The following is a 57,671-nucleotide window of genomic DNA, read 5'->3' on the forward strand; positions in this document are numbered from 1 at the left end:
CGATAGCAGCACCCGCGTTCATACCTTCACCGCCTTCATTCATACCATCGACCAAAGATGCCAACATATCCAGTTCTTTAGGATAGCTGTGTTCAGCTTTGTCGTATTTTCGGGAGATAGGTCGAAGTACATTGATGGCCACTTGGTGGGCTTGATCAATCAGTAATTTAAATTTTTTAGGGTTTTGTAAATTCATGCCAGTTTTCCTTTTTATTATGCATGTAGACCAGAGTGAACAATCGCTGTTGCACGTAAATCACGATACCAACGCTCAACAGGGTGTTCTTTGGTGAATCCGTGCCCACCTAAAATCTGTACACCATCGGTGCCAATTTTCATGGCTTTTTCGGCACAAAGTAAGCGTGCTAAATAGGCTTCACGGTGAAATGTCTGCCCAGATTCAGCTAGACTTGCGGCATTTAGAATGAGCATACGCATGGCATCAATTTCGATGGACATATCGGCAATCATAAATGCAACACTTTGACGGTGAGAAATTGGTTCACCAAAGGCGGTACGTTCATTGGCATATTCAATACAATATTTTTTGACCGCTTCACATGTGCCGACCGCCATTGCACACCACATTAAATTGCCGAGGTCTAAAAATGCCGTGTAGTTGAAATCTTCATCACCTAAGCGTAAAGCAGGGGTTTGATTAAAAATTAAAGTTGCTGTTTCCGTTGCTTTGAGTCCCATAGCGGGAGATTTTTTAAACTGAATACTTTCATCCCGTCTGAGAATAAAAACTTCAGCTTGGCCATTAAGTTCAGCACTGACAAGGAAAATATCTGCACTTTCAGCCAATAGTACCAGTGTCTTTTCACCTTGAATAAAATATTGACCATCACATGAAATGGCTTTGGTTTTTAACAGGTAAGGATTAAAAGCAGGCGTAACTTCTTGAATTGCAAAGCTAGCGCGAATGCTACTGTCTTGCACAAAACTATTTAAATATAAAGCTTGTACTTGCTCAGAACCCCATTGTGTAATGGCATTAATTACACTAAAGGTAGAGAGCATACCCGCGGCTAAACTAAAATCACCTTTGGCCAGATGCTCTGCAATAAGTATATTGCTCAAAATATTTTTCTCAGCAGCGACACCACCAAGCGCCTCAGGCAAAGCATAAAAGTTCAGACCTAGCTCTTCAATATATTGCCAAAGTTCTGTTGGAAAAGTTTCATTTTGATCGGCACTTGCGGCTAACGGGTAAAGTATATCGGCGGCAAACTGTGACATGGTGTCGATGGCCATTTGCTGATCTTCTGAATAGCTCAGATCAAATAATGATTTTTCTTGATTGTTGAGTCGCTGTTTATGCAGATCCTTATTGGCTTTAAAGGCTTTTTGTGTTTTTGATAAAGTCTTATAGCCCGCTTTTGAGCCTTGATATAGCGATTTCTCCACAAATTTTCTAAGCTTTAATTGGTCAAGTACGTCGCTACTTGCCATTTTTGTGATCAGTGATAAGCCAAATCCCTGCGCCTTATTTACCATATTTGTCATTATTTTCATCCAGCAGAATTATTCTGTGGTTTTATGCTGACATAGCGGCATACGAATAACTATGTCATGACTGACATGATGTATTGTCAAAGATAAACGGTATGTGGTGTATTTTAAATTATTCTAATATTTTGTTTTTTAAATTTTTTATTGAATCGTTTGGAATTGAAGTGATTGATCAATTGACCAAAATGACATCGCGTCATTTTGGTCAATGTACTTTTAGATAAATTTTTTCACCATTGCACGAACATTGGTTTTCGCTTCAATCACAGTCATAAAGGTATAAGCACCGATGAATTTACGGCTGATAAACATAAACTCTTTGGGTGGAACACTGAAATAACGAGATGCCATCGACTTTGAAGCTTGCTGCATTACACGGCTATGAAGCTGGCTTGCTTTCCAGTCATAAGCAAAGTTTTCACCCATAACACCAGCAGGTAAGTCTGGGTTGTTGCTTGGGCTGCTGAATGCTTCAGTTGCAAGTAAGAAGACTTTAGCCATATCGGGTTTAATGCTTTGAGGGATAGAGTCGAAAAACTCATAGCCTGTCATTGCTTGAACCATTTCTTCACTACTATGATTAAACCCAGCATGAATGAGCTTGCGAGCAACACTAAGTAAGTGTTCATCAAACTGTCGGATTGCACCAAAATCAAGCAGAACGATTTTATCCAAGATGTCATTGCCATTGCCTAAGCGAACGAGGTAATTACCAAAGTTCGGGTCGGTCTGCATTTCACCCCATTCAAAAATCTCGCGTACCGCAATTTCAAGTGATGCTTCACCAAGTTTGTTGCGACGTTCTTGCGGCAGAGACAGCATGACAGGGCTGTTAATCGGCACGCCACGTTCAAATGTCATACACAATACTTGGTCTGTGCAGTAGCCATCTATAATTTGTGGCACGATGTAGCGAGGGTCTTCTTTTAAGCGAGCAGCAAAGCGGCGTGTGGTTGCAGCCTCAATTTTATAATTCACTTCACGGTGCATCATCTCACGAACTTCATCGAACCATTGGTCGAACTCGCGTGTTTGCGGCACCATTCGTGTCAGTTTAAGCATGTTTTTAAACAGGCTCATGTCTGAGTCAATAGCTTCAGCAACGCCTGGATATTGAATTTTCAATACCATCTCTAAACCATCAGACTTGCGCGTTGCACGGTGGACTTGTGCCAGTGATGCAGTGCCCAGTGGCTCATGATCGATGGTCAAATCATCTAGTTTAGAACCCAACTGGCTGTGCAGTTGCTGTTTAATCGCAGGCCACGCTAAAGCGACTGTTTGATTATTTAAAGTATTTAAGGCTTGTGTGATTTCTTCAGGTAGAAAGTGTTCACCATAAAGTGCCATCATTTGGCCAATTTTGACGATAGAACCTTTAAGTTTGCCTATTTCAGAAACAAGATAATCGGCCTGTTCTTTCATTGCTTTTTTGCGTTTCTTTTCTTTTTCTTCTTCGCTAGAAAACATAGTTGTCGCATTAGAAGCAGCCCAACGTGTTCCAGCAAGCAACGAAGCTTTGGCAATCGATAAACGACGATCCATAGAGGAGGTTTTCAGTTGTTTAAGCTTATCGTTGTGATCTGACATAATTCAGTAAAATCCTTTCATCAGCAAGGGCAGCATTTTAGATTGTAACGGATAATATCGTGTATTCACGTATTAAAAAAGTTCAACTTGCTGAATCTAGAGTTAAAAAAGGCCATAAGTGTTAAGCAACCATCTAAATAAAGCCTAATCGGGATTGTTACATGCGAAATTTTACTTTAAGCGTATTTTTCTGAATCAATTCATCTTTATGCATTTGTATGTGTTGGAGGATCATTTCTTGTACCGGTTGGTGCATAAATCCATGTGCATAACCTTTAACAATGATGATGCTCGGTAGGCTAAAAAAGAAGTATCGAGCATCTTCAATGGTTGCACATTCATAGATCCCTTGCTGCTGTAACAGCTGCTGAAAAAAAGCTTTTTCAGTGTCGACATGATTGTTTTCGGTGTCATTCCAATAGCGTTCACGCATCGCCATTAAGTTGTTGTGTTTATAACTCATAAGTTTGGAGAATATTGGCAGAAGAACTCACTTTATAATAAGGCTGTTTGATCAGGTTTCAATGCAAAGCCTGTGAGTTCATGTAAAAAGCTGTGTGGTGGAAATTTTATAGAGGGCTAGTATGTTCATACAAAATAGGATGTTATATTAAAGCGCTGCAGCACGTAGATGTTGTGAATGACTAGATTAAAAAATGAATGAAGAAAATTTGCTTTGGGGAAAGGAATTGAAACAAATATTTAGTGCATTGCTTGTTGTGGGATTGTTCAGTGGTTCAGCCTATGCAATGGGCCCAACTAAAAAATATGAAGCATGCATGAAGCAAACTGGCAATGTGTTGAGTGAAATTGATGCATGTATGAGTAAAGAATATAAAGCACAAAAGAAACGCTTAAAGAAAGTATTTAAGCCGTATTTGGCGCAGGCTCCTGTAGATGAGCAAGGATTGGTTAAACAGTCTCATCAGCAATGGCTGGCGCAGCGTGATCAGATTTGTAATAACAAACCTATCGTGAAAAATGAAAAGACTGAATTACAGCGTATTTCGTGTCTGATGCAAATGACGCAAACCCGTGCAGATATGTACGAAGCACGTACAGGCCGTATAAACAAATAAGTGCAAAGCGTATGAAAATGTGTTTGCTGTGCATCAAAACATTATAAATCATAGAAAAACAGGGTATCATAAGGCGTTTTTATTATGACCTTGGAGACGCCTTTAGTGGATCGCCCGACTATTAGCCCTGAACATATACAGGAAGCCGCTGAAAACTTAAGCACAATTCGTGATTTTATCCGTTTTGGAGTGACAGCATTACGTCAATACGATGCACATTTAGGTCAAGGTACAGAAGACTATTTTGCTGAAAGCTCAGCTCTGGTTTTACAAACTTTATCTTTAGATTGGAATGCGGATGCTGAAATCTTAGAGTCGAAGCTACTACCAAGCGAAAAGACAGAAGTTTTAAGCTTATTAGAACGTCGTATTAATGAAAAAGTACCGACTTCATATTTGCTTAATTTGGCATATTTTGATGGCAAACCATATTATGTCGACGAACGCGTACTGATTCCACGTTCACCGATTGCAGAATTGATTCAAAACCGTTTTGCACCTTATTGCTTAGGTGAAAATGGCCAAATGGGTGAAGCAGTCAATAACTTGCCAGAAAACCCGAATCCAAAAACGCCACAACGTATTTTAGATATGTGTACGGGCTCAGGTTGTATCGCGATTGCTCTGGCTTATGCGTACCCAGATGCCGAAGTAGATGCAACAGATATTTCTAAAGAAGCTTTAGAAGTGGCTCAAATTAACTCGGAACACCACGACAAACAGTATCAAGTGGCTTTACTTGAGTCTGACCTGTTCTCCAAAATTCCTGCTGAAAATCAATATGATCTCATCGTGTCGAATCCACCTTATGTGGATGCTGAAGACATGGCAGATTTACCTGAAGAATTCCACCATGAGCCAGAATTGGCATTGGCGGCAGGTCAAGATGGCTTAGATTTGGTTCGTAAAATGTTAGCTCAAGCGCCAGATTACTTAACTGAAGATGGTCTCATCGTGATTGAAGTGGGTAATTCTGAATGGGCAATGCGCCAAAACTTTAATACTGTTGATTTTTACTGGTTACAGTTCCAAAAAGGCGGTACAGGAATCTTTGCATTGACTGCAGCTCAATGTCGTCAATTCCGTGATTTATTCATTCAATCTGTTCAAGCATAAAAGGAGTCGTTGGACATGGCAGGTAATAGTATAGGGCAACTCTTCCGTGTAACGACTTGTGGTGAATCTCATGGTGTAGGCTTAATGGCGATTGTGGATGGTGTTCCACCGGGCCTTGAGCTTACAGCAGACGATTTACAAAAAGATTTAGACCGTCGTAAGCCGGGCACCTCTAAATTTGCGACGCAGCGCAAAGAACCTGATGAAGTTGAAATCATTTCTGGTGTGTTTGAAGGTAAAACAACAGGCACACCAATTGGTTTATTGATCCGTAACACCGATCAAAAATCCAAAGATTACGGCAATATTGCACAAAGCTTCCGTCCGGGACATGCAGATTATACTTATACACAAAAGTACGGTTTTCGTGATTACCGTGGCGGTGGTCGTTCAAGTGCGCGTGAAACGGCGATGCGTGTGGCTGCGGGTGCAATTGCGAAAAAATACTTGGCTGAAAAGTTTGGTATTTTAATTCGTGGTCATGTGACCCAAATTGGGACTGAAATTGCGGAAAAATTGGATTGGAATGAAGTACCTAATAATCCATTTTTCTGTGGCGATGTCGATGCCGTACCGCGTTTTGAAGCACTGGTAACTTCATTGCGTGAGCAAGGTACCAGTTGCGGTGCAAAGCTTGAGATTTTGGCTGAAAAAGTGCCTGTAGGTTGGGGTGAGCCTGTTTTTGACCGTCTAGATGCTGACATTGCCCATGCCATGATGTCTATTAACGCGGTTAAAGGGGTTGAGATTGGTGATGGTTTTGCCGTTGCTGGTCAGTTTGGACATGAGAGCCGTGATGAGTTAACGACTGATGGCTTCCTTGCGAACCATGCAGGGGGTATCTTGGGCGGTATTTCAAGTGGTCAAACCATTCGTGTGGCCATTGCTTTAAAACCAACAGCGTCTATTACCACACAGGGTAAAACGATCAATATTAATCGTGAAGATACTGATGTATTAACCAAAGGTCGTCATGACCCTTGTGTGGGTGTGCGTGCGGCTCCGATTGCAGAAGCAATGCTTGCGATTGTTTTAATGGATCACTTTATGCGCCATCGTGCTCAAAATGCAGACGTCGTTGCACCATTTGCACCGATTGAATACTAGAAAATTCTCTTTATATTTAAGAGAGTACGCATTAAAGTCAGACTTCGGTCTGACTTTTTTTTATTTGCGTATGAAAGCTAATCTTAAATATAAGAAAAGAGCTGTTGGCATATTATGCACGTTATGGTTATCACGATACTCAGAAAACGGCATCTTACCTATTAAGTGCCAAAGTAGGCCAAACGTTGATGAATCTTCATTCGGTCTTACTGAGTAAGAAAATTTAGAGAGTTCATTTTTAAAAGAAAAAAGGAAGGGGGATATGAATAAAAAAATAAGCACAGTCAGACGAGGCACCATTATATTTTTATCACTACTCACAGTTTTGGTTATTTCATTGTTGATATATGGCTATGACAGTATGCATGACCCTGAAAAAGTTAAAGCGCGCTTATATGCTTGTGGAAAATTTGGTGATCGGCACATGCTCATTGATAAGCAGTATTTACTTTTTGGCAGAGTGACTTATCAAGGTGTGAATTATTGGGGGAAAAATATCGAAGAAGAACACGAGGCCAAAGGTTGTGATGATCAAATTCAAAGTATTGATTTGAAAGTAAAATGGCCTGAAATGACAGCATCTAGAGAAGGCTTTAGACTAGGTTCTGAGTTTAAAAATGATATCACAATCGCATTAAACCAACGTTCCGTTTGGAAAGAGGAGTGGGGAAGTAAAGACTTCTTTAATTATTTGGGTCATTTAAAAAGAAAATTAAGAAAAGGAATGTTTTCATCTAGTGGAGAAGAGGTGAGTGAAATATGGGTAGATGAAACAAAAAAATTTAACTCAGATTTAGGACTCTATGAAATAGAGGTAAAAAGTGATGACGGTGTTGGAAAAAAGGTGTATTGGCAGGAGCGTAAAGGTAAAGGGGTAAGTCTCACTATTAAGTGTCTTTATTTTAAGAGTGGTGCAACAAGTTGTGAATTTAATACACATCAGCCCAATTATGGGTTTAATACGAGTTATATCACTATAAAATTTCATAGTGAGTTACTGCCGCATTGGCAAGAAATTTATCAAAATGTAGAACAACTCATTCATTCTTTTAAGGTTGAGAAAAAATAAAATGAAACATCCGAAGAGTATAGACCGTACTCATGCTCAAAGATGTTTAGATGACCTCAGGATAGCGCTAATGTCCGACAGCATGCGTCCTCTTTTGAAGCAAAAGATAGTCATGTTAGCCAGTATAGTGCAACGCTTGTCCTAAGCTGAGGTTGTGCTCTATAAAAATAAACGAAAGATAATACTTTAAGAGCAGTTTCCAATAGGGTGATTACATGGTATATAAATTGCTCATAGAATAATAAGCATTATTGCAGGAGAGAAATGTTCTGCATTCGCCGAAGGAGCAACGACCCCGGAAACTCTCAGGCAAAAGGACTGTAATAATGAAAAAACTCTGGAGAGAAGTGTTCAATCACTCACCGAAGGGGATGGTTTAAAACATCATGGGATGTTTTAGGTCGAAGCTCTCAGGTACACATGACAGATGGGGTTGACATCAAACAATAAAAAGGAGGTGTCTATGTGTCATGTCGTTGTCATTGGTGCTGGAATTACAGGCGTCACAACTGCATATGAATTAAGTCAACTGGGTTATCAAGTGACAGTTGTGGATCGGCATTTATTTCCAGCCATGGAAACTTCTTTTGCAAATGGTGGACAACTGTCTGCATGTAATGCGGAAGTTTGGAACCAAAAATCGACAGTGCTGAAAGGCATGAAATGGATGTCTCAAAAATCTGCCCCTTTATTGCTCAATCCTGCGTTTAGTGTGCATAAATATGCATGGCTGATGGAATTTCTGGGCAATATTAAACATTATGAGGCCAATACCCACGAAACAGTACGTTTGGCTTTATTGGCTCGTCAACGCTTGTTCGAAATTGCGGATAAAGAATCAATCGACTTCAATTTAGAAAAACGTGGTATTTTGCATTTTTATCATAATAAACAAGATTATGACGTCGCCATTCGAGTCAATGATTTACTCAATAAAGGTGGACTTGAACGTTGCGGCGTAAGCAATGAAGAAATTAAGCAAATTGAGCCGACATTGACCGGCGACTATTATGCTGGATTTTATTGTGAAGGCGATGCGACGGGTGATATTCATAAGTACACGACAGGTTTGGCTGAAGTTACCAAAAAGTTAGGTGTGAAGTATCGTTTTGGTATGGATGTGACAGATATCGAACATTTAACTTCAGGTGTTGAAGTGAAGTTACAGCCAAGTTCTGAGAATGTAGAGCTTGCACCAGCGGAAGTTGAAATGCTCGCTGCCGATGCTGTTGTGGTTTGTGCTGGGGTGGGTAGCTATCAATTGGCTGAATTGGTCCAAGAGCGGGTCAATGTTTATCCTGTAAAGGGATATTCGATTACGGTTATGTTAAATGACGAAGAAAGCCAGCAAAATGCGCCGTGGGTGAGTTTGCTGGACGAAAGCGCGAAAATTGTAACTTCACGTTTAGGTAAAGATCGTTTCCGTGTCGCGGGCACTGCTGAGTTTAATGGCTATAACCGTGATATCCGGGCAGATCGGATTCAACCTCTTGTTGACTGGACCAATCGTAACTTTAAAGTTTCGACAGAGCATGCGGTCCCTTGGGCAGGTCTTCGCCCCATGATGCCGAATATGATGCCTGTAGTTCGCCGTGGAAAGCTAGAACGTGTGTTCTTTAATACAGGACATGGGCACTTAGGTTGGACGCTATCTGCGGCAACTGCGGCAATGATTAGTCAGGAAGTCGCGACAGCGTATCCTGTTTAATTCGAGTGCATTCTTGGATAGATAAAAACAAGTTTGCTTCGAGCTTGTTTTTATTATTTCTGTTTAATGATGTTATAATTCTGCCTTAATTTCAAAAGATTGCTCACAAATGAATACTTTAAACTTGAGCAAAAATAAGTAGTATTGTTTCAAGCAATTGATGACTAATGTGAAGGTGCATAATGATTAACATGAAAATGGCTTTGGTGGTTCTAGCTTCTGCAACAATGCTGTCGCTTGCTGCGTGTAGTGACAAAAAACAAGAGACTGAACAAACGTCAGTGGAAAGCTCAGCAACTGAAACACCAGTGACCAATATAGAAGTTAGTCCAGAGATGATTGATGCTGCACCTTTAGAGTCTGAAGAAGCAGGTGCATCAGCACCAGTGGCAGCGTCTGAAGCAAAATAAGTCCAAAGATCAAAAAGCCTCCCGATGTGGAGGCTTTTTTTATGGGTGAGAGTGATATCAGCGTTTAATCGTAAATATTTAGATTCAGGATATAAATCAAAAAATCATATTGAAACCATAACGAACAATCGATAGAGTTTATTTAGTAAATATTGTCAATTTGTGATGGTTTTCATCAATGCATCCTTTGCAAGCAAATGGACAGTAGAAAACATGATGTTTAATCATAACTCATGTAAAAATGAGGGAATATTTTGTACGCAGTTAAGCTCACAGAAGTATCGTTGAATTTTAAACAGCATGGCCGAGCATGTTTGATTGTTGCTGCGGTGATTTTTGTCTGCTGTTTGCTTGGGATATTCACTCGGCCGATTGCATATTTCGCTTATTTTTGGCCAGCTAATGCAGTATTGATCGGCTTATTTTTACGGTTAAGCCACTTAGAAATGTTGGTGGCTGGTTGGGCGCATTTATTGGTTATATGTCGGCTGACTTAGTCACAGGGAATCATCTTGAGCTGACGTTGGCTTTAACAATTGCCAATTTTATGACAGTAGGCGTGTCTTTATTCTTTATCCATTATTTACAAATTGACTATCGTGCATATAACAAAGACTTAAATTTTCTTTATCTTTTCTTGGTTTGTGTTTTTCTTGGGTGTTTTTCTAGCGCGATATTTGCCGTTGCGGTCGTTCCGTATATGCCACATACTTTTATGAGTACGCAAGACCTGTGGGCTGAGTTTTATATTTGGTGGACAGGGGAAGTGCTAAATTGTATTTCACTTTTACCCCTCATGTTGACCTTTCCTGCAGCGAAGAAATTAAAGTATCTTTGGAATAACCGTAGACAGTGCGAAACCCAGTTTGTCGATGTTTTACCCTTACTCTCAGTTTTAATTTCTGTGGCATGTACACATCTGTTCTTTGGTCCTGGTGCCTTACTTTTCCCTCTAGCAGGGCTCATTTGGGCGGCTTTAAGTTACAACTTATTTTATGTGAGTATCATTAACAGTTTGGTTTGTTTTGTGACTTACCATAGTTTAACGACCTATTATATTTCACGTACAGCAGATAACTTCTTGGCCACTTCTATTTCGGTGCGTATAGGGCTGTGCATGTTGATGATTGCACCTTTGCTTTTATGTATTGTGAGTCGTAATCGTCATGATCTGTATAAAGAAGTACTTTATCTGGCCAACCACGCCCCCTTAACTCATGTGGGAAATCGCCGTTTTTTCTTCACTCAAACTGAAAACTTATTGAAGGAAAATCTGGTTAAATCGATGAGTATCATTGTGCTAGATATTGATCATTTTAAGAAAATGAACGATCAATATGGTCATTATATTGGTGATGTATTGCTACAAAGCTTTGCTACGACGGTGAAAAGTAATTTGCGTGAACAGGATTTATTTGCGCGTATGGGCGGTGAAGAATTTGTGGTGGTGTTAAATAATACCACTGAAATTGAATCACAAATCATTGCAGAACGTATCTGCCGTGCTGTCGCTACTTCAAAAACTCAAGTGGCACATGCTGTTTTGAGTATGACGGTGAGTCTTGGTGTGGTGCATCAAGTTTTACCAACGCAAAATAGCCTACAGAGCTTGTTAAATCGTGCTGATCGGGCGCTATATCAGGCCAAAACTTTAGGACGCAATCAAGTACAACTTGCCTCATAGGTTAAAATTTAGTAAAAGTATAAAACAATAAAAACTATAGATACTTGGATAAAAATGAATTTTTCTGAATACCTTCGTTATGATGGGCTGGGTTTAGCTGAGTTGGTTGCACAAAAACAAATCCATCCCGCTGAATTATTACAAATTGCAATTGAGCGTAGCCAACAAACCAATCCTGCTTTAAATGCGATTATTATTCCGATGCATGATTATGCCAAGAACAGAGCGCAAAATGCATTGTCTGGCCCATTTGCTGGGGTGCCATTTTTAGTAAAGGATTTATTTCAAGAATATGCAGGTTATCCAACATCTTATGGATGCCAAGCATTTAAACGTACGGGCCATATTGCAGAACATAATGCAGAAATTGTAAACCGTTGGGAAAACACAGGCATTTTAACTTTTGGGCGTACCAATACCCCTGAGTTTGGTATCAAAGGCATTACAGAATCAGATGCTTGGGGAGCCTGTCATAATCCTTGGAATTTAAAACATAACAGTGGTGGTTCATCGGGTGGTTCCGCTTCTGCGGTGGCCGCAGGAATTGTTCCCATTGCGGGTGCGGGAGATGGCGGTGGATCGATTCGAATTCCTGCATCGTATTGTGGTTTATTTGGTTTAAAACCAAGTCGTGGACGTACGCCGTGGGGCCCAGATATGAGTGAAGCAATGCATGGGGCTGCGATACAGCATGTATTGAGTAAAAGTGTAAGAGACAGTGCAGCGATGTTAGATGCAACGCAGGGTGCAGAGCATAGCTCATTGTTTAAAATTGAACTACCCAGCCAAAGCTATTTGGCCTGTCTACAGCAGCCTGTAAAAAAACTTAAAATTGCATTTAGTACTCAGTCGCCTATCGGAACCACAGTGTCTAAAGATGCAATTGATGCTGTACACCATACCGCACGTTTGTTGGAGTCTTTAGGGCATACAGTGGTCGAAGCACAACCTGAGATAGATGGTATGTCTTTGGCCAGAGACTTTATCACGACGTGGTTTAGTCAATTTTCTTATATGTTAGAGCAGATCAAGCAACACGTTCCGACCACAGCAGGAGATTTTGAGCTGGATTCTTTAGCTTTGGCTGCCTTTGGTGCCAAAACGACTGCGTTAGAATATATTCATAATCTGAATAATTGGGGAGTATATGTCACCAAAATGAACCAATTCTTTGATCATTATGATCTTTATCTGACTCCTGCTACAGCCTCAGTCGCACCCAAAAATGGGCAAATTTCTACCCCATCATGGCAAAAACCAATTTTAAAAAGTTTATTAAAAGTCGGCAAAGCACATCTGTTGGCACAAGGAAAACTGGTCGATAAAATTGTGAAAGATAATTTGCGTTGGGTGCCTTTTACTCAGCTAGCCAACATCACAGGTTTACCTGCGATGTCTGTACCTTTGTATTGGAATGCTGACAATCTTCCGCTTGGTTCACAGTTCATTGCGCCTTTTGCCCGTGAAGATCGGCTCTTACAGTTGGCTAGTCAGCTTGAACAGGCCCAGCCATGGTTTCATAAATATAGTGAAATCAAAGTTTAGAAAGCTGAATAATGAAACTGCTGCAATTTATGTGTGCAGATCAGAAGAGAACTTTTTAAGCTTGAACTTCTTTGGGTAAGTAGCGAATAAAACCCAAACCCAGTAGAACCGCACAGCCTGCCAAAATAAAAATAAGTTCGCCTGACAGGCTGTGCCAATAATGTCCTGCAAGAATACTTCCAGACGCTACACCCAGTCCCCACATGGTGCTATACAGGGCTTGACCGCGTCCTTGTTGTCCTAAACTAAAGTTTTGGAAAATGATACGCATGGCGATGAGATGAAATAGGCCAAAGCTAAAAGCATGAATGGTTTGTGCGAAGAACTGGATCGCGAAGATTTGTGGAAAAGAACCAACCATAAACCAGCGTAGCGCCGTGAGGATAAGACAAATAGACACCATGAGTCGCCATGAAAAGCGTTTGAAAAAAATGTGAGCAATGGCAAACATAATAATTTCGGCCATGACACCGACAGTCCACAAAAAACCAATTTCTGTGGTTGAGTAACCAGCTTGTTTTAAGAAGTTGCTATAAAAACTATAAAAGGGCGCATGCGAAAAAAGCAGAATAAACTCGATACCGAAAAATGCCGCGACAACGGGTTTTTTTAAAATCGGTAACAATGGCTCGAGCTGCCCTTGTGAATGAGGTGCAGTGGTCGGTTCTTTGATGCTAAATGACCAAATAAAGGCCAAAAAAGAAATGCACAGCAATAAAACAGGAAGCATAGAGATGGGTAAAATTTCTAATAAGGCTCCGATACCAAAAACCCCGACAATAAAACCGACCGAGCCCCACTTTCGAACTTTTCCATACAAAGCACTGCGCTGTTCCGCGAGCCAAAATAGCGTAACGCCTTCAAATTGAGCCAGAATGGCGTTTTGGAAGAAGCTAAAGATCAGCATGAGTAGGGCGATCGCCTGAAAGGAGTTTGGAATGATAAAAATCATGAACCAAATACAGGCTTCCATCCACGTTGCAACTCTGACCAAGAGCATCCGTTTCCCTGATTTATCTGCAATCCAGCCCCAAATAAAAGGAGCAAAAAAACGGGTAATGATCGCAATTGAGGAAAGGATGCCGATTTCACTGTAGTTAAAGCCTTGATCTTCGAGATACAGGCTCCAAAACGGCATGAAGGTGCCTACAATGGAATAATAAAAAAAGTAAAAACCAGCCAGTCGGTGCCGAATGGGGAAAGAAAGCATCGTACTGTGTTCCTTGGTTGGGTGGGCAGATTATGAAGAAGACTTGAACCTAAAACAAAGCTTCAAGTCGATGAAGCTTCGAGAATTTTTAAAATGGATGGTTTAAATCATGCTTATTCAGAGTTCAGGGATTAAAGCTCATTATCCTTTGACTAAACCACCATCGACAATCAAGTTTTGACCTGTCACAGCACAAGAATAGGGCGATAAGAACATTAGAATGGCTGAGGCAAATTCCTCAGGTGTAACTACACGACGCAGTGGTGTTGCACTTGCGATGTAATCAAAAACTTCATTGGGCGTGCTTTTGCTAGCATCAGTGGTTTGCAGTAAACCGCCAGAAAGCATATTGATATTAATGCCATATTGGCCAAGTTCATGCGCTGAGGTACGCGTAAAAGCCAATAGTGCAGCCTTCGCTGTGGTGTAGTCATGATAAGGCACCACTGGGTTTTGCACCAGATTGGTTCCGATGTTTACAATGCACCCAAACTGGTTTTGTTTCATACCTTCAAGCGCTGCTTGGGTAGTATTCAAAGCGGCTTTAACTGCACCCTCAAATTGTTGTTGCATAGTTTCCCAGCGGAGCTCATGAACTTTTGGGCGGGCCTCACCATTAAACTCGAATTGAATCAGCGCATTATTAATCACGGCGTTGATATGCTGTCCAAAATGCTGAAAGCTTGCATCAAACATACTTTTGACTTGTGCACTGTCTGTAACATCAGCTTGGTAGATAAAAACCTGCTTTGGATACTGCTGGACTAAGGTTTGCGCTGCAACATGGCTGTTCAAATAGTTCACGACTACACGAGCACCTTCATTGATTAAGGCGTGTGTAATCGCAAGACCTAAACCGCGTGCGCCACCTGTGACCAGTACAACTTGATTTTTAATGTGCATAATGTTTCCGAGCAGATAAATGCATGTATTTTTTGGATAAAGCAAGTATATCAAAACCTTTTCCGTACCTGAGATTTTACAACCGCTGCTTTTCAAGTTTTCGATGCTCATTCAGCTGAGTTAGAGTATTCGGATAAAAATCGCCAAGTAGTAGAACATTTTTAGTACTGTTGATCATTGAGCCCGAGTTTGCTCAAGGTGTAACCTCAAAATACGCCGTAATTCTAATAATGTTTCTGCTTCCTCATGCACCGAATGGTTGCCTTTAATGATTCTTTCAGAGACAGCCTGTTCTAAATGTGAACTGGAATAAGGCACAATACCATCGCTCATGTCATGTATGTCATTGTTCTGACGGTGATTACCAATAATAGAATGATAAGGAACTCTAGATACAGGCATGATGTTACTGGTCAAAGCCATAAAGCGTGACTTTGGACTTAAGTCGTCTGGGCCAGATTGCACCATGCCTTTGGTGCTAGAGCTACCATTGAGTTGTATATCCACTTGGTTAAAGAAAGTGATCGGCAACTTGACCATTTTCTTCACCAATTCCATGTACCAGCGGTCAGACAGTTCACTACCACGGTGAGGCGCGGCAATAAAAATTGCACGTCCAATGGGTAAATCAGAATGAAATTGAAAACGTTCTTTGATTACGGGGTATTGTTGTAATCGGGTGTATTGCTCATAGTTTAATAGTGGAATCACTTGCTCAGAAATATCGTGCTCACTAATCAGTAAGCGACTAATGACGCCGCCCATACTATGTCCAATCAGCACGGCGTTACTTGCCGAGCGAGAGTTGGGTTGAACTTGTGCAAAGGCTTGTTTAAGTAGTGCATGAATTTGATAGCAGCTTTCAACAATCGGCATATTGGTTGAATAGAATACCTGCCATACCTGAAAGTTCTCCCGTAAAGCTTTATCCCGCAAAATGTTATTGGTCAGATTGACCCAAGTTTCAGGGCTGCTGGCGAGACCATGAATAAGTACAATCACTTTTTTATTCGGCTGGTAAGGTTCAAGCATATAGACATGTGGCATACGCAATCGCTCAGTCTTATCGAGCAAGGTCAAGTAGCCTGTTGAGCCCAGTTTATTTTCTGCCAGCCAGTAGGCAAAAGGCACAGAATAATTCGCCGTGAGAATGTATTTTTGTTGATGTATGTCTACATACTTTTGTGTATAAGGATTAAATAGCTCAATCTCAAAAATGGCTTTGCCATTAAGCACATCTTCAATGCTGCTTTCAGGGTTTAATGGCTGTGCCGCTGCGGTTACGGACAAATAGCGTGCAGGATGGATATTGGGATTGGTTTGATTTTGATAAAACGATATCGGGTCAAGGATAAAATCATTTTTATGAATAGGATCCGCTTTAGTCACAACCACGAACTCTGCGCCCAGACCATCTTGACGGTTGACTTGATAAAAACCCGAGAAGTTTAAATTATAACTGGATTGAACTCGGTCAATGGTTTTACTTTTCAGTTCAGGATAGTGTTCTAAATTTACAATATATTGACGTTGTTGGACGTTGAGTTGCGCGGGAACTTGTTGAAAAGGTTGCGTACGGTACGCCGTGGTAATTAAACGCGACAAAGCGACATTGTAAAAAGTGCGGACATGCATTTGTCTTTGATCAAAAACCCGGGTACTTGGGCTTTCTTGCATTTTAAATAAATACACATAGCTATAACGTAAACTCTGGTCGAAGGCCTCAAGGCTCTGTTCTAAGCAGTGATTATTTTCACTATGTGGCTGTGCTTGGGTACAGTTGCGTTGTTTTGAAATATCTAAAGCTTGGGCCAAATACAGTTCACTTAAAGCGGCATAGCGTTCATCTGCAGCAATATCTGTTTGTGTGTTTAAGCGCTTCAAACATGTTTCAAATTCAGCGCTGCATTGCTGTGGCGTCACGCTGAGTAATTTGAGTAAGCTGGTGGTTTCCGCACTCAATTGTTCGTGGCTTAAGATATTTTCGGACTTGCTACGAATAGCCTGATGGATATTATTTTCTTTAACTTTGACCAACTGGCAGGCCGGCAGTAAAACAATCGTTAGCCCTAAAATGATTGGTCGCGTGAAAGTATGATGTCTCGTTAAAAGCATAGTTTTTAGCACGGACGTTATCTATATAGGCTAAAGATGTCTTTCATTTTAAGATAATTTCTAACGAGTTACATCCAAATTCAGTCCAATCTTTTGTGTCCCTAGACATAACTTAAGAACGCTTATATTCAGCTCAAGCAATTTAGCGAGCAAAGGCTTTGCCCAAAACATGTTTATGTATAAATCGTAATTTATCGAGGACTGGCGCTGATAGCGTAAATGGATAAGCATCTTCTAAACCCATACTGCGATTTAACGCATTTAAGTTAAAAGTCAGTGTCATCCATTGTTTGAGGAGTAAATCAAAATTTTGAGCGCCGATTGGATTTTCATAAAAGCTTAAGTCATGCGTATCTTTTCGATTATTGCGCACGATTAAACCTGCATAGTAAGCGGTTTCCAATGTGTCCATCATGTGTAAATAGTGTGCCCACGTTTCTGCCCAGTCTTCCCAAGGGTGTGTGCTGGCATAAGAGCTGACATAAAACTTGTCCCAGTTTTGCGGTGCGCCATCTTCATAGTGGCGTTGTAGTGCTGCGTTATAATCTTGACGCTCATCTCCAAAATACTGACGGAACTCGTCGACCAGCTCAGGATGTAGCGATTTAATGAGGTCAAAATAATAATGACCACTTTCATGACGGAAATGCCCCAAAAGCGTACGGTAGTTTTCACCCATTTTAATACGGGTCGTTTCTCTATAGATGACATCTGCTTCACTAGCATTGAGTGTAATGACACCATTAGCATGTCCTGTCAGCACAGGGTGCTCTGGTTCAGGCATGAGAAAATTAAAACGGAGTCCGTAGCGATCATCATCGTTATATTTGGGCCTTGGCATAATATTCAGGCGTTGCATTAAATACAGAAAACGCCGTTTAGCATGTTCGAGCCGTGACCAATAGACGATATGATCAGGGTTGTCGAGAGTAGGAATGGTATATGTGAGTACACAAGACTCACAGTAGATGTCGTTGCTCTCTGCGGGAATAACCCAATTACAGACTTGATGATGCTGATAGTTATAACAAGGCTTATAGCGCTTCGTCTGGTATTTTTCATTTAGCGCTAACCAAAGAACAGGGCTATGCTGTTCAAAGCTCCCCATATCTTTTTCCGATGCAATATAACCGAGTGTAGTTTGGCAGCTCACACATTGTGAGTTGGCAAAAAAGACTTGGTTTTGACAGGATGCGCAACTAAAGAATTTCATCGGCGGCTGTGTCTTTGGTGAGCTTTTAGAACCAGTATAAAGGATGTCGGTTCCCTTCGTCATGTTCTGTCATCTGTTTTGATAGGCTTGCAAAGTTGAGTATTCATTTGCATATAATTTGAAAAGTTTTTAGTCGTTCGTTTGATATACAGGTATAAGCGCGGTAGTGCTTGCCTAGAGTGCATATTAGAAAGAATACATGTGCTTGGTTAGTAGCGAGCTTTTCAGTGGGGTTCTTTTCTTTCATATTTGTATAAAGAGATATAAATTTTAAAATTTATAAACTGAATGAACGAAAAAGCTTGATTTAGGTGCAGATTCGTCAAAAATAGGGACTGGGAAAAATCAAAGCTTCATTTTAGAATTTCAAAGCCTTTTAAGTTTCTGGGAGTAAATATAATGATAACGAACGTATCGCCAAAAAAATGGCTACTCATGAGTTTGGGGGCGATGTTGCTTTCAGGTTGTGCGACAACCTCTACAGACCCAAGTCGTCAAAATGTGGGTACCACAGGTTTACTCATTTGTGCGCAGAATGAGCTTTGTCCAGTGGTCACTGTGAGCTGGAATGAATCGAACAAAGAGCTGCTTAAGTTAAAAATTCATTTGAGCAGTACTTACAATAAATATGAGATTCATAAAGTTGAGTTTACAAATGAGAAAGACTTTCAAACTTTTGCTGTCACAGGGCCAACTGAGCATGATCATGTGTTAGGTGCCAACCGTTCGACCAATTATATTTTAGCGCCTGTAAATTTGATGAGTAAGTTAAAGGGAACGGATTCGATCAAGATGGATATTTATACGGATAGAGGTATTATCTCTCGATATGTGTATAAAGATGGCGTCTCAGCTCCAATTTTGGGTGAGTTCCAAAAAGTTTATCAATAAAAGAAAAAATCGCCATCTGGCGATTTTTTTTGCTTATAAGTGAGAGAAAACTAAAACTTGCGAGGACATAAGATCTCATTTTCAGAAGGTATTCTGTCTATAGGGACGTAAACATTGGGCCTTTGACGGATGAAAAGTCAAGCTGAATAGCCCGAAATGCACTTTGATGTATCAATCTTAAAAATAGAAATATATTTTGCACAAAAAATAAACTTTCTCATACGCTGTTGCTGTCAATCTAATCAAAAAAATTGGCATGTATTCTGCTTAGTTCTAGGTATTACAAAAACCTTTTTTGGTAATACCGAAAGGAGCAACAAATGTCTAAACAATTCAAAGGTGACTTAAATGCATTCTTCACTGTATTTAAACAGCTCGTGGTTGCCATCTTAAGTGCTAGAGCGGGCATTTATATCAAGCAAGACCCACCAAAAAAAGGATAAGCACGTGCCGAAACATAAATTGGCACGGATCAGCATCACTGTGCCTGAATTAACTGTCGATGCATTGGATCAGAAAATTGTTGATCAGCACTATGAAAGCCGTTCTCAAGCCATTGTCGACATGATCAATAAACATTTGATTGCGGATCAGGAGCAACGTAACGCCGTGATGGTGGGGACGTTTACCTTGCTCTATGACGCCAGTGTTACGCCACTTAGAGTCCAATTGCTGGACTTACAGCAGCAGTTTTTAGAACAAGTGGTCAGCTCACTACATATTCAGTTAGATGAGCAAAAAATTCTAGAAGTGATGATTTTGCAGGGCTTAACTACAGAGTTAAAAGCATTAAGCCAGCAATTCATTGCTTTGAAAGGTGTGATCAAAGGGCATTTGGAGTTGATGGATGCAGTGATGCCGCCGATTCCACAAAATGAAAAACAGAGCGCGTTGAAATCGTGACCATGTTCACCGCCCTCAATGACTCACTCTATACATAGCAAGTTTAAACATTTACAGCATCGGGAAAATTGCATCATGATTAAAAAAGCGTTCTTATCAGTCTCTATTGTTTCGACTATTTTATTGGCAGGTTGTGATAACACCGCCAAAATTCCTGAAACAAAAAACAGTGCATCTGAGAGCACAGCCACCAAAAACATCACGATTGGCTACAGTGATTGGCCGGGTTTTGTTGCATGGCAAGTGGCAATTGAAAAAGGTTGGCTCAAAGAAGCAGGGTTGAATGTTGAGTTTAAATGGTTTGATTATTCATCATCGCTTTCTGCTTTTGCAGCCAATCAGCTAGATGCAGTACTGGTGACCAATGGAGATAATCTAGTCACAGCCTCTGGGGGCACTCAAGGTGTCATGATTATGGCGACAGACTATTCCGCAGGTAATGACGTGATTATCGCAAAAGATGGAATTAACAGCATTGCCGATTTAAAAGGCAAAAGTATTGCCACTGAAAAAGGCTTAGTTGACCATTTATTGCTAAGTACAGCACTAACAGATGCAAAAATTAAGACCAGTGACATTAAATTGGTCAATTCTATGACCAATGAACTTCCACAAGTTTTTGCAAGTCCAGACATTGCTGCAATTGCGGTCTGGCAACCTGTAGCCAATCAAGCGTTGAAGTCTGTTGCAGGGTCTAAAATTATTTATAGTTCTAAAGATAAGCCAGGTTTAATTTATGACACGCTGACTGTAAATATGAGCCATCTTTCTGCCAATAAAGAAGATTGGAAAAAGATGATCCAAGTGTGGGATAAAACAGTCAAATATATTAATGACCCTGCAACACATGAAGACGCCGTGAAAATTATGTCTAACCGTGTTGGCGTCGATCCGAAACAATATGAACAATTTATTGGCGGGACGCATTTACTCGATTTGACAGCCAATAAAACCGTCTTTAAAAAAGGTTCAGGTTTTGACTCGATTTATGGCTCAAGCTACCATGTAAACAAATTCAACGTTGAAAATGGTATTTATAAAACAGAAATGGATGTTGATGGTGCAATTTATCCAGCTTTGGTTGAAGAGTTAAAGTAAGATTTCGTAGAAACTAAAAGCCCAAGTTAACTTGGGCTTTTTTTGTATGAGTGTGTTTAAAAAGCAAAGAAAGATCTAATTTTAAATAAAGAGTAGATTTTAAGGCATGTATTTATAAATGCGTACTTTTAGAAAACACATGAATAATCACGATGCCGATAATCATAAAACTTAAACCAACAACCGCCGCAAAGTCGAGCTGCTGTTTAAAGTAAATCCAACCGACTGTAGAAATAAGAATAATGCCCGCACCTGACCACAGTGCGTAAGCTAGCCCCATAGGGATCGATTTAAACGTTAGACCTAAGAAAAACAGTGCAATTGCATAACCGATAATGGTTAAAACGACAGGTAAAGGTGCAGTGAAACCATTGGTTGCTTTTAATGCAGAAGTCGCGAGGACTTCTGCAATCACGGCGATCAATAAATAGAGAAAAGCCATAACTTATTAAAGCTCCCTTACGCAACCACAGTTGCATGATGCATGAGGTGATGTTGTTCTTGTTTCAGCCAATCCTGACTGTCCGCCGTGGTAGATGTTACATTTTGAAAAGCGTATTCAGGTTCATACACATCCACGACAAACACCAACTGATATGCTTCGCCATCGATCAATTTACGCTGTATGAGGGTTTTAGTATCAAAGACTTCAAAACCGTCTAGAATGAGTTGCTGTTGAGTCATTTGGGTGCAGCTTGAATATTGAATGAGTTGATCCTGAGTTGAAACTGATACTTCATAGCTTTCAATTTGATTTAAGTCAGAAGGACTTTGCTCCACATAAGAAAGAACCCCTAACGCGTCTATATTCTGTTGAATATGGGGTAAACGTGACTGTGCATATGCCATATGCTCACCGCAGATGATGAGACCGCCATCGAGTGAAATTTCTTGCTGCGTGGCAACATGTACGGCTTTGACTAAGCGTAGTCCTAAAAATAAACCTATACTGGCTTGTTGACGCCAGTCTTCAACATAGGCATTACTTGGTGAAAACTCCAAAATACAATTGCCAATGCTATGTAGGGTTGCAGGCTCAGGCCACTGGGTATGGTTCTGATAATTGCTACTTAGCACCCATGACAATGATGCAGTTTGTGCATCCCAATGCGTATAACCGACCCATGCTTGACGCTCTACGATAGGTGTATCTGTTACTGATTTGAGACGTAGGTCAATGGTGAAGCTCTTGGACTGAAACCAATACACAATCGTATTTTCATCAGTCAAACCATTGTAAAAGCTAATACTCTTACGCCGAAATGCGCCCATTAAATAGGTTGGTACATTGCCTGAAGCAGCTGTGATAGGTTTTAGTTGACTTAGAGTTTCGAATAAATTCATGGGGTGTACTCCATGTTTGACTCAGTCAGACCAAAAGAATAAAGCGGAACGGCATTCTTTAAGACCAACTCACCACTGGCTACACGTTGTTTTAAATAATGAAAGGTTTGAGCCGTTTGATTAAACAAATGTTCTCCACCTGCCAGTGGCGCATATTTAGGTGGCTCATTTGTATTAATCGGTTGGATGACATAGTCATAGTCACAAGAAAAAAATAAAGGGAAGGAGTAGCGTTCTTGTTGGACTTTTTTGACCCGATGTTTGGTGGCTAAATATTTGCCATTGGACAAGATTTCCATCATGTCACCAATGTTCATCACCAACGTATTTTCAAGCAGAGGAATATCAATCCATTCGCCTTGCTTAGTAAGGACTTGTAAACCGGGGGCTGTGGGGAGTAATAAAGTAAAGCACTCATAGTCGGTATGCGCTCCGATGCCTTCTGCATCTGTCGCTTGAGGGTTATATGGATAGTGAATGAGGCGTAACTGGCTGGGTGCATGTTGAATATGTGCATCAAAAAAGTCTTCTTTTTGCTCTAAAGCCAGCGCAAAACAGCGAAACAGCTGATGACCAATTGCTTTTAAGTGCTGATAGTACTGCGAGACATGACGTTTAAATGCGGGATCATCTGGCCATTGTGTTGGGCCAAGTAAGGGATAATTTAATGCAGACCCTTGATAGTCATAATTCACATCATAAGATTCTTTTAAATCGTAGCTGTTACTCGAAAACTGTTCTTCACCTATAGGCACATAGCCACTATGATTCAGCGATTTGCCAATATAATTTTGCATTTTGAGTGCGTCATCTTGGGCAAAATAGCGCTTCGCGATGTCACATAACTGTGCAAATAATGCAGGTTTAAATTGATCACCTTTGAGGTAGAGAAAACCAACTTCTTTGCAGGCCTGATCAAGCGCTTGAGCAACTTGCATATGGTCATCTAGATTTGGGCTATTTAAAAGGCTGATATCCACCAGTGGAAGGACATATTTATCTTGCATAGTAAAATCCTCGTGTTGGCCGTCCAACAGTGCATAAAACCTAAGGGTCGTCCCTCAGGCTAGATCAATGAATTATTTATGCGTACTAATTTGGGTCATACGTGGAATTTTGGGTAAATCTTCCAGTGCTGGATCGAGTTCTTCTTCTTGTGCATGTACTAGGAAATCGACTCGCTCTCGAAGTAGCTTAAAGGCAGGGCTGGACATCAGTTCAGTGTTTCGTGGACGGGGTAAATCCACTTCAATAATTTCTTTAATTTCCCCAGGATTGGCTTTCAGCGCTACGATACGATCAGCCAGTAAAATAGCCTCATCCATATCATGGGTTACAAAAATGATGGTGATATCAATGTTTTGCCATAGGTCCATTAGGTGTTTTTGCATTTTCTGACGGGTATGCGGGTCAAGCGCACCGAAAGGTTCGTCCATCAGTAAAATTTTCGGTTCATTGACTAAAGCACGGGCAATCGCAACACGTTGCTTCATCCCGCCAGACAGTTGATGCGGATATTGGTTTTCATACTTCTCTAAGCCAATAATATTGATCCATTCTCGTGCAGCCGCTTCGGCTGAGGCATGACTTGCACCTTTCATCAGTGGACCAAACATCACATTTTCTTTAACCGATTTCCAAGGAAATAAGGTATAGCCTTGAAACACCATGCCTCGCTCTGGGCTAGGGCCTGAAATGGGCTGTCCATCTACTAGTAATTCGCCACTGCTATATGGGTCTAGACCCGCAACAACACGACTAAAGGTCGATTTTCCACAACCAGACGGGCCAATCACACAAATAAACTCTCGCTTATGAATTTTCAAATTGAGTTGATTTAAAATCGTGCGTGAGTTTTTACCATGCTGAAAAACTTGACTAAGTTGTTTGGCCTCTAAAATGACAGGACGTTGATAAATGTGATCAAAATACTGACGAGCATTGAATTCTGGCGTTCTTATATCTGTAGTTATCATTATTTTGCTCCCGCTTTCCATTTAAACAGATGTTGTCCGAGTTTCATTAAAATCACATCACAGACCAAGCCAATCACCCCAATAATTAAAATCGCAGCATAGACATTGTCAAAGTTCTGGTAGCGTGCTTGCTGGGTAATAAACCAAGTGATCCCTGTGGTGGTGCCAATCAACTCAGAGACAATCAAGTAGGTCCACGCCCAGCCCAGCAAAACACGTAAATCACGGTAAATATCGGGTAACGCCGCTGGAATGACCACGTGAAACAGACTTTTTACTTTATTCGTCCCTAGGGTATAACCCGCTTCAATCAGCCCGCGGTCCACCATACGCGTAGTATTGGCAATAATCAGAATTTGCTGAAACAGCGTCCCAATCACGATGATGGCAATTTTTGGTGCATCATTAATGCCTAATATTGCAACAGCCAGTGCACCAAAGGCAGGCGCAGGTAAGTAGCGAAAGAACTCAACAAAGGGTTCAGTGAGCTGGGAAATTTTGTTGGAAAAACCACATAAAATCCCCAATGGAATACCAACGAGTGATGCAATAAAGAAAGCACTAAATACAATCTTGATACTGTGCCAAAGACTTTGATGAAACCATGGTGCATCGGCTTGAGTGGGTGGTGTCGTAAATGCCGTCACTAAGGCTGTCGCAACTTGGTGGGGTGCTGGTAAATAAATAGGATTGACCAAATTACCTTGCGGCGGTTCAGTGCCTGTATTGACGGCATTTTGCGCTTCTGCATAGAACACACTTTTGTCTACACGGCTACCGATTTGTAAAAAAGAGACACTGCCAGAGTTGGTGATTTGTACTTGAGGATGCCAAATAAATGGTAAATAACTCACAGCACACCAAATGAGGATTGGTATTAGAAATGATCCAAAGCCCAGCAATATTTTGCTTTGAGGACTGAGTTCTCGTGCGACATAACCCATAGTTGCTTAGCCCCGATATTACTTTTTTTATAAAACGTAATACTGTTAAGCAAAATGAATGCCAAATTTGTAGTGCTATTGAGTGTTCACCTATGTGCTAATTGTTTAAATAAAAACAGCCTTTGACCTAAATATGTTTTAAAATGCGCTATCGATAGATTGACGCTCAAAAGGGGCAGCATCGCATGGCACAAAAGTCACAACAATCTGCATTGAATGAATTAATTGCGGAACAAAAACTACTGTGTGAAGAATTTGACTCGGCTTATGTTGAAGTAAAAGGTGATGATGTCGTTGCTGTTGCTGTGCATACTTTGAATCAAGAACCCATTGTCGGTTTACGTAAAAAGCCAGAAACTGAAGAGAATGTCGCTTGGTTTATTTATGGTGGTGAATTGGGTGAAGGACAAGACTTTTTTACAACCATGACTGTACGTGAGTTACAAGATATCTTGCCTGACGTACTTCCATACTTGGCTTTAAGTGAAGGTTATCGTTTTATGATTGATGGCGATGACTATGAAGACGTATGGAAAGAAGGCGATGAGTCTTAATACATGAAAAAACAAACATGGACGTTGCTTAGCCTTTCATTATTTTTATCATCGTTTCTATCAACCCTGAGTTATGCAGAAATAACGAAGCTGACTCAGGCACAGTATGATCAGAAGATGGCTGAATATACAGCAACTGTGAATTCAACCAAAACCGTTTTAGATGCAAAAGATAATCCAGCGACAGCAACAGAAATGAAAACCGCATTTTGTCAGCGTATGGATGCATATCATCAAATTGCTGCGCTATCTAAAGCCAATATTGAGTTAAGTACCGCTTCAGTGATGCTGATGGTGGCCAACCGTTATCTTGAGCAGCAAGAAAAAAGCCTGACCGATGCAGGGATGAATGAAAGTGCCTTCTGTCCAACGGCTAAAGCTTTACAAGTTGAAGATACGAAACGATTAAAAAGTAAAGTAACCGAATAAGACAGCATGAAATTAGTGTGGATATTAAGATCTAATTTATTGTTTCAGGATGCTGTATAAATAGACAATGTCCTCGATTGTGTTAAGATAAATAAAAATCAACCATCGTTTGAGTAGGAGTTGGTGTATGGCAGCTTATACCGACATTAAAGTAGGCAAATATGAGGATGATATGATTCCTAAACTTGCCATTCATGCTTTTCATGATGCTTTTCAAAAAGCAACCACTCGTTCGTCTGTAGTTTATGCAAAAGCTGAACAATTGGTTGAACGCGATATTCATGGCAATGAAACTGTTTTACAAGACTTAAGTCATGCTTATGTCGATGTAGGCGTTTTACCGAAACTGACACGTAAAAAGAAACACGCAACCGTATAGATTGATATGCCACCTCGACAACCTAGAATAAGAATGTTTGCAGGGCCGAATGGTTCTGGTAAAAGCACTGTTAAAGATTACCTCTTGCCCCAACATATTGGGGCATATTTAAATGCAGATGAACTGGAACAAAACTTAAGACAGAGTCAACGCATTGATTTATTGCATTATCATCCTTCCTTAAAAGCTTTAGAGTTGGTCACTTTTCTAAAAAGTAAGAAGCGTCCTCAAGCGGGACAGTTCGTGGCCTTACTTGCGCATGAACCAATTGTGCTAGATGAATGGAAGATCGAGTTTAAAACCGAAGAAATTGATTCTTATCTCTGTGCACGCATTATTGACTATATCCGGCTTGAGTTTCTGCGCTTAAAAGTCAGTTTTACTTTTGAGACGGTCATGTCACATATCTCTAAAGTTGAGTTTCTCCGAGAAGCGAAACGTCAGGGTTATAAAACCTATCTATATTATGTCTCAACAGTAGATCCACAAATCAATATTGCCCGAGTCAAGTATCGCGTCAGTGTGGGTGGTCATCCTGTTCCTGAGCAGAAAATTATTGAACGTTACTACCGTAGTATGGATCTGCTCATGCAAGCCATAGAGTGCTGTGATCGAGCCTACTTGTTTGATAACTCTTCTGACGGTATACAAGCGTCTTTTCTTGCAGAAATAGAAGCAGCTGAAACCTTAAAAATGAATGCCGCCGTGTCTAAGCTCCCAATATGGTTTGCAGAACGGGTATTATCAGAATTTCAATAAACTGCTCAGAAAAAGAGCAGATTATTTTATCCTTTTTCATGTGTCTGCCCGCATAAAAAAATATTCAAAAGTCGTAAATGTGTTTCATAAACTGAGAATAATACTCATGATGTAGAGATGTGCCCTAATTCTATTCAGTTTCTTTAAATGAAAACTATCATGAAATAAAGCGAGAGAAGTTAAGTATTTCTAATCTAAAAAAGGGCTGAATACAAAATCCCTCGGGGATATATTCAAGCTTTTTACGTTATTGTGAAGAATAACTATGTAAAAAAATGCTTTAAGGTGTTATCTAAAAGACTAAAAGCTTCGAGAACGGACGGGTAGTGCCATTCAAATATCTAAAGCTAGATGAAAGACCCCGTAGACAGTGACCATAGACATGCATAGCATCCATAGATACAAAGGACGCTTGATTATTTTTTAATTAAATATATTATTAAAACATATATTGTTTTAAGGCGCTTACCAATGCATGATTTTGCGTGGTCTTTTATAGGTGGAATATTACTCGGCATCTCCGCCGTTGGATATTTATATACCAATGGACGAATTGCAGGAATCAGTGGTCTGGTCTCTCAAGTTTTAAACTTAAAAGGGATCATAAATACGCCTGCACTGTGGTTTTTATTGGGCCTGTTCATTGTTCCGTTTATATATGCCGCTTTTGTTCAGCCAGAAATCTATATTGAAGCTACACCTTTCATGTTAATTATTGCGGGCGTATTGGTAGGTTTTGGAACTCGCTTAGGCTCTGGTTGTACCAGCGGGCATGGTATTTGTGGTATCAGTCGTTTATCCAAACGTTCAATCATCGCTACAATGAGTTTTATGTTCGCAGGCTTTATTACTGTGTATGTTGTCCGTCATATGTTTGGAGCAATCTAAAATGAAAAATGTTTGGGCATTCATTTGGGGTGGATTATTTTCAATTGGTCTCATGCTTTCAGGAATGTCGAATCCTGCGAAAGTGATTGGCTTTTTAGATATTTTTGGGCACTGGGATGCCAGTCTAGCTTTTGTGATGATGGGGGCGATTGCGATTGCATTTATTCCTTTTCAAAAAGCTGTACGTCAGCCACATCCACAAACCTTTTATGGTGAAGCCATACAACTTCCTAAAAATACGAAAATCGACAGAAAACTGATCTTCGGAAGTCTGCTATTTGGTATAGGCTGGGGAATTGCGGGAATTTGTCCTGCGCCGAGCTTTACTTTGATTGGACTGGGTTATTATCAAGCGATCTATTTTATAATTGCGATGTTCGTTGGTGTACTGCTACATCGTAAAGTAATGGAGAAAATGCCATGATGCAAATTGCTCAAGTAAAAGCATTTTTTGATACAGCGAGCAACACGTTTAGTTATGTGGTGAGTGATCCCGACACTCAGTGTTGCGCCGTGATTGATAGTGTATTGGACTATAATGCAGCATCGGCAACGACCAAAACAGAGCAGGCCGATTTAATCATTGCTTATATTCAGGAAAATAGCCTAAGCGTAGACTGGATTTTAGAAACACATGTGCATGCAGATCATTTAAGTGCTGCACAGTATTTAAAGCAAAAACTAGGTGGAAAAATTGCGATTAGTCATAAGATTGAGATCGTACAACAAACTTTTGGTGAGATTTATCACTTAGATATTAAGAGTTTAAATGCCAAGCAGTCATTTGATTATCTTTTTGCAGATCATGAGATATTTTTGATAGGCAACATAAAAGCATATAATATTCCGACACCAGGGCATACACCTGCGTGTCTCAGTTATGTCATTGGTGATGCTGTTTTTGTCGGGGACACGTTGTTTATGCCTGACTATGGGACGGCACGTTGTGATTTTCCAAAGGGGAGTGCGGCGGCTTTATTTGATTCAGTGAAGACTTTGTACACATTGCCAGATCAAACGCGGATGTTCTTATGCCATGACTACTTACCCGAAAGTCGTGATCAATACCAATATGAGACATCGGTTTATTCGCAAAAGCATAAAAACATTCATATCAATACTACAACGGGAAAAGTTGATTTTGTCGAGATGCGAAACCGCCGTGATGCAACGTTAAGCATGCCAAAATTGATATTACCAGCAATTCAAATCAATATGTTTGCAGGCAAGTTCCCTCAACCAGAAGACAATGGTATTCCTTACTTAAAAATTCCGCTGAATTATTTTTAAAATACAAAATTAGTAAGACTTAAGGCATTCGGCATCTTTTCATTTGCTTAGAATCTGATTCAAGAATCTAATCTGATATTAAACAGACATGTACATCATGCTTTTAAATTTAGCCTAAGCTAAAATCTCCCACTCAAAATAGCCTAAGCAAAATTGAGCTTAATATAAAAAGTCATTTGATTTATTTCCATTAAAAATTCAATATCTATAGTAATCAAATAAAGTAAGTTTCATATGATCCTAAATCATCAATTTCATCAAAATGAGCAGCCGCGTGCAAAAACATTGGTCTTTGTTCATGGTTTATTTGGCAGTTTAAGTAATTTAGGAATGTTGGCTCGGGAGTTTTATTCAAGCCACCATGTATTACAGGTAGATGTACGTAATCATGGCTTATCGTCACATTCCAATGTGATGAATTATGAGGTCATGGCAGCTGATCTAATTGAAACTTTAGATGAACTCAACATCGAACACTTTTCTTTGATCGGGCATTCGATGGGTGGAAAGCTGGTGATGAAAGTGACCGAACTCGCAGGAGATCGACTAGATCAACTGGTGGTGTTGGATATTACGCCTATTGCTTATAAAGAAAATCATCATGAGCAAATTTTTAAAGCGCTCATTGCAGTACAAAAAGCAGATATTGAAACACGTCAACAAGCCATAGAAATCATGCGTGAATATCTCAAAGAAGAAATGGTGATTCAGTTTCTCTTGAAATCTTTTAGCAAAGGGAAGTGGTTGTTTAATGTAGATGCACTGTATCAGAACTATGCCCAAATTCTGTCATGGGAAAATATAGAAACATGGCATAAGTCTGCATTGTTTATACGTGGTGGAAACTCACCTTATGTAGCAAAGCCAGAATATATAGAAGCTATCCAATCGCAGTTTTCTCAAGCCCAGATTCAGACGGTGGCAGATGCTGGACACTGGTTACATGCAGAGAAAACTGCGCAAGTTTTGCAAATCATCACTCAATATTTGAGTCAGCCTTCAACCTGATTAACTCAAATTCGCAGCTGAAAGTTGTCCTTCAGAGGTCAGCTTTTCAGCCATTTCCGCAGTTTTCTTTAAATTCGGCATTCGAAATTCGGTATGGCCATAGTCTTGGATCGACTTCCAACGTCCGCCCCAAGTTAAACCTACAGATTCTGCAACTTCACCATAGAGCTGATAGCCACGCATTGCCCATGGGTCTCGTTCAGAAATAACGACTTTTCCATCCCGCTTAAATGCGACATCCGCCGCCAATCCAAATTGGTGGTAACTCTGATAACCACGCGCCAAAGTCGTATTTTTATTGCTGGCTAAAGAATTCTGACGCTGCGGGCTACGATAGCCTTCCAGTAAAACCAGTTCATATCCATGCTGCTCACGCATTATTTTAAATACCATCAGTAGACGTTGTTTATAGCGTGGGTTCATTTTGTGCCACTTACGGTCAGCCGTTGCTAAATTGTCATGTGAATGAGTTGAATGTACATCCTGAATACTTGGATCGTAACTCAAAGCACTGGCTTGAATAGAATTATTATTAAGATCCGCTTGCTCAAGCATACTTGCTTCAACTATGGCCGCAGCAACTAAGGATTCTTCGATCTCTGGTGGCGGAGACAAAATTTGTCCATCAAGTAGGGCATAAATTTGTGGATCCGATTGTCTTAAATAATCCGCTTCGATTTTAGTGGGTGTGACGGGGCTGGTAAAAGCAAACATTAAGATGCTGGCAAATAGAAGTAGGCCCGCAACCAATATCCACCACTGTTGAATATGCCAATGTGATTGCAATTGCTCAGGCGCAGCAGCATGATTTATATGCTGTGCAAAATGACGAGCGGATTGAAATCTTTGTTTTCCTTGAGGAATTAACCCGACAAAAAAGCCAGCTAATTTTGCTCTAAGTTCATAGGACAGTGCTAAACCGAGCCCTAGTGCCAGGATTAGAAAAATCGAAAAAATAGCATAAATCATAGTCTGATAGTAGCTGGCATTGGGGCTTCGACGGCACGAGTTGTAATCTTGGTTTGTACACTGCCTGTGGGAGATTCTTCGGATTTTTCCACAGGCTGTTCTGATTTAGTCACTTTGCCGTGATTTTTATCTTTCGGTGTAGCCGAACTTTGCGTTGACGAGTTTTGTTTCTTATTTTCTTTTGGTAAGGGCTGCGGACTAGCACTCTTCATCGATGGTGCAGTAACTGTTTCAGCTGGACGAAGAAAAGCTCTGCTTAATTCATCTTCTTTGGGTTGAGGAAAATCAGCAGGCGGCTCAGTTACATTTGAAGGTTGAACACTTTTAGAAGGGATGACTTTAGTCGCTTCAAAAATAGCTTCGGGTTCCCGCGTCGGGGCTTCATTATCGACTGAGGGTTCAGTGACATCGACGCTAGAATTTTGGCTAACGTGTATTGAATCATTTTTTTGTTGTGTAAAAAAGTAAGTAAAACCAAGAGTGGCCATCAATAAGACACCACCCAAAAAACCACCAAATGCATAGAGCATAGGTGAAATATTTTTCTTTTTTGTAGACGTCAAAATTTTGACTGAAGTCCGTTTTTCATGAGCCATGGAGTTAGTTCTTAGGGTAAATGAATAGTAATATGTGCCTGTTCTGTTGGCGTAGAAATGACATTTTCATATGTGGCCAAAGAATTCGTACTTTGCTTTGATAACATATAGCGCAAGCCTGCAAAGGATAAGAGCGCGAATAGGATTAGAAAAAGTAAAATCCAGTAAAAAGGAAGCTCACGGTGAATCATGTGTTTAATTTGATCGGGGAGCGATGCAAAAGGAGAAAAGGCAGCCTTTTTTCCTTTCAAATAGTCAATTTCATCGCCCACACGTGCGACCAAATGGTTTAAATTTTCTATAGATTCAATGCGATATCTACCATGAAAACCCAGGAGCATGCAGTAATGATAAACTTCAAGTGCGGCTAATCGACTATTTCCTTTACGGCGTAACTCTTCTAAAATTTCAAAAAAACGATAACCCGCAAGTTGCGAGCCAAATAAACTAAGCTGTAAGGGACTGATTAACCAACTATTTTGTAGCTCGAAAAATTGTGCATCTTGCTGAGTCACAATGGTTTCATCTAATAATGCACAGTAAGCATATTTAGCATCTTGAATGTCATCTGATGAAAATTGTAATTTTCGAGCTTGGTTTTCAAAACGGTTGAGTAGGACAAGAATTTTTTCACGAAATTCAGTCGAACTACTCGGTATATATTTGTTTTTTAATAAAAATACAATATAAAAACCATCATGGAGTAAGTCAACCAAGTTGGTTGTACTGGTGACTTTGGCGGTCATGGGCTGAGTAATTGAACCAGTTCCAATTTGTCCATCATCAAAAAGTGAAGGGGCATTATTCATGATTCATTTCCTTAGCCATTCATCACAGCAATCAATTCAACAGCAATATCTTGGAAACCCGCTGGAATATAAATACAAATCGACTCGGCATCCAACATGCGTTGGTATAAGTCATTATTCGGTTCAATTTCAAAGTAACTCACACCAGATCGCACTGGAATAGCAGTTGGAACCTGCATTAAATGATGCAAAGGAACTGCAGGGAGTGCAGCGATGACACGTTGTTCCACATCTACGGTATTGCCCACTTTAAAGCGCAATGGAACCAATTGAATCAGTTCTTGGCTTTGCATCATGCTGCTTGAAACAGCCAAGTAAAGTCTTGAATCTCGGGTGATTTTATCTGACTCTAAACTGCCTAACCAATAGGATGGTCGTGTTTCTTTGAGTTGGATACTGATGTAGCGGTTTGAAATAATCGTATCTAATAACTCACGTAGAATGAAATCGAGCTGACTAAAACTTTCTTGTAAATTATGATGTTGGTAGCGAGGTAAATGATCAACCTCATGAGCCGTTGAAAAAGTCAGCAATGAGCCAGTCAAACGTAATAATTCAAAGAATAGCCGCTCTGGATGGATATGCGGGTATTGCAATAAATGATTCAACGTCGCGTGTGCTGTGTTGAGTGCATTAACCAGCCAAAATGACACAATGTCGCCAGAGCGAAATTCAATCAGTTTTTGCTCGTTTTCTCGATTATTACTTTGAATGGTTTTAATTTTCGCTTTGATAACATTTAAACTGCGTTTCAAACTCGAGATAAGATTTTCAGAAGATTCAATATGCAAGATAGGCGGAATAAAATGACGATCAAATTCAAATTGACCTGAGCTTTGACGTTTAATTTTTGCTAAAGCTAAATACAAAAAACCATCCAGCTCTTGATTCGGTTCTACGTTCGCCTCTAACAAGCGAAACTCTGCACGGCGGCGCAATAAGGTGATATCTGCTGCAATTGCATCTGTAAATAAATCGTGGGTTGAGGTCAGATAAGAGTGGTAGCGACCGAACTGCGTACTATTTTCAGCGCTCACATTTTTCTTATTGGCTTGTACAATCGGCAAAGCCAAATAAACCAAGATTTCGCCACGTAAATTCAGTTCATCTAATAACACTGGCTCTGGCAGTAAATCACGTGTCGGCGCTTGATAGATTTCACCATCTTGCCAAATCATACTAATACTTTCGAGTGCCAAGATATGTGTGTGTAACTGTGCCTCATCAAATTGAATATTTTGAATGCCATAGGCAAATGGAATCGTGGAACGAATGGTATGATTCAGACGTTGTTCATGATACGCATCTTGTAATTGAAAATGTTGAGGGCGTAAAAATAGACCTTCACCCCAAAGTATTTTTTCTGCTTTAAACATTTAGATTACCAATCGTTTGATTCATTTGCTTGTTGTACGCCCAGTAGTTCTTGGACGTTATGCAGTGGATTTTCGTTTTTAATGACTTGATTTAACCATTCATGTAGTGGCATCTGACTCCACTTGATGGTTTTTTGTAACATATAACTTACTGGACTATGCGGTTCATTAGCTTGGAAATAGTCAGAAATTTCTTGTAATACCCGCATGGCTTGTTCACGGTTTGCTAAGTGATTTTGCGGTTGAACCTGAAAGCCTTTGGATGGATGGACGATGTTCATGTCAATCTCTTGTTCTTTGTGCTGAGTAAATGAAAGTGTCTGTGTTGTTATCGTTGTGGCAGCAGAAGACTCAGACGTATGTGTCGCCATTACAGGTTGGGTAAAAACATCGGTTTTATAGAGCTTTTTTAAACTGGTGTGGATGTTTTCAAGCTGAGTATCAATAGCAGCAAAGCTTGGTGCATCTAAGCCCATTAAGGTATCTAACACACTTTTCAAAATTGACCATTCAGCCAGAATCGCCGAAAAATGTTGATAGTTCTGATATTGAAATGATTTTGATGTGTTGAACAAGCTCAGCTCAAACTGTTCCAAAATTTGAGAGCTATTGGCATCCTCCGTATAACTTTCTACTTGTTTCAACAAATGATTTTTTTGTCTCAGTAAGGCTTCATAATCGCTGAGTGAAAATGCAGGAACATTCACGATAGCGACTTGTTTAATCAGTGGAATCAAATGATTAATGGAACCTTGCAACAAACCTAGACGTTGATCTAAATCTTCTTCTTCAATTTCAGGATGAAGTTGTGTCCAATACTCATTTAGCGTTCGATGCATAAGCTCTAAGGCTTTTGCGGTGCCTTCGAATCCGTATAAATTTGACCACGCTTCAAGTAACCAGCCCATTAAGCGTAAATCTTTTGATTTTCCCGTGAGCAGCTCGATAGATTTTTGTTCAACGAAATGCCAGTCTGCTTGCTTAGGTTCAGCGACCCAGTCGCCTTGATCGAGTAGTGGATCATCCTGAGTTTTTGCAATTTTGATAGCGTGGAATTCATTGGAAAAAGACAAGTCTTGTCCACATGGTTGATCGCTTGAGATAGGAGACAATAAAGACTCGATTTCTAAGCTCATAATTTTACACTCTATATTCTATTAAACTTGATTCGCTTTATTTTTAGCAGGATGTCGTTTCTTTTTAGCCGTGGTCTTTTCGACAGGGTCTAAAACATACGTAATTTCATCATCTTTGACATCAATCTGAATGACTTTAGGCAAATTGTCTACTGCCAAAGCCATCAATATTTCTGTGGCTAAAGCAGGCAATATACTGGCATTCAAAATGTGATCAACATTTCGTGCACCGCTATCGACTTCCGTGCAGCGACTTAATAACAGTTCTACCAATTCCTCTGAATATTGAACTTTGGTTTGGTACTGCTTCTCAAGGCGAGAGGTTATTTTCTTGATTTTATGATGGATAATTTGAATCAGTAAATCATCATGCAGTGGGAAATAGGGAACGATACGCATGCGCCCTAAAAAAGCAGGTTTAAATTGTTTATATAAACTTGGTTTTAACTGCTCTGCTAAGCTTTCCGCGGTTGGCCATGTATCAATCGGTTGATTCAAACACGCCTGCATAATGGTATTCGAACCTACATTCGAGGTCAAAATAATGGTGGTATTCTTAAAGTCGATGACTCGACCTTCGCCATCTTCAAGCGTACCTTTGTCAAAAACTTGATAAAAGAGTTCTTGAACATCGTTGTGTGCTTTTTCAATTTCATCCAATAAAACCACACTATAAGGATTGCGGCGAACGGCTTCAGTCAGCACACCACCTTGAGCATATCCCACATATCCAGGTGGAGCACCTTTTAAAGAAGAAACGGTATGTGCTTCTTGATATTCAGACATATTAATAGTGATTAGGTGGGATTCTCCACCATAAAGCTCATTCGCCAGCGCAAGCGCGGTTTCGGTTTTACCGACACCACTTGGACCCACCAACATGAACACGCCTTGCGGTTTATTGGGATCATCCAATTTTGCTTTAGATGTTTTAATTCCCTGAACCAGTTGATGTAGGGCAGAGTCTTGTCCCATAACACGCTCAGCCAGTTTGCTTTCTAGGCTGAGAATTTGTTTTATTTCATCGTTCACCATATTACCCACAGGAATACCGGTCCAGTCTGAAATAATTTCATTAATGATTTGTGCATTAACACGCTCAAACACTAAGGGATTCTGGCCTTGTACATTGCTTAATTCTTCACGAAGCGCAGCAATCTCTTTTTGATCGTTGTGAACCGTTGTATCTTGTTGGCGTTGTTTTATCTGTTCAACAAGCGCTCTTTCTTTTTGCCATTGCGCTTGAGTGTGTTCAATTTCACACTCAAGCTGCACTAGTTTTTGCTTTAGATCATGTAGGCGCTCATGATGAATCGGCAAATTTTTATGTTCATTTTCTAAAATCTCATATTCAAGTTTGAGATTATGTTGTTGAGCAAGCATCTGATCTAACTTCACAGGTTGTGCGTTTTGAGTGAGTGCTACACGCGCTGCGGCTGTATCGAGTACGCTAATCGCTTTGTCTGGGAGTTGGCGGCCACTAATATAACGATGCGAAGAATGTACGGCTGTGATGATAGCTTCATCATCAATATTTAAATTAAAATGATTGGCCATGACTGGTAACATGGCACGTAACATATCGATGGCGACATCTTCGGTTGGTTCTTCAACTTTAACGACTTGAAAGCGTCGACTGAGCGCTGCATCTTTTTCAAAATATTGTTTATATTCAGCCCATGTGGTTGCTGCAATGGTACGTAACTCACCACGAGCCAGTGCGGGTTTTAATAGATTGGCAGCATCATTTTGGCCTGCTTGACCTCCCGCACCAATCAAAGTATGTGCTTCATCAATAAATAAAATTATAGGATGAGTGGCAGACTGAACCTCTTGAATCACTTGTTTCAAGCGATTTTCAAATTCACCTTTTACACTGGCACCTGCTTGCAATAGTCCCATATCAAGCGTATGCAGTTGAACATTTTTTAAAGCATCAGGCACTTGGTTGTTCACAATTTTTAATGCCAAACCTTCAACGACAGCCGTTTTTCCTACACCCGGTTCACCAGTTAAAATGGGGTTATTTTGGCGTCGACGCATTAGGATATCGAGCATTAAACGTATTTCAAACTCACGACCAATAACGGGGTCGATAAGGCCACTTTGTGCCTTTTGGGTCAGGTTAATTGTATATTGATCAAGTGCTGGCGTTTTGTTTTTAGCCAAATGCTGTGCAGGCTCAGTGCTTTCGCTTGGTGCTGTTTCCTGTAAAACATCTTGTTCGATACTGTTTGAGCATAGGTCTAAAAATTTATGCTTCATTGTATCGATCGGGAACAGTTCAAATTGGCCCGAAGCGCGTAATGCCATTTGATGCAAATCTGGTGCTGTTAAAAGTGCTACCAAAATATGACCTGTTCGAATGACAGGATTTTGTTCGGCTGAAGCAAGTAACCACGCTTGCTCCAATAAACGAATAATGGATTGAGCAAATATCGGGGTGCGAGTATTTCCTTTAGGCAACTGGGAAAGACTGAGTTGTAAATCCTTAACTAAAAAATCATGGGAAATTTTATATTTTTCAACCAATAAGTGGAGATCATTTGGCTCTTGTTGTTCTAATAATTCAAGAAAAAAATGCTCAATTTCGATTTCATAATTTTGTTGATTAATACAACTATTTGCAGACTTCTCTAGAGCAACACGCGCATGATTAGATAGCTTCTTAATTAATATTTTAAGGTTATTCATATGTAACTCAGTCATGCTTTATAGCAAAGTTTTTACAAGACAAATATGCCAATGGCTATCTGTGTTTTTAGTGTAAATATAAAATTATTTATAAATTAGCATTTTACAAGCCATTATAAATGCTATTTGGCGGGTATTTTATATATATGCCATCATAATACACAAATGAAATTTAGATAAAAAAGAAGATATATTACAAAAAGCAAACACAGTTACTTTTGAGTAACATTTTTTACCTTGACTTTAGGTGCCATATTTTTGTTAAATCCAAGCGCATTATATAAGCAGAAAGTATTTACCTAGGGTGTGTATATTTTAAATCGAAGTTACTGATAATAATTTTAATTTTTATTCATAAAGGTTTGAGGCAAGTTTTGAAAAAATATTATTTAATTTTACCTACATTCGTTTTATTAACGGCGACACCATTTGCTTTTGCAGCGGTAGAAGAGGGTATTAGTTTAAAAAATAAGTGTATTAAAAATTACCCATTGGTAAATGGTGAAACTGATCATGATTTACTAAATTTATATGCACAGATTTGCGATAGTAAAAATAAAAAAAATGATGAGCTAAAAAATAAATTATTGGTTCAAGCTGCTAGTCGATATCAAGAACTTGGGAAAAGTTATAAAGCACTTCAACTGGTTGAAGAGTTAAATGCGCGAAATATTAATCATACATCATTAACAGATACTCGGTTTTTAGCTGGCGTTTCGATTGCAAATACGGCGTTAAACCATATGCGTCAAGAAGAAATGCGCTATTTATCTACAGATTTAACCTATCCGCCTGCCAAAGAGCTGTCTAATCTCGTTCGTAATTCTTTGCCTGCGCCAGATACGAGTGATGCAAAGGCTGTGGTGATCAAAGCACCAAAGAAAACCACGCGTAAGACTGCGAGTTCAACCAAACAAACCACAAAGAAAACAACGGCTCAGGTGGCAAAACCCAAAAAAGTTGAGAAAGTACAATCAACAGAAGTGGCGAGCAAACCGAATACAAATCCCTTCAATTCACTTTAAAAACTTTCATTTTTGAAATAATAAAAAACAGGATTTTCATATGGCTAAACGTGAAAGCGTCCAAAAAAAGTTACAGCGTATTCGACCACCTCGGGTACAACTGACTTATGATGTTGAAGTTGGTGATGCTAAAGAAATTAAGGAATTACCATTTGTTGTTGGTGTTTTAGGTGATTTCTCAGCGGTATCTGAAATAGAAAAAACCAAGCTCAAAGACAAAAAATTTATTAATGTTGATTTGGAAAACATTGATGAAGTCATGGAGTCTTTAGCACCACGTGCAGCCTATCAAGTTGAAAATACATTGACTGAAGAAGGTGGACGTATGTCTGTTGATTTGACGTTTAAGTCGATGGAAGATTTTCGTCCTGAAAATGTGGTTCAGCAAGTGGATCCATTGAGAAAATTAGTGGAAGCTCGTGAACGTTTAACTGATTTGCGTAACAAAATTTCGAATAATGAGCGCTTAGAAGATCTACTTGATCAAGTTCTGCAAAATACAGATCAAGTACGCAAAATGAGTGTGGAGGCTGAAAATGAATAATGCCCAATCCGCTGCAGTTGCTCAAGATACTACTGAAGAATTTACGCTTTTAGATTCAATCGTTGAACGTAGTCGAATTGCTCGAAATGAAGAAGAGCATGATCGAGCGAAAAGTTTAATTGGCGAACTTGCTAAAGAAGTGATGGCGGGGACGATTACTGTTTCAGAAAATATGACATTATCGATTGATAAGCGTATTGCTGAAATTGATGCGCTCATTTCGACGCAGCTCAGTAAAATTATCCATGATGAACAATTTCAAAAAATTGAATCGACATGGCGCGGTTTATATTACTTTTGCCAAGAAACGCCATCTAATCCATTGATTAAGATTCGTATGTTGAATACAACGAAGAAAGAATTAATCAAGGATTTTCAAGGCGCAACGGACTTTGATCAAAGTACATTGTTTAAAAAGATCTATGAAGAAGAATATGGGTCATTTGGTGGTGCGCCATATGCCACATTAATTGGCGATTTTGAGTTTGATCGTACACCTTCAGACATGTATTTGCTGGAACAAATTTCACATGTTGCTGCAGCTGCACATGCACCTTTTATTTCCGCAGCAGATGCCAACATCCTCGGATTGGAATCCTTTACGGATATTGACCGTCCGCGTGAAGTATCCAAAATTTTTGAAACCGCTGAATATGTCCAGTGGCGTTCTTTCCGAGAAAGTGATGATGCGCGCTATGTTGCATTAACAATGCCACGTGTATTGGGGCGTCTGCCTTATCACCCTAAGGAAGGTACAGCGACTGAAGGCTTTAACTTTGTGGAAGAAGTCTCTGGGCAAAATCATGATGAATATTTGTGGATGAATGCAGCCTATGCTTTTGGTACGCGTTTGACCAATGCTTTTGATATGCATGGTTGGTGTGCTGCCATTCGTGGTGTTGAAGGTGGTGGTTTGGTAGAGGGATTACCTGTTCATACCTTTAAAACCAGTGATGGTGAAGTGGTCTTTAAATGTCCAACTGAAATTGCCATCACCGACCGTCGTGAAAAAGAACTCAGTGATCTTGGCTTTATTCCTTTAGTACATTGTAAAAACACGGATTATGCAGCATTTTTTGGTGCGCAATCGACGCAGAAACCTAAAAAGTATAATAGCGATTCTGCCAATGCGAACTCTGCTTTATCTAGCCAAATTCAGTACATTATGGCCGTTTCACGTATTGCACATTATTTAAAAGCCATGATGCGCGATAAAGTCGGAAGTTTTGCTTCGGCTGGAAACATTGAAACATTTTTAAATGAGTGGTTGGCTCAATATATTTTGCTTGATGACGGGGCTTCACAAGAGGCGAAAGCGCAATATCCGCTGCGTGAAGCATCTGTCAAAGTTGTAGAGAACCCAGCACAACCGGGGCACTACAAATCTGTGGTTTTCTTAAGACCACATTTCCAGTTGGATGAGTTGTCAGTATCACTGCGACTTGTTACTGAGTTACCTCAGTCCTCAAACTAATTTGAGTGCCAACACATAATAACTTTAGAATAGGAAAAGATTACAAATGAAAGACATATACGTACAGTTCAGAGGTAAATATAAGGTCGATGGCGAGTCACGTGATACAGAGCACCAAGGCTGGTTAGAGGTGAACTCTTGGTCACACAATATTCGTCAGCCAAAGTCTGCAACATCATCAAGTGTTGGTGGTCATACAGCGGAACGTGTTGAACATTCTGATATGCTGTTTGTTAAAGATTTGGATGCAACCAGTCCAAAACTTTGGGAAGCATGTTCAGCGGGTTATACCTTTGATGAAGTACAAATTGATTTTTATCGTGCAAATGGCGATAAGCGCATCAAGTATCTACAAATTAAATTGAAGCATGTTTTGGTTTCAAGTGTTACGCCAACAGTAAGTGAGGAAGGTGTTCCGCTTGAAGGGTTTGGTTTGAAATATGCTGCTGTGGAATGGACGTATAACCAGCAAGATATTAATGGCACACAAAAAGGTGCTGTGACCAAGAAATGGTCTCTATCAAACAATACTGCATCATACGCTGCATAAAAATAACTGAAAAAATAAAGGCTAACCAACGTTGGCCTTTATTTATGCGAGATGATTTTAATCAACATGAATCTAGATCAGCTTTATCCCTATGGGTTTAGAAAAACGCTATTTGACCGATTACTACCGACCACTGAACAGGACCGATTGGGGATGTCTCTTCAGGAGCTACGTGAATCCGTCGCGACCGACTTAGAAGATTTGTTGAACAGTCGTATGGCGAATTTTAATGATTCAATTGATGCTTTTCCGTTGGTGAAAAAGTCCATTGTTCAATTTGGAATCATTGATTTTGTTGGATTATCGACTGCAAATCCGACCGATCGCGATAAAATTTGCCAGTCGATTGCAGCGTCTATTACTGCACATGAGCCGAGACTGAAACAAATCAAAGTCGAAATGTTGCTTGATGGACAGAATATGGGGGCGTTGTGTTTGAGTATTCAAGCCTATTTAAATATTCATCCTTTATATGAACCCGTGATTTTTGATGCTTTGCTCAAACCGACAACACAACAATATGTTATTTCTGCAAGAGCTTAATGGGGCTGATTTGTGATTGAAGAATTATTACCGTACTACGAAAAACAATTACAAGAATTTGGGCAGCAGTCCCGTGAGTTTTCGCAAAAATATCCAAAAATCGCTCAGCGTTTATCCTTAAACCAAGAGCAAGTAGATGATCCACATATAGAACGCTTAATTCAGTCCTTTTCTTTAATTGCAGCAAGAATCGATAAGAAACTGGCGGACAGTTACGACATCTTTACTCGGTCTTTGTTTGAGGTGATGTTCCCTCAATACCTCAAACCATTTCCTGCATGTACTGTGGTCAGTTTTGAAGACCTAAATAAGTGTAAACAATTAACTGAAGCTCATCTTATTCCTAAAAATACTGCAATAAAATCAAGAAGTTTTAAAGGTGTACAGTGTGAATTTAGCACCACACAAGAACTAAAGTTATTACCCATTGAACTTAGTCATCTCAATTTTAAAACCAATCCTAGTGCGCATATGCATTTAAATCAAAATGCAACGCTTAGCTTAGGATTTAATATTTTTAATCAGGCACATCGAATTTTAGAAAAAGAAAATTTGCCTATTTATTTGGATGCGATATCCAATTTTCCACTACAAGTTTTGGATGCTGTGTTCCAGTCGAGTACAGGATTTTCATTAAAGGTTGGTCATCGCGTCATCGACATCACAAATCCGTTTAGTATCATGGGTTTTGCTGAAACTGAAAGTCTGTTGCCCTTGGATCAACATACACATCATGCATACCGGCTGTTGATGGAATATTTCTGTTTTTCTGAAAAATTTAATTTCCTCAATATGAACTTAGGTTTGTTAAAATATTTAGAAAAAGAGCAAAATCAGTTTGAAATTTTGATTCATCTTAAACTGAATTTAAATGATCAGGTCAATATTCGAAATTATTCTGAGTTGAATATCGCGAACTTTAAATTATATGTAGTACCAGTTATCAATTTATTTAAAAAACAGGCTGAACCTCAAAAAATTAATCATCAACAACTCGAATATCCTTTAATTACCGATGCTCATCATCCTGAGTTTTATCAAACTTATTCGATTACTAAAATGCAAATGATTCGTGAAAAGTCAAATAAAGATCAAACTACTTTTGACATTTATCCATTCTTTGCGATGAGTCATTATCAAAAGGATGAGACTCAGTTTTTTTATAGTTTGAATTCGGCACAGCTACAAAATAAATATGTTGAAACAGGTTATAGTATTATTTCAAAACATTTATCACCTGAAACAACCAAATCTGATTTTATCAGTACGCAATTATTATGCTCCAATCGTGATTTACCCCATGAGGCATTGAGCCAAGCCAACAATATATTAAATTTGAATGACAGTAGTCTGGCACGGCGAGCTGTGGTTTTAAAAAGACCGAATAAACCCTATTACTTTGAACAAAATAAAAAAGAGCAATGGCGGATCATTTCGCATTTATCATTAAATACTTTATCTCTCACCAAGGGCGATGCTTTAAGCCATATTCAGGAATTGCTTGAACTGTATAACCTGCCTCAGCTCAAAGAAAACCACCTTATTATTAATGCGATTCAGTCGGTTAGTTTTGAATTAAAGCAAAAGATGGTGGATGCAAAACCATTCCCACTCTTTATACGAGGGTTGAAAGTAAATCTAGGGGTTGATTCGAAAGTGTTTCGAGGACATAGCCTGTATATTTTTAGTCAGTTGTTGTCGCATGTCTTTAATCTAAAAGTCCAGATGAACAGTTTTGTCGATGTTGTTATTTCAGATGCTCAATCTCAACAGGAGTTATACCAATGCGTGCAGAACGTTGGTGGCAAGACACTTCTATAGTTGACGTACTGGTTGAACAACCGAACGCTTTTGAATTTATTCAGGCCACGCGATTATTACGTCATGCGGAAGCTCCCCATGCCCAAAAAGAAGGGGATTGGGCAAAGCAGTTTAAGTTTCATAGTTCACTGAATCTCAATTTCCCGAATGCCGAAATTGAGAGTTTGACCCTTGACGAAGAAAAAATTCACTTAACCAACTTAATGATTGGTTTAACTGGGATTCAGGGCACCTTACCGTATAGCTATACCAATAAAATTAAACAAAGTGCGCGTATACAACGGAATGAAACACTTCATTTTTTAGGTTTATTTAATCACAAGCTCACGGCGCAATATGTGGACGCCTCTTTAGCTTACCATTTACCGATTCGCTATGAGATTGAGCAAGAAAACCATTACCTCGATATTTTGCATGCACTAAATGGTTATGTGAGTGCTCAACATGAGCAACAGGACTTAGATGATTATTTTGCTGAATTCGCTGGATTAATGCAGGGGCAAAATAATACAGCACATGCGCTAAAAACCATGCTGGGCTGTGTGTTTAAGCAACCGTTTAAAATTAAAGAATTTGTGGAAGAGATCTTTCGCTTGTCCCCTGAACAAAGAAGCACACTGGGGGGCAATAATCAATTAGGCATTAATACCTTTTGTGGAGAAAATATCCGTCAAATAGATGGAAAAATTGAAATAGAAGTTGGCCCCGTCTCATACACCGAGTATTTAAAATTTTTACCCGATCAAGCTGAGAGTATAAAACTTAAACGATTACTTGCAAGCTGGCTGAGTCCAACGCTTGGGGTGGATTTAAGAATCATCCTGAGGAAAGAGGATATTCAACCGATTCAGCTGAGTTCAACGATGACCATTGGTTTATCACAAGGCGCTTTTTTAATGCCGATGCCGACCGAACACAATCACGAAACCTGTTATACATTGATGGGGATGGGACATGCTTAAGCTCTTTATTGGTACTTTGAGCAGCTTATTGTTGTTTGTCGCAGGAATCGTCATTTTTTACTGGCGTGATATTCAGTATGACCCAACTGGGGCAGACCTGCTTAATTATTTACTTCTATTTCCATTGATTCTGTGCGTAATTTTATGGTCTCCAGTATTTATTTATCGTGCAATTAAAGCTCACCAAAAGCGTAAAGAGCAACAAAAACAAGCACAAGTAGAGCAGCATCAGGATGATGAGAACCAACAGGCTGGAGCTGTTGAAGTTCAGTGGTTAAACCTGAATATTTATTCCTCGTCTGCATATAGTGCCTTTGGGGAAAATGACGAGATTCTTGACGAGATTAAAAAATTTAAAAGCCCAGAGCTCGATACGCAATTACAAAATGCCTATGGCTTACCGATGCTGTCTTATCGCATACATGCACTAGATCATGTCATTACAAATCAGGACGATGATGAAGTTGTTGATCATCCGCGCCATCTGCGAATCCAAGCCCTGATCGAGCATCAACTAGAGCAACATGCAGAAACATTGTGGCAAATCTCACAGCATTTAAAGCAATCTGCCTTATTTTATGATAGTGAATTGGCCTATGAGTATCGTATGCATCCGGCATGGATTGATCCTAGGAGTGAATATGATAGCAATGAACCAGAGGAACAACCTGATGTGCAGCAGGTTGCTAAATTAAACCGTATCAATATACATATGCTGCTGCCTGAATCGATGTTACATGCTTGGAATGAAGAACAAAGCAGTGGTGTCGTACAGGATTATTTAAGTTCACTGGGCATGATTACGCAGCAAATTCATCTTGAGCACCATTATTTCAGTCAAGAAACAGCCTATAAAGAGTGGATGCTGTTATTGGAGCAAATTTCTCAGCAGTCAGAAGAAATCACGTTCATCCTGAATGTAGATTCAGAAATTGACCAAGAACTGCTTGATGAAAAAACATGGTTAACCGACCATTACTTGCCTGCTGAATATGCCTCTAGTTGGTGCTTAGCATCATCTTCTTTACCATTACTTGATATCAAACCCTTAAAACAACTCAAGATTGCACTAAACGAGGCCAATCTTGCCAATCATTTTGCATCCCCACCGATGAAGCAATTAGAACAATTTAAAGATATTCAGCCTTTTGTGCTGATGCTCGATGATATTACAGACATTCAAACCATGAAAAAACTTAACCAAACTTTCGATCGAAGTGGGATTGAATCGCATCACTTCATTCATACCAAACAAAGCTTTGGACATACGCAGCATTTGGCCAAAGTATTTGGATTTATGTTGAGTATGCATTTGCCTGATGAGTTGATGGCGATGATTTATAGCACTGATCAATTGTCTACACATTGTTTTCTACATGCGTGTGAAGACAGTAATATCCCTATAGAACCAACCATTTAAATTAAAAAAGAATAAGAGAGTATTGTGAATTCTTTATTTTATAACGTCTTAGGTTATGTTTGGCAGTATGTGAGCAACCCGAAAGCCATTATGGCCATATCGGGTTTTGTCGCACTAATGGCCATGTATAACGTCATTCCAGCCAAAATCTTTTGGCCTTTAATGATTTGTTATGTATTCGGGGTGATGCTGTGGGGGATTTATTTACTCATTGTACGTCGTCGACATGCAGCACAAGGTGAAGCTCTTGCCGATGCCATTGCACATGATACCAATGCGGAATATGGCAAACAAAAAAACAAAGATGAACTTCATTTGATTCAGCAACAAATGAAAGAATCTATTCAGTTGATTCGAAAATCAAAACTGGGAGATAAAAAGGGCAATGCTGCACTCTACGAGTTGCCATGGTATATGGTAATTGGTAATCCTGCTGCGGGTAAAAGTTCGGCCATTTATAACTCAGGTTTAAAATTTCCTTTTGAAGAAACCCATCAAAAATCAGTTTCTGCTGGACTCAGCGGAACGCGTCATTGCGACTGGTTTTTTTCAACAGAAGGCGTGTTATTAGATACTGCAGGGCGTTATTCCGTTTATGCGGAAGATCATTTTGAATGGTTAGGTTTTTTAAATATTTTGAAAAAAAACCGCTCCAAAGCACCAATCAATGGTTTGATTGTGATTGTCAGTATTGCTGAGTTGGTGAGTAACAGTCCAGAAAAGTCGATCAAACTGGCAAAGAATTTACGTGCACGAATTCAAGATCTTACTGAGCGTTTAGAGGTTTTTTCGCCTGTTTATTTGGTCTTCTCTAAAATGGATTTGATTGCAGGTTTTACTGAGTTTTTTGAATGCTATGAAGTCGGTGAATTTGATCAGGTTTGGGGGGCAACACTGCCTTATACAACCGATGGGGCCAATAATGCTGTTGAATTGTTTGAAAAACATTATTCAATTTTATATGACGGTTTAAAAGGCGTCAGTACGACACATCTCAGCCGCCGACATTCGCAGAATATTTCTCCAAGTGTCATGACATTTCCTTTAGAGTTTAAGAGCTTAAAGCCTGCGTTAAAGACATTTATCGGCACACTGTTTGAAGATAACCCTTATCAATTTAAACCTGTTTTCCGTGGCTTTTATTTCACCAGTGCGCTGCAAGAAGGCATTATTGAAAGTCCAATGACCGAGCAAATTGCTCAAGACTTTTTATTGCAAAAAGGTTTAGACAATGAAAATGGCATTCCAACGCGCTCAGTTTCTCAAAACCATGGCTATTTTTTAAAAGGTTTATTTTCTGACATTATTCTCAAAGACAAGAACCTCGTTAAACAACATATTAACCCTAGCCGAAAGCGTCAGCGTTATATTGCCTTTGTTGCCGCTTTATTTGGTGTAGCTATTATTCTAAGTCTATGGGTGTGGTCTTATCGGAATAATCAGCAATTGATTGCAGACGTACAAGCCGATTTAGACAAAGTCGTTTTACTTGAAAAGCAATCGGGTCAAGAGTTGTCTACACAACTGAGTGCACTCTTGATTTTACAGGAACGTATGCAGCAGTTGGACCAATTTGAAGAAGATCGTCCTTTAAAGCTGGGTTTTGGTCTATATCAGGGAGATGAGCTGCAGGAGAAGCTAAAAACAGAATATTTAAAGGGTGTTGAGCAAATCGTCTTGATTCCAACACAACAAAATATTGCCCAATATCTACAGCGGGTGAAAAGCAATGAAGAAAAATTGCGCACAAACCATGCAAATGTAGAGCTGACACCTGTTGCGAAAACCCAGCAATATTTAGAGCCTAATGATGCAAATCCACAAGATGCATACAATGCTTTAAAAGCCTATTTAATGATGGGTAATACTCAATATATGGATGCAAGTCATTTAAGTGATCAAGTCACACGTTTCTGGCGTTCATGGTTGGATAATAATCGTGGTCAAATGCCGCGCGGAGAAATGATCCAAAAGGCAGAGCAAATTTTGTCGTATAGCATGACTTTAGTTGGCGATCCTAAATTTCCAGTACTCAGCTCAGACAGCTTGGTGGTGGATCAAACGCGTCAAGTTCTTCTGTCTGTTATTCGTGGAATGCCTGCACGAGACCGAGTTTATAATGAATTAAAAATGCGTGCGGCTGTCCGTTATCCAGCATTAACCATAAAGCAAATGCTTGGCGATGCCAATCAAAATGCAATCTTAGGCAGTTATGCCTTACCGGGTATGTTTACACATGCTGCATGGTCAGAATATGTTGAACAAGCCATCGATGAAGTTGCAAAACGACCTACGGATACCAAAGACTGGGTACTCAACAGCACACAGTCGGATGACTTATCATTTAGTGGTAGCCCAGATCAAATCCGTAAACAGCTCACAGAACTCTATAAAAAAGAATATATTGCGGAATGGCGGAAATTTTTAGGTGCGATACATTATGCCAAAGCTAAGGATTACGGACAACAGGCGAGCTTTGTCCAAGTTTTAGGCGAGCCTGAAAACTCACCCATTCGTAGTGTTTTTGATCGCGTTGCGAAAGAAACCAGTTGGGACAATCCAGTCGTAATGGCGGAGCTGGCAGCGCCACAAACAGGTTTTGTGGCTTGGTTTAAACGCAAAGTATTAAGACGAGATGAAACTCAGATTGATGCTAAAGTCATGAATCAAGCGCAAGGCCCGATTTCTAAAGAATTCCAAATGTTTTATCAGTTGGTGCGTAAACGTGATGATCAACAAAATAAGTCTTTGCTTGATGAATACATGCAATCTTTAGCTCAAGTTCGAAGTAAATTCAATGACTTGAAAAGCTCAGGTGATATTGGGCCATCTGCGATGAGTTTGGTTAAGTCGACCATTAATGAGCAAAATTCTGTCTTTAATACAACGCAGAAGTTGGTCGATGAAAAAATGTCAGTTGGCCTATCTGAGGTTGATCAGAAACTGCTCCAAAAGCTGTTGATGTCGCCACTGACACAATCATTTGAAAGTTTAATTCTCCCAGCGCAAGATGAGATGAATAAGCTATGGGTTATGCAAGTCTACCAACCTTTCAATACGAACCTGAGTAAAAAATATCCATTTAACTCTTCAGCGACACTGCAAGCAACAAGCAATGAAATTAGCCAGATTCTTGGCGAAAATGGCAGTATTGCGCGTTATGTCAAAGAGTATCTTGATCCACTTGTTATTCGTCGTGGTTATACCTTGACTTCTAAGACGTGGAAAGATTTAGGGATCAGCTTGAATCCACAATTTGTAATGAATTTTCAAAGCTATGTTGCGCCAAGTAATGGGATGGCAACAGGAGCGTTAAATCAAGCTTCGTCTGCACCTGCGGCTACGGCGCAATCCAATTTTCAATTTTACCCAATTGAAAATCCTAAGTTTTTATCCTATACCATTGATATTGATGGACAAAGAATGCTTTATGAAAACGGTATTCAACAATGGGTGAATTTTGTATGGCCAAATGCCGGAGCAATTCCAGGTGCACGTATTACAGCCATTGATTTAGATGGGAAAACGCATACGATTTTTGAGGCACCTGGTGAATATGGTATTAATCGTTTAATTGATGGTGCTGAGCGAACGCAACGTGGCGGAAGCTATGAAATGATTTGGAGAAATCAGCAAAATCCAGAGCTTGCAGTAAAAGTCAATTTCCGTTTAATCAGCGGGGACGCCAATGGTGGAGTAGGCGGGCAGCGCAGTTACAATGGCATGCAACTGGTCGATCAAATTGTCACCAATAAATCCGTACGTGTGGTGGCAGCGCAAACCACACCTTCAGCAACAGCTGCAAGTCCTAAAGCTCCAACACCAGGTATACAGGAGCCTCGTTTATGATTTCTAGAAAGTGGCTAGGTTGTAAGGAGTATTGCGATGGATGAACTGCGGACTTTAGCTTTATATTACGGAAAATGTCCTGCACGTGGTGATTTCTTAAAAACACGCGGTCAGTATGCCTTAATTCAACTAATTGATCAGTGGATTACTGAAGCATTAGAACATGCCATGCAATCAGAGGGATTTAGTCAAGCGTATGAAAAGCTACCTTCATTAGACTTTTTTATTGCCAATCCACAAGAAAATAATTTTCTTGTGGCAAATTTGATTGCCAGTCACGATAGTTCTGGCCGTCAATTTCCAATGGTATTGAGTCATTTATTAGAAGTTGAAAATAGTTTTGATAATATTATTTATGCGCCATATCGCTATAAGCAAACTTTAATCGACTTATTTCAAAAGAATCGTGTGGTACGTTCGATACGTGACCCTAATATCGTGCTCGATAAATTATCTAAATTAAATAATGAGATACAAGTTTTTAATCACAGCGAAGTTTCGGCATTTTATGAACACCATACGATACATTCATTTGCTCAATTACTAAGAATGAGCAGTTACGAGCTTGCACAAAGCATGATTGGACTCGGGTTATTGTTACAGCCCGTCATTCAACATGGTACTAGTCGCTTAACTAAAGTGTTGATTTTACCTATTAATAACTCTAGCTACTGCTATGAAATTGCAGCTTTTTGGGTCAATCTAATTAGTTTTTTTATTCAAAATCAAAATGCTGAGCTTCTGATAGGGATTTTGCATAGCGAAAAACCGGTACTGCTTTTTGGCTTTCAAGGGGCAGATATTATGACTTTAAGTGAAATTTTCACGCAAAAGTTAGATTCAGATCACTGGGTTTCATTGGTTCAAGCCAATTGGATTGATGCATATTTAGAGCAAAATGCAGGTTTGGCAACGCTGGAGCAAGCTTTGTGTGAGCGGCAATTGAGCTTAATACAAGCTGTGAAACTTTTTAAAAAAACTTTTATAGATTAATAAAATATGAAAATAAATCATAGATTTAAGTCGAATAAATGGCTGCTGACTTTAACGTTGGTTTTGAGCGTGAATGTCTGGGCTGAACCGATTATTATTGAAGGTGTTGTTCCAAATGATGCCAGTAAGCAAATCATTTTGAACAAGATGTACAGTGTCTATGGCACTGACCAAGTGATTGATAAAATAAAGGTTAAAGCAGTTAATGCTCCGAATGGTTGGAGTGAATCTGTTGCGAATATGGTGGTTCCAGAGTTAAAAAAAGTTCACCAAGGTAAACTTTCTGTACGTGGTACGCAAATGGAACTTAATGGAAAAATATCGAGTTCAAATGAAATTCAGCCAACAACAAACTTATTCCAAAGTTTAGTAACACCACCGTATCGCTTAAATGCGCAGCTTTCTGTCAATCAGGCTGAGCAGCAAATTGTAGATGAAGCACTTAAAAACAGAATTATAGAATTTGAATCTGGCAGTGCAGTTTTGGCTATGAGTGGAACTCAAATCTTAGATGAAATGGCGGTGGCTCTGAATAAGGTTGGTGGAAAAAAGGTTAAAATTATTGGACACACAGATAGTTCAGGTGACGCTGCAAAGAATCTTGCTTTAAGTAAAGAGCGTGCTGTAGCTGTTAAAAACTATTTGATCAATAAAAGTATTGCAGCTGAACGTTTAAGCGTCGAAGGATTAGGCTCGAACAAACCTGTTGCTGATAATGCGACTGCAGATGGTCGTAAGAAAAACCGTCGAATTGAATTTGACGTAATCTAAGTCATTTATAAAAAGCCACAATTGATGATGTGGCTTTTTATAAATGACTTAGATTACGTATAATGTATATTATGTTAAATAGCATATCTAAGACTGTAGCCTACGCAACCTCAGTTGGTGCTACAGCTCGACATCGTGAATCCCAGTAAAATTATATTCACGATGCCGAGTACGCTAATGAACATAATATACGTTATGCCGAAATCTACGCGCGCAGCCTATCAATGTGATGATCTAACTTGATAAAAAACCGTTTGAGCTGATCTATTTCTCGATCGTTGTCTAATTCTGAATTTTGTAATTGTTCTAGTGCTGTCTCTAGCAGATCGCACATATATGAATAATCTTCTCTGGTTAGAACGCCTATTTTTCTGTCGTAATTAACTGTTTTGAACAAATGTGCATTTCGAATCATAAGTCTTTATCTGCATCTTATTTATGGACTGTGGTTCATGGTAAATCTACTTTTTTTATTTCATGTTTTCCTTAATGATCTGAATCGTGAATTGGAATTATAAAAAATAGTCTGTATCACTTTGAATTTTAGGAGAAATATGCTGCTCAACCCATGTTAACCATGCCCTTGTTTTAGCATCTATAAAATGACGCGATGGCAGTAATGTATAAACACCAATATCAGGTGATCTCCAATCTGCTAAAACACGGCGCAATCGCCCAGTACGTATAGCCTCAATCACAGCAAAAGTTGGAAGTAATGCGATACCCATATCTTGTTGCACCATGTCTAATAATAGTTCTGGTGTGTCAGCAATCAACTGCCCTGTAATATCGATTTGATACGAACAACTATCTTCACTTACAAGATGCCATTGCGGTGTAATCGATGGGTTCACTAATCTTAAACATGCATGTTTTTGTAGATCATCTAGTGATTTGGGTTCGCCATATTTTTCTAAATAAGCTGGTGATGCGCAAAGTAATGAAAATATTGTTCCAATTCTGCGAGCAACAAATCTGGAGTCAGCCAAAGATTCGGTGAGATATAAACTGACATCAATTCCTTTGGCTAAAAGGTCTGGCACATTCTGGGAAGTACGGTACTCAACCGTAAGCTCGGGATAGGTTTGACAAAACTCGGCCAGCATCGGAGACACATAATGATGACCAAAACTGGCCATACTCAAAACACGTAACTTGCCCTGCGGTTTGCTTGCCATTCCCATGGCTTGAGCTTCTGCTTCTTCCACCATTGCAAGCACTTGACGGCATTGCTCTGCATAAGCTGCACCAATATCGGTCAACGCATGCTGTCTGGTCGATCGTTGTAGTAATTTTGTACCTAAACGCCCTTCTAACTCGCTAATGAGTCGAGACACTTGCGCTGTTGTCAGTTCCATCTGCTCTGCGGCAGCGGTAAAGCTTCCACTATCAATGACTTTTAGGAAAGCATGCATTGCATGGAGTAATCCACCCTCAAGATTTTTGCGCATAACGTAAATATGTTTTTCTTAATTACGCATTGTTGCACCAGTCTGGATCACCCACAATGACATTAATGTACATACATTGAACAGTTTCATTGTCTTAAGTTGAACTGATCAATCTTTTTCCAAGTATGTCATTTACTCCAAATATTCAACGGGATGTTGAGAAAAGAAAGTAGCTCGATCTACAAAATTCAAAGGAGATATAAATGAATATAGCGACAAAATTTACCCCAAATAAAATTCCAACCAAGGATGTGTCACTTGAAGATAAATATCTCAGTGATGACGGTACTGCTTATATGACAGGTATTCAGGCTATGGTGCGTTTACCACTCGCGCAAACACGGCGGGATACTTTAAACGGTTATCATACTGCTGGTTTTATTTCAGGTTATCGTGGTTCCCCTGTCGGAAATTACGATAATTTTCTCTGGCAAGTTGAAGGCATACTCAAAGACCATCATGTTGTTTTTCAACCCGGTGTAAATGAAGATCTCGCTGCTACTGCAATTTGGGGTACCCAACAAGCCAATCTCGCAGGGCAAGGTAAATATGATGGTGTAACGTCTTGGTGGTATGGCAAAGGCCCTGGGGTAGATCGTTCTGGAGATGTTCTGCGTCATGCCAATCTTGCAGGAACATCAGAACGAGGTGGTGTGGTTGCCTTCTTTGGTGATGACCACTCTTGTAAATCGTCAAGTATTCCACACCAGTCAGAATACGTGATGATTGGTTGTGGCATTCCAATTTTTTACCCGACTTCAATACAGCAAATTCTTGATTTAGGTGCTCATGCGGTTGCCATGTCACGCTTTGCGGGTGTATGGACATCAATGAAGTTGGTCAGTGAAATCGTCGAAACCTCTGCTTCTGTTCATGTGGATTTAGATCGAGTTACTCCTGTTTTACCCCAAAATATTCAAATGCCTGAAGATGGTGTCAATATACGTTGGCCTGATCACGGCATTCAACAAGAAGAACGTCTTTATAAATATCGCTTACCCGCTGTATTGGCTTATGCACGTGAAAATCAACTAAATCAGGTGACATGGCATTGTCCTGATGCGCGTATTGGCATTGCAGCAAGTGGTAAAGGTTATTTAGATACGATTGAAGCGTTACGTATTCTCGGAATTGAAGGTGAAACGGCCCAACAGCTCGGATTGAGAGTGTATCAAGTTGCTTTAATTTGGCCTTTAGAACCGCAAGGTCTGCGTGAATTTGCCGAAGGTTTAGAAGAACTGATTGTTGTAGAAGAAAAACGCCCGATTCTTGAAGCACAAATTAAAGATGAACTCTATGCGCTTCCAGATGGCAAACGCCCGCGTATCATCGGTAAAGCGAGTGATGGAAAAGGTGAATGGAGTACATCGATTGATGAAGCGCCTTTGATTGGTCACTATGAATTCCAACCTGAACCGATTGCAAAAATGTTGGCTGCTCGATTCTTAAAATTAGATCTTCCAGAAAGCTTAAAAACGCAAATTCAAAATAGACTTGAGCTGTTACAAAAAGCAGAGCACGAGTCACGGCGTGTTTTAGATATTGCAGAACGTAAACCTTTCTTCTGTAGTGGCTGCCCTCACAACTCATCAACTAAGTTACCCGAAGGCAGTCGTGCACTGGGCGGGATCGGTTGTCATTATATTGCCGTGTTACAAGATCATGACACAGAAACGTTCACGCAAATGGGTGGTGAAGGTGTGAGTTGGGCTGGTGCTTCTCATTTCACCAATGAAAAGCATATTTTTGCCAATCTTGGCGATGGAACCTATTTCCATTCAGGTTATCTTGCTATACGCCAAGCGATCGCTGCAAAACTCAATATAACCTACAAAATTCTCTATAACGACGCAGTTGCAATGACAGGTGGACAACATGTCGATGGTCATCTCAGCGTGGCACAATTAACACGACAACTCGATGCTGAAGGAATCACAAAACAAGTCATTGTTACGGATGAACCTGAGCTGATTCATGCTGAAGAAGGTATTGCTGCTCATGTCGAGATTTACCACAGAAATGAATTAGATGATGTCCAACGCAAATTACGTGAGATTTCTGGGGTTACGGCGTTAATTTATGTTCAAACCTGTGCCAGTGAAAAACGTCGTCGTCGTAAACGCAATGCTTATCCTGATATTGCAGAACGCGTTTTTATCAATACTGAAATTTGTGAAGGTTGCGGTGACTGTTCTAAACAATCGAACTGTTTGTCGATCGAACCTGTTGAAACGGTATTAGGAACCAAACGTCAAATTAATCAAAGTAGTTGTAACAAAGACTTCTCTTGTGTCGAAGGCTTCTGTCCAAGTTTTGTGACAGTCCATACTCGTGATATGAAACGTCCAGAAATATTCAAAGGTATCGAAGCTGGCTGGCCAGAAAATCCTATCCTTCCTGAACTAGATCAACAACCTATCCGGATCATGGTCGGCGGTGTTGGCGGTACAGGTGTAGTTACAGCGGGTGCTTTACTTGGAATGGCTGCTCATTTGGAGGGTAAAGCTACACGTATCATGGATATGGCTGGGCTTGCTCAAAAAGGTGGTACGGTTTATTCCTACATACAACTCGCTACAGACGATGATCAAATCTCCGCAACCAAAATCCCTGCGGGTCAATGTGATCTTTTAATTGGTGCAGATGCGATTGTTGCAGGCAGTAATGCGGCACTTTCTCGTCTAAAATCTGACGCTGTTATCATCGTCAATGAAGATGGTTCCCCTACTTCTGATTTCCTTCAATCTCGTGATTGGTATGCGCCAATTACAGATTTGATTCACCGACTTCGTGGTCGAACGACTCAAGGAAAACTCACATCTTTACCTGTAACACGTATTGCCACACAGGTTTTAGGTGATGCAATCTTTGCAAATCAGATCTTACTTGGCATGGCTTGGCAAGCAGGTCAGATACCGCTTAAACGCGAAAGTATTGAAAAGGCAATTCACCTCAACGGTACGGCTACTGAAAAAAACCTTGAAGCTTTCCGTATCGGTTGTCATTTGATGAGTGAGCCTGACTTAGCCAAACGCATTATTGCAACCATACCAACAACGCGTAAACCAACCACGTTGGCCGAACTTGTTGAAGATCGTACAGCGCGTCTGGTCGAGTATTGGAATCAAGATTATGCAACGCAGTATCGAAATCTTGCTGAACAAGCTACCAAAGTATTACCCGAAGAACTCGCTGGAACCATTGCGACACAGCTGTATAGAGTCATGGCGTATAAAGATGAATACGAAGTTGCGCGCTTACTCACAGGAAAAAGCTTTAAACAAACGATTGAAACGCAGTTTGGCAAAGGTCTACGTTTAACCTATCACTTAGCACCACCAGCTTTGGGTGCTCATGGTGTCATACGCAAACGTGCTTTCGGATATTGGATACGCATTCCGATGATGATTCTTGCTCGCCTACAGTGGCTCAGAGAAACTTTTCTTGATCCATTCACTTTACAGCAAGAACGTCAAAAAGAACACGCTTGGCGTGATCGTTATATCGTATTTGTCAAAGCCATCAGTTCTACACCTGAAAGTTATGACTTATCTGTTGCTGAGCAAATCGCTCAATTACCAGCGGATGTACGAGGTTTTGGTCATGTCAAAATGCAAGCGATGGATGTAGCGATACGACGTTGGGATGAGCTTTCTTTGAGTCTTCGTAAATAACATAAATAAAGGAAATAGATTTATATAAGTAGCTGATACAGGATCTTAGGTTGTATCAGCTACTTATCATTTGGCGATGTTTCAAAATGTATGTTGATCGTTTTAACACCGCAAAATTTTGACTAAAAAGTCTTAGATTTGAGCCTACAGTACATCATTAGATAACGTAGACTTTTTTATTACGCATTTTCGTGAACTAATCTGCTTATTGCTCCAGCGAACAGTACACATACCATCATTGTGTAGACATCTAACAATTCTAATATTGTTGAAGGGATTTCTTGCTT

At 39.9% G+C, this 57,671-nt stretch carries 52 protein-coding genes, 1 pseudogene and 1 riboswitch (2 of these 54 running past the window's edge); of the genes and pseudogenes, 32 read left to right on the top strand and 21 right to left on the bottom strand.

Features of this window, described 5'->3' with window-relative positions; genetic code table 11:
- From ACSC9N_RS07850 to ACSC9N_RS07865, 4 genes are all read right to left on the bottom strand, one after another.
- On the bottom strand, nucleotides 1-196 hold the start of the coding sequence (locus ACSC9N_RS07850) for an acyl-CoA dehydrogenase family protein (protein WP_094148610.1). It extends 1,004 nt beyond the left edge of the window; only the first 196 of its 1,200 coding nucleotides appear in the window; its start codon is at nucleotides 194-196; its stop codon lies beyond the left edge, outside the window.
- Nucleotides 197-213: 17 nt separating this feature from the next.
- Complete coding sequence (locus ACSC9N_RS07855; RefSeq protein WP_171056741.1) at nucleotides 214-1,500, bottom strand: acyl-CoA dehydrogenase family protein; 1,287 nt, start codon at nucleotides 1,498-1,500, stop codon at nucleotides 214-216.
- Nucleotides 1,501-1,731: 231 nt separating this feature from the next.
- On the bottom strand, nucleotides 1,732-3,105 hold the full coding sequence (locus ACSC9N_RS07860; protein ID WP_010326762.1) for an ABC1 kinase family protein: 1,374 nt from the start codon (nucleotides 3,103-3,105) through the stop codon (nucleotides 1,732-1,734).
- A gap of 157 nt (nucleotides 3,106-3,262) precedes the next feature.
- Entirely contained in the window at nucleotides 3,263-3,568 is a 306-nt protein-coding gene (locus ACSC9N_RS07865; RefSeq protein ID WP_029575032.1) for a hypothetical protein, read from the bottom strand.
- A 193-nt stretch (nucleotides 3,569-3,761) separates the two neighbouring features.
- Here ACSC9N_RS07865 and ACSC9N_RS07870 point away from each other — a divergent pair, with 193 nt between their 5' ends.
- From ACSC9N_RS07870 to ACSC9N_RS07905, 8 genes and pseudogenes are all read left to right on the top strand, one after another.
- Nucleotides 3,762-4,184 (top strand): lysozyme inhibitor LprI family protein, encoded by a 423-nt coding sequence (locus tag ACSC9N_RS07870; RefSeq protein ID WP_010326760.1) that lies wholly within the window; start codon nucleotides 3,762-3,764, stop codon nucleotides 4,182-4,184.
- A 105-nt stretch (nucleotides 4,185-4,289) separates the two neighbouring features.
- Nucleotides 4,290-5,300 (top strand): 50S ribosomal protein L3 N(5)-glutamine methyltransferase, encoded by a 1,011-nt coding sequence (gene prmB / locus ACSC9N_RS07875; protein WP_010326759.1) that lies wholly within the window; start codon nucleotides 4,290-4,292, stop codon nucleotides 5,298-5,300.
- Between the two features lie 15 nt (nucleotides 5,301-5,315).
- The gene (gene aroC, locus ACSC9N_RS07880) at nucleotides 5,316-6,407 is read left to right on the top strand and encodes a chorismate synthase (protein ID WP_010326758.1); all 1,092 of its coding nucleotides are present in this window, start codon (nucleotides 5,316-5,318) and stop codon (nucleotides 6,405-6,407) included.
- Between the two features lie 262 nt (nucleotides 6,408-6,669).
- Nucleotides 6,670-7,476 carry a hypothetical protein gene (locus ACSC9N_RS07885; RefSeq protein ID WP_228259162.1) on the top strand — a complete coding sequence of 269 codons (807 nt, stop codon included), beginning with the start codon at nucleotides 6,670-6,672 and terminating at the stop codon, nucleotides 7,474-7,476.
- A gap of 244 nt (nucleotides 7,477-7,720) precedes the next feature.
- Nucleotides 7,721-7,807, top strand: a riboswitch (glycine riboswitch).
- A gap of 132 nt (nucleotides 7,808-7,939) precedes the next feature.
- Nucleotides 7,940-9,184: a D-amino acid dehydrogenase gene (locus ACSC9N_RS07890; protein ID WP_010326755.1), complete on the top strand. Its 1,245-nt coding sequence runs from the start codon at nucleotides 7,940-7,942 to the stop codon at nucleotides 9,182-9,184.
- 182 nt (nucleotides 9,185-9,366) lie between these two features.
- The gene (locus ACSC9N_RS07895) at nucleotides 9,367-9,594 is read left to right on the top strand and encodes a hypothetical protein (RefSeq protein WP_010326754.1); all 228 of its coding nucleotides are present in this window, start codon (nucleotides 9,367-9,369) and stop codon (nucleotides 9,592-9,594) included.
- Between the two features lie 254 nt (nucleotides 9,595-9,848).
- Nucleotides 9,849-11,278, top strand: a pseudogene (locus tag ACSC9N_RS07900) (diguanylate cyclase).
- A 54-nt stretch (nucleotides 11,279-11,332) separates the two neighbouring features.
- A complete protein-coding gene (locus tag ACSC9N_RS07905; RefSeq protein WP_010326752.1) occupies nucleotides 11,333-12,823 on the top strand; it encodes an amidase in 1,491 nt (496 codons plus the stop codon).
- 55 nt (nucleotides 12,824-12,878) lie between these two features.
- Here ACSC9N_RS07905 and ACSC9N_RS07910 read toward each other — a convergent pair whose 3' ends face one another.
- From ACSC9N_RS07910 to ACSC9N_RS07925, 4 genes are all read right to left on the bottom strand, one after another.
- Nucleotides 12,879-14,033, bottom strand: a complete 1,155-nt coding sequence (locus ACSC9N_RS07910) for an MFS transporter (RefSeq protein ID WP_029575031.1) — start codon at nucleotides 14,031-14,033, stop codon at nucleotides 12,879-12,881.
- A gap of 141 nt (nucleotides 14,034-14,174) precedes the next feature.
- Nucleotides 14,175-14,936 (bottom strand): 3-oxoacyl-ACP reductase, encoded by a 762-nt coding sequence (locus tag ACSC9N_RS07915; RefSeq protein WP_029575030.1) that lies wholly within the window; start codon nucleotides 14,934-14,936, stop codon nucleotides 14,175-14,177.
- Between the two features lie 174 nt (nucleotides 14,937-15,110).
- Nucleotides 15,111-17,051: an esterase/lipase family protein gene (locus tag ACSC9N_RS07920; protein ID WP_439036131.1), complete on the bottom strand. Its 1,941-nt coding sequence runs from the start codon at nucleotides 17,049-17,051 to the stop codon at nucleotides 15,111-15,113.
- Between the two features lie 142 nt (nucleotides 17,052-17,193).
- Nucleotides 17,194-18,264 carry a zinc-binding metallopeptidase family protein gene (locus ACSC9N_RS07925; protein ID WP_029575029.1) on the bottom strand — a complete coding sequence of 357 codons (1,071 nt, stop codon included), beginning with the start codon at nucleotides 18,262-18,264 and terminating at the stop codon, nucleotides 17,194-17,196.
- Nucleotides 18,265-18,663: 399 nt separating this feature from the next.
- Between ACSC9N_RS07925 and ACSC9N_RS07930 the strand changes: the two genes are divergently transcribed.
- The 4 genes from ACSC9N_RS07930 to ACSC9N_RS07945 all read left to right on the top strand — a co-directional run bounded on the left by ACSC9N_RS07930 (nucleotide 18,664) and on the right by ACSC9N_RS07945 (nucleotide 21,156).
- Complete coding sequence (locus ACSC9N_RS07930; RefSeq protein ID WP_029575028.1) at nucleotides 18,664-19,155, top strand: hypothetical protein; 492 nt, start codon at nucleotides 18,664-18,666, stop codon at nucleotides 19,153-19,155.
- Nucleotides 19,156-19,475: 320 nt separating this feature from the next.
- Nucleotides 19,476-19,598, top strand: a complete 123-nt coding sequence (locus tag ACSC9N_RS07935) for a hypothetical protein (RefSeq protein ID WP_256732956.1) — start codon at nucleotides 19,476-19,478, stop codon at nucleotides 19,596-19,598.
- Nucleotides 19,599-19,602: 4 nt separating this feature from the next.
- Nucleotides 19,603-20,058: a CopG family ribbon-helix-helix protein gene (locus ACSC9N_RS07940; protein WP_010326746.1), complete on the top strand. Its 456-nt coding sequence runs from the start codon at nucleotides 19,603-19,605 to the stop codon at nucleotides 20,056-20,058.
- 75 nt (nucleotides 20,059-20,133) lie between these two features.
- Nucleotides 20,134-21,156, top strand: coding sequence for an ABC transporter substrate-binding protein (locus tag ACSC9N_RS07945; RefSeq protein WP_010326745.1), 1,023 nt, complete (start codon nucleotides 20,134-20,136; stop codon nucleotides 21,154-21,156).
- Nucleotides 21,157-21,268: 112 nt separating this feature from the next.
- Here ACSC9N_RS07945 and ACSC9N_RS07950 read toward each other — a convergent pair whose 3' ends face one another.
- The 5 genes from ACSC9N_RS07950 to ACSC9N_RS07970 form a co-directional block, all read right to left on the bottom strand.
- Nucleotides 21,269-21,598 carry a DMT family transporter gene (locus ACSC9N_RS07950; RefSeq protein WP_010326744.1) on the bottom strand — a complete coding sequence of 110 codons (330 nt, stop codon included), beginning with the start codon at nucleotides 21,596-21,598 and terminating at the stop codon, nucleotides 21,269-21,271.
- Between the two features lie 17 nt (nucleotides 21,599-21,615).
- Nucleotides 21,616-22,500: a hypothetical protein gene (locus tag ACSC9N_RS07955; protein WP_010326743.1), complete on the bottom strand. Its 885-nt coding sequence runs from the start codon at nucleotides 22,498-22,500 to the stop codon at nucleotides 21,616-21,618.
- Nucleotides 22,497-23,507, bottom strand: coding sequence for an isopenicillin N synthase family dioxygenase (locus tag ACSC9N_RS07960; RefSeq protein WP_010326742.1), 1,011 nt, complete (start codon nucleotides 23,505-23,507; stop codon nucleotides 22,497-22,499). Before ACSC9N_RS07960 ends, ACSC9N_RS07955 begins: the two co-directional genes overlap by 4 nt.
- A gap of 72 nt (nucleotides 23,508-23,579) precedes the next feature.
- Nucleotides 23,580-24,476, bottom strand: coding sequence for an ABC transporter ATP-binding protein (locus ACSC9N_RS07965; protein WP_010326741.1), 897 nt, complete (start codon nucleotides 24,474-24,476; stop codon nucleotides 23,580-23,582).
- Nucleotides 24,476-25,420 carry an ABC transporter permease gene (locus ACSC9N_RS07970; protein ID WP_010326740.1) on the bottom strand — a complete coding sequence of 315 codons (945 nt, stop codon included), beginning with the start codon at nucleotides 25,418-25,420 and terminating at the stop codon, nucleotides 24,476-24,478. Before ACSC9N_RS07970 ends, ACSC9N_RS07965 begins: the two co-directional genes overlap by 1 nt.
- A 185-nt stretch (nucleotides 25,421-25,605) precedes the next feature.
- Between ACSC9N_RS07970 and ACSC9N_RS07975 the strand changes: the two genes are divergently transcribed.
- The 8 genes from ACSC9N_RS07975 (at nucleotide 25,606) to ACSC9N_RS08010 (ending at nucleotide 30,727) form a co-directional block, all read left to right on the top strand.
- Nucleotides 25,606-25,974 carry an immunity protein Imm33 domain-containing protein gene (locus ACSC9N_RS07975; protein WP_004693046.1) on the top strand — a complete coding sequence of 123 codons (369 nt, stop codon included), beginning with the start codon at nucleotides 25,606-25,608 and terminating at the stop codon, nucleotides 25,972-25,974.
- A gap of 117 nt (nucleotides 25,975-26,091) precedes the next feature.
- Nucleotides 26,092-26,403 (top strand): hypothetical protein, encoded by a 312-nt coding sequence (locus ACSC9N_RS07980; RefSeq protein ID WP_394998859.1) that lies wholly within the window; start codon nucleotides 26,092-26,094, stop codon nucleotides 26,401-26,403.
- A gap of 127 nt (nucleotides 26,404-26,530) precedes the next feature.
- Complete coding sequence (locus ACSC9N_RS07985; RefSeq protein ID WP_010326738.1) at nucleotides 26,531-26,782, top strand: hypothetical protein; 252 nt, start codon at nucleotides 26,531-26,533, stop codon at nucleotides 26,780-26,782.
- A 33-nt stretch (nucleotides 26,783-26,815) separates the two neighbouring features.
- Nucleotides 26,816-27,541: a hypothetical protein gene (locus tag ACSC9N_RS07990; RefSeq protein WP_010326737.1), complete on the top strand. Its 726-nt coding sequence runs from the start codon at nucleotides 26,816-26,818 to the stop codon at nucleotides 27,539-27,541.
- 471 nt (nucleotides 27,542-28,012) lie between these two features.
- Nucleotides 28,013-28,429 carry a YeeE/YedE family protein gene (locus ACSC9N_RS07995; RefSeq protein WP_010326736.1) on the top strand — a complete coding sequence of 139 codons (417 nt, stop codon included), beginning with the start codon at nucleotides 28,013-28,015 and terminating at the stop codon, nucleotides 28,427-28,429.
- Between the two features lies 1 nt (nucleotide 28,430).
- The gene (locus tag ACSC9N_RS08000) at nucleotides 28,431-28,853 is read left to right on the top strand and encodes a DUF6691 family protein (protein ID WP_010326735.1); all 423 of its coding nucleotides are present in this window, start codon (nucleotides 28,431-28,433) and stop codon (nucleotides 28,851-28,853) included.
- Nucleotides 28,850-29,719 (top strand): MBL fold metallo-hydrolase, encoded by an 870-nt coding sequence (locus ACSC9N_RS08005; protein ID WP_439036132.1) that lies wholly within the window; start codon nucleotides 28,850-28,852, stop codon nucleotides 29,717-29,719. The genes ACSC9N_RS08000 and ACSC9N_RS08005 overlap by 4 nt, the downstream gene beginning before the upstream one ends.
- A 234-nt stretch (nucleotides 29,720-29,953) precedes the next feature.
- Nucleotides 29,954-30,727 (top strand): alpha/beta fold hydrolase, encoded by a 774-nt coding sequence (locus ACSC9N_RS08010; protein ID WP_010326733.1) that lies wholly within the window; start codon nucleotides 29,954-29,956, stop codon nucleotides 30,725-30,727.
- On the opposite strand, the gene ACSC9N_RS08015 is transcribed toward ACSC9N_RS08010, so the two are convergent.
- The 6 genes from ACSC9N_RS08015 to tssH are packed head-to-tail and all read right to left on the bottom strand — an operon-like array spanning nucleotide 30,728 to nucleotide 38,322.
- The gene (locus tag ACSC9N_RS08015; RefSeq protein WP_094148609.1) at nucleotides 30,728-31,696 is read right to left on the bottom strand and encodes a M15 family metallopeptidase; all 969 of its coding nucleotides are present in this window, start codon (nucleotides 31,694-31,696) and stop codon (nucleotides 30,728-30,730) included.
- Complete coding sequence (locus tag ACSC9N_RS08020) at nucleotides 31,693-32,292, bottom strand: hypothetical protein (RefSeq protein ID WP_130235031.1); 600 nt, start codon at nucleotides 32,290-32,292, stop codon at nucleotides 31,693-31,695. The genes ACSC9N_RS08015 and ACSC9N_RS08020 overlap by 4 nt, the downstream gene beginning before the upstream one ends.
- A gap of 11 nt (nucleotides 32,293-32,303) precedes the next feature.
- The gene (icmH, locus tag ACSC9N_RS08025) at nucleotides 32,304-33,101 is read right to left on the bottom strand and encodes a type IVB secretion system protein IcmH/DotU (protein WP_005399426.1); all 798 of its coding nucleotides are present in this window, start codon (nucleotides 33,099-33,101) and stop codon (nucleotides 32,304-32,306) included.
- Nucleotides 33,102-33,112: 11 nt separating this feature from the next.
- Nucleotides 33,113-34,477, bottom strand: coding sequence for a type VI secretion system baseplate subunit TssK (tssK, locus tag ACSC9N_RS08030; protein WP_439036133.1), 1,365 nt, complete (start codon nucleotides 34,475-34,477; stop codon nucleotides 33,113-33,115).
- Between the two features lie 5 nt (nucleotides 34,478-34,482).
- Nucleotides 34,483-35,613 carry a type VI secretion system protein TssA gene (gene tssA / locus ACSC9N_RS08035; protein WP_094148606.1) on the bottom strand — a complete coding sequence of 377 codons (1,131 nt, stop codon included), beginning with the start codon at nucleotides 35,611-35,613 and terminating at the stop codon, nucleotides 34,483-34,485.
- 21 nt (nucleotides 35,614-35,634) lie between these two features.
- Nucleotides 35,635-38,322 (bottom strand): type VI secretion system ATPase TssH, encoded by a 2,688-nt coding sequence (tssH, locus tag ACSC9N_RS08040; protein WP_439036134.1) that lies wholly within the window; start codon nucleotides 38,320-38,322, stop codon nucleotides 35,635-35,637.
- 359 nt (nucleotides 38,323-38,681) lie between these two features.
- On the opposite strand from tssH, the gene ACSC9N_RS08045 reads away from it, so the two are divergent.
- The 11 genes from ACSC9N_RS08045 (at nucleotide 38,682) to ACSC9N_RS08095 (ending at nucleotide 52,259) form a co-directional block, all read left to right on the top strand.
- Nucleotides 38,682-39,332, top strand: coding sequence for a hypothetical protein (locus ACSC9N_RS08045; RefSeq protein WP_094148605.1), 651 nt, complete (start codon nucleotides 38,682-38,684; stop codon nucleotides 39,330-39,332).
- A 40-nt stretch (nucleotides 39,333-39,372) separates the two neighbouring features.
- Entirely contained in the window at nucleotides 39,373-39,876 is a 504-nt protein-coding gene (gene tssB / locus ACSC9N_RS08050; RefSeq protein WP_395475137.1) for a type VI secretion system contractile sheath small subunit, read from the top strand.
- Entirely contained in the window at nucleotides 39,869-41,350 is a 1,482-nt protein-coding gene (gene tssC, locus ACSC9N_RS08055; protein WP_004693079.1) for a type VI secretion system contractile sheath large subunit, read from the top strand. The genes tssB and tssC overlap by 8 nt, the downstream gene beginning before the upstream one ends.
- A 46-nt stretch (nucleotides 41,351-41,396) precedes the next feature.
- Nucleotides 41,397-41,900 carry an Hcp family type VI secretion system effector gene (locus ACSC9N_RS08060; RefSeq protein ID WP_004693082.1) on the top strand — a complete coding sequence of 168 codons (504 nt, stop codon included), beginning with the start codon at nucleotides 41,397-41,399 and terminating at the stop codon, nucleotides 41,898-41,900.
- A gap of 66 nt (nucleotides 41,901-41,966) precedes the next feature.
- Complete coding sequence (gene tssE, locus ACSC9N_RS08065) at nucleotides 41,967-42,443, top strand: type VI secretion system baseplate subunit TssE (RefSeq protein ID WP_010326723.1); 477 nt, start codon at nucleotides 41,967-41,969, stop codon at nucleotides 42,441-42,443.
- Between the two features lie 12 nt (nucleotides 42,444-42,455).
- Nucleotides 42,456-44,264, top strand: a complete 1,809-nt coding sequence (gene tssF, locus ACSC9N_RS08070; RefSeq protein ID WP_010326722.1) for a type VI secretion system baseplate subunit TssF — start codon at nucleotides 42,456-42,458, stop codon at nucleotides 44,262-44,264.
- Nucleotides 44,228-45,226 (top strand): type VI secretion system baseplate subunit TssG, encoded by a 999-nt coding sequence (gene tssG, locus ACSC9N_RS08075; protein WP_094148604.1) that lies wholly within the window; start codon nucleotides 44,228-44,230, stop codon nucleotides 45,224-45,226. Before tssF ends, tssG begins: the two co-directional genes overlap by 37 nt.
- Nucleotides 45,219-46,646 carry a hypothetical protein gene (locus ACSC9N_RS08080; RefSeq protein WP_094148603.1) on the top strand — a complete coding sequence of 476 codons (1,428 nt, stop codon included), beginning with the start codon at nucleotides 45,219-45,221 and terminating at the stop codon, nucleotides 46,644-46,646. The genes tssG and ACSC9N_RS08080 overlap by 8 nt, the downstream gene beginning before the upstream one ends.
- 90 nt (nucleotides 46,647-46,736) lie before the next feature.
- Nucleotides 46,737-50,495: a type VI secretion system membrane subunit TssM gene (tssM, locus tag ACSC9N_RS08085; RefSeq protein ID WP_171293180.1), complete on the top strand. Its 3,759-nt coding sequence runs from the start codon at nucleotides 46,737-46,739 to the stop codon at nucleotides 50,493-50,495.
- Nucleotides 50,496-50,531: 36 nt separating this feature from the next.
- Nucleotides 50,532-51,488 carry a type VI secretion system-associated protein TagF gene (gene tagF / locus ACSC9N_RS08090; protein WP_010326718.1) on the top strand — a complete coding sequence of 319 codons (957 nt, stop codon included), beginning with the start codon at nucleotides 50,532-50,534 and terminating at the stop codon, nucleotides 51,486-51,488.
- 6 nt (nucleotides 51,489-51,494) lie between these two features.
- The gene (locus ACSC9N_RS08095) at nucleotides 51,495-52,259 is read left to right on the top strand and encodes an OmpA family protein (protein WP_010326717.1); all 765 of its coding nucleotides are present in this window, start codon (nucleotides 51,495-51,497) and stop codon (nucleotides 52,257-52,259) included.
- A 512-nt stretch (nucleotides 52,260-52,771) separates the two neighbouring features.
- On the opposite strand, the gene ACSC9N_RS08100 is transcribed toward ACSC9N_RS08095, so the two are convergent.
- Nucleotides 52,772-53,710 (bottom strand): LysR family transcriptional regulator, encoded by a 939-nt coding sequence (locus ACSC9N_RS08100; RefSeq protein ID WP_010326697.1) that lies wholly within the window; start codon nucleotides 53,708-53,710, stop codon nucleotides 52,772-52,774.
- Between the two features lie 203 nt (nucleotides 53,711-53,913).
- Here ACSC9N_RS08100 and ACSC9N_RS08105 point away from each other — a divergent pair, with 203 nt between their 5' ends.
- Nucleotides 53,914-57,384, top strand: a complete 3,471-nt coding sequence (locus ACSC9N_RS08105; protein ID WP_010326696.1) for an indolepyruvate ferredoxin oxidoreductase family protein — start codon at nucleotides 53,914-53,916, stop codon at nucleotides 57,382-57,384.
- Between the two features lie 179 nt (nucleotides 57,385-57,563).
- On the opposite strand, the gene ACSC9N_RS08110 is transcribed toward ACSC9N_RS08105, so the two are convergent.
- Nucleotides 57,564-57,671, bottom strand: partial view of a hypothetical protein gene (locus ACSC9N_RS08110; RefSeq protein ID WP_010326695.1) — the 3' end only. Its footprint extends 378 nt past the window's final position; the window shows 108 of its 486 coding nt (coding positions 379-486); its start codon lies beyond the right edge, outside the window; its stop codon occupies nucleotides 57,564-57,566.

The sequence above is a fragment of the Acinetobacter sp. PC34 genome (genome assembly GCF_051789135.1).
Lineage (GTDB): Bacteria > Pseudomonadota > Gammaproteobacteria > Pseudomonadales > Moraxellaceae > Acinetobacter > Acinetobacter johnsonii.

Bases quoted from the DNA above. Each gene is read 5' to 3' on its own strand.
- ACSC9N_RS07910 (WP_029575031.1), bottom strand. From the start codon at position 14,033: ATGCTTTCTTTCCCCATTCGGCACCGACTGGCTGGTTTTTACTTTTTT.
- ACSC9N_RS07945 (WP_010326745.1), top strand. From the start codon at position 20,134: ATGATTAAAAAAGCGTTCTTATCAGTCTCTATTGTTTCGACTATTTTA.
- ACSC9N_RS08010 (WP_010326733.1), top strand. From the start codon at position 29,954: ATGATCCTAAATCATCAATTTCATCAAAATGAGCAGCCGCGTGCAAAA.
- ACSC9N_RS08060 (WP_004693082.1), top strand. From the start codon at position 41,397: ATGAAAGACATATACGTACAGTTCAGAGGTAAATATAAGGTCGATGGC.
- ACSC9N_RS07965 (WP_010326741.1), bottom strand. From the start codon at position 24,476: ATGATAACTACAGATATAAGAACGCCAGAATTCAATGCTCGTCAGTAT.
- ACSC9N_RS08100 (WP_010326697.1), bottom strand. From the start codon at position 53,710: ATGCGCAAAAATCTTGAGGGTGGATTACTCCATGCAATGCATGCTTTC.
- ACSC9N_RS07860 (WP_010326762.1), bottom strand. From the start codon at position 3,105: ATGTCAGATCACAACGATAAGCTTAAACAACTGAAAACCTCCTCTATG.
- ACSC9N_RS07885 (WP_228259162.1), top strand. From the start codon at position 6,670: ATGAATAAAAAAATAAGCACAGTCAGACGAGGCACCATTATATTTTTA.
- aroC (WP_010326758.1), top strand. From the start codon at position 5,316: ATGGCAGGTAATAGTATAGGGCAACTCTTCCGTGTAACGACTTGTGGT.
- ACSC9N_RS07975 (WP_004693046.1), top strand. From the start codon at position 25,606: ATGGCACAAAAGTCACAACAATCTGCATTGAATGAATTAATTGCGGAA.
- ACSC9N_RS07890 (WP_010326755.1), top strand. From the start codon at position 7,940: ATGTGTCATGTCGTTGTCATTGGTGCTGGAATTACAGGCGTCACAACT.
- ACSC9N_RS07920 (WP_439036131.1), bottom strand. From the start codon at position 17,051: ATGCTTTTAACGAGACATCATACTTTCACGCGACCAATCATTTTAGGG.
- icmH (WP_005399426.1), bottom strand. From the start codon at position 33,101: ATGAATAATGCCCCTTCACTTTTTGATGATGGACAAATTGGAACTGGT.
- ACSC9N_RS07970 (WP_010326740.1), bottom strand. From the start codon at position 25,420: ATGGGTTATGTCGCACGAGAACTCAGTCCTCAAAGCAAAATATTGCTG.
- ACSC9N_RS07915 (WP_029575030.1), bottom strand. From the start codon at position 14,936: ATGCACATTAAAAATCAAGTTGTACTGGTCACAGGTGGCGCACGCGGT.
- ACSC9N_RS07925 (WP_029575029.1), bottom strand. From the start codon at position 18,264: ATGAAATTCTTTAGTTGCGCATCCTGTCAAAACCAAGTCTTTTTTGCC.
- ACSC9N_RS07980 (WP_394998859.1), top strand. From the start codon at position 26,092: ATGGCTGAATATACAGCAACTGTGAATTCAACCAAAACCGTTTTAGAT.
- ACSC9N_RS08080 (WP_094148603.1), top strand. From the start codon at position 45,219: ATGCTTAAGCTCTTTATTGGTACTTTGAGCAGCTTATTGTTGTTTGTC.
- tssM (WP_171293180.1), top strand. From the start codon at position 46,737: ATGGCCATATCGGGTTTTGTCGCACTAATGGCCATGTATAACGTCATT.
- tssG (WP_094148604.1), top strand. From the start codon at position 44,228: ATGCGTGCAGAACGTTGGTGGCAAGACACTTCTATAGTTGACGTACTG.
- ACSC9N_RS07930 (WP_029575028.1), top strand. From the start codon at position 18,664: ATGATAACGAACGTATCGCCAAAAAAATGGCTACTCATGAGTTTGGGG.
- ACSC9N_RS08005 (WP_439036132.1), top strand. From the start codon at position 28,850: ATGATGCAAATTGCTCAAGTAAAAGCATTTTTTGATACAGCGAGCAAC.
- ACSC9N_RS08095 (WP_010326717.1), top strand. From the start codon at position 51,495: ATGAAAATAAATCATAGATTTAAGTCGAATAAATGGCTGCTGACTTTA.
- ACSC9N_RS07865 (WP_029575032.1), bottom strand. From the start codon at position 3,568: ATGAGTTATAAACACAACAACTTAATGGCGATGCGTGAACGCTATTGG.
- ACSC9N_RS08105 (WP_010326696.1), top strand. From the start codon at position 53,914: ATGAATATAGCGACAAAATTTACCCCAAATAAAATTCCAACCAAGGAT.
- tssA (WP_094148606.1), bottom strand. From the start codon at position 35,613: ATGAGCTTAGAAATCGAGTCTTTATTGTCTCCTATCTCAAGCGATCAA.
- tagF (WP_010326718.1), top strand. From the start codon at position 50,532: ATGGATGAACTGCGGACTTTAGCTTTATATTACGGAAAATGTCCTGCA.
- ACSC9N_RS07895 (WP_010326754.1), top strand. From the start codon at position 9,367: ATGATTAACATGAAAATGGCTTTGGTGGTTCTAGCTTCTGCAACAATG.
- tssK (WP_439036133.1), bottom strand. From the start codon at position 34,477: ATGTTTAAAGCAGAAAAAATACTTTGGGGTGAAGGTCTATTTTTACGC.
- ACSC9N_RS08015 (WP_094148609.1), bottom strand. From the start codon at position 31,696: ATGATTTATGCTATTTTTTCGATTTTTCTAATCCTGGCACTAGGGCTC.
- tssC (WP_004693079.1), top strand. From the start codon at position 39,869: ATGAATAATGCCCAATCCGCTGCAGTTGCTCAAGATACTACTGAAGAA.
- tssE (WP_010326723.1), top strand. From the start codon at position 41,967: ATGAATCTAGATCAGCTTTATCCCTATGGGTTTAGAAAAACGCTATTT.
- tssB (WP_395475137.1), top strand. From the start codon at position 39,373: ATGGCTAAACGTGAAAGCGTCCAAAAAAAGTTACAGCGTATTCGACCA.
- ACSC9N_RS08020 (WP_130235031.1), bottom strand. From the start codon at position 32,292: ATGGCTCATGAAAAACGGACTTCAGTCAAAATTTTGACGTCTACAAAA.
- ACSC9N_RS08000 (WP_010326735.1), top strand. From the start codon at position 28,431: ATGAAAAATGTTTGGGCATTCATTTGGGGTGGATTATTTTCAATTGGT.
- ACSC9N_RS07960 (WP_010326742.1), bottom strand. From the start codon at position 23,507: ATGCAAGATAAATATGTCCTTCCACTGGTGGATATCAGCCTTTTAAAT.
- ACSC9N_RS07935 (WP_256732956.1), top strand. From the start codon at position 19,476: ATGTCTAAACAATTCAAAGGTGACTTAAATGCATTCTTCACTGTATTT.
- ACSC9N_RS07855 (WP_171056741.1), bottom strand. From the start codon at position 1,500: ATGGTAAATAAGGCGCAGGGATTTGGCTTATCACTGATCACAAAAATG.
- ACSC9N_RS07995 (WP_010326736.1), top strand. From the start codon at position 28,013: ATGCATGATTTTGCGTGGTCTTTTATAGGTGGAATATTACTCGGCATC.
- ACSC9N_RS07950 (WP_010326744.1), bottom strand. From the start codon at position 21,598: ATGGCTTTTCTCTATTTATTGATCGCCGTGATTGCAGAAGTCCTCGCG.
- ACSC9N_RS07905 (WP_010326752.1), top strand. From the start codon at position 11,333: ATGAATTTTTCTGAATACCTTCGTTATGATGGGCTGGGTTTAGCTGAG.
- ACSC9N_RS07985 (WP_010326738.1), top strand. From the start codon at position 26,531: ATGGCAGCTTATACCGACATTAAAGTAGGCAAATATGAGGATGATATG.
- ACSC9N_RS07955 (WP_010326743.1), bottom strand. From the start codon at position 22,500: ATGAATTTATTCGAAACTCTAAGTCAACTAAAACCTATCACAGCTGCT.
- ACSC9N_RS07990 (WP_010326737.1), top strand. From the start codon at position 26,816: ATGTTTGCAGGGCCGAATGGTTCTGGTAAAAGCACTGTTAAAGATTAC.
- ACSC9N_RS07870 (WP_010326760.1), top strand. From the start codon at position 3,762: ATGAATGAAGAAAATTTGCTTTGGGGAAAGGAATTGAAACAAATATTT.
- tssH (WP_439036134.1), bottom strand. From the start codon at position 38,322: ATGACTGAGTTACATATGAATAACCTTAAAATATTAATTAAGAAGCTA.